General features: G+C 67.6%; 61 protein-coding genes (2 of these 61 cut by a window edge). 31 read left to right on the top strand and 30 right to left on the bottom strand.

Annotated elements, in window-relative coordinates:
- Positions 1-146, top strand: the 3' end of a protein-coding gene (gene mtnA, locus VH569_RS22610; RefSeq protein WP_423318098.1) for an S-methyl-5-thioribose-1-phosphate isomerase. 946 nt of this gene lie to the left of the window's left edge; the window shows 146 of its 1,092 coding nt (coding positions 947-1,092); its start codon lies off the left edge, out of view; its stop codon occupies positions 144-146.
- Positions 147-158: 12 nt separating this feature from the next.
- Here mtnA and VH569_RS22605 read toward each other — a convergent pair whose 3' ends face one another.
- Together VH569_RS22605 and VH569_RS22600 are read right to left on the bottom strand one after the other, a co-directional pair.
- The gene (locus VH569_RS22605) at positions 159-377 is read right to left on the bottom strand and encodes a hypothetical protein (RefSeq protein WP_423318096.1); all 219 of its coding nucleotides are present in this window, start codon (positions 375-377) and stop codon (positions 159-161) included.
- Positions 378-527: 150 nt separating this feature from the next.
- Positions 528-794, bottom strand: a complete 267-nt coding sequence (locus VH569_RS22600) for a hypothetical protein (RefSeq protein ID WP_423318094.1) — start codon at positions 792-794, stop codon at positions 528-530.
- Positions 795-1,269: 475 nt separating this feature from the next.
- Here VH569_RS22600 and VH569_RS22595 point away from each other — a divergent pair, with 475 nt between their 5' ends.
- Positions 1,270-1,521 (top strand): hypothetical protein, encoded by a 252-nt coding sequence (locus tag VH569_RS22595; protein WP_377808410.1) that lies wholly within the window; start codon positions 1,270-1,272, stop codon positions 1,519-1,521.
- Positions 1,522-1,591: 70 nt separating this feature from the next.
- Here VH569_RS22595 and VH569_RS22590 read toward each other — a convergent pair whose 3' ends face one another.
- Together VH569_RS22590 and VH569_RS22585 are read right to left on the bottom strand one after the other, a co-directional pair.
- Positions 1,592-2,377, bottom strand: coding sequence for a hypothetical protein (locus VH569_RS22590; RefSeq protein WP_423318092.1), 786 nt, complete (start codon positions 2,375-2,377; stop codon positions 1,592-1,594).
- 70 nt (positions 2,378-2,447) lie between these two features.
- Entirely contained in the window at positions 2,448-3,590 is a 1,143-nt protein-coding gene (locus VH569_RS22585) for a Do family serine endopeptidase (protein ID WP_423318091.1), read from the bottom strand.
- A gap of 280 nt (positions 3,591-3,870) precedes the next feature.
- Here VH569_RS22585 and VH569_RS22580 point away from each other — a divergent pair, with 280 nt between their 5' ends.
- The 7 genes from VH569_RS22580 to VH569_RS22550 all read left to right on the top strand — a co-directional run bounded on the left by VH569_RS22580 (position 3,871) and on the right by VH569_RS22550 (position 11,360).
- Positions 3,871-4,812, top strand: a complete 942-nt coding sequence (locus VH569_RS22580) for a hypothetical protein (protein WP_423318089.1) — start codon at positions 3,871-3,873, stop codon at positions 4,810-4,812.
- Positions 4,813-4,818: 6 nt separating this feature from the next.
- Entirely contained in the window at positions 4,819-6,093 is a 1,275-nt protein-coding gene (locus VH569_RS22575; protein ID WP_423318088.1) for a pentapeptide repeat-containing protein, read from the top strand.
- Between the two features lie 268 nt (positions 6,094-6,361).
- Positions 6,362-6,643 carry an integration host factor subunit beta gene (gene ihfB, locus VH569_RS22570; RefSeq protein WP_085090428.1) on the top strand — a complete coding sequence of 94 codons (282 nt, stop codon included), beginning with the start codon at positions 6,362-6,364 and terminating at the stop codon, positions 6,641-6,643.
- Between the two features lie 63 nt (positions 6,644-6,706).
- Positions 6,707-7,108, top strand: coding sequence for a lipopolysaccharide assembly protein LapA domain-containing protein (locus VH569_RS22565; RefSeq protein ID WP_098738869.1), 402 nt, complete (start codon positions 6,707-6,709; stop codon positions 7,106-7,108).
- Between the two features lie 101 nt (positions 7,109-7,209).
- Entirely contained in the window at positions 7,210-8,169 is a 960-nt protein-coding gene (locus tag VH569_RS22560; RefSeq protein WP_423318086.1) for an ornithine cyclodeaminase family protein, read from the top strand.
- A 209-nt stretch (positions 8,170-8,378) separates the two neighbouring features.
- Positions 8,379-10,172 (top strand): sensor histidine kinase, encoded by a 1,794-nt coding sequence (locus tag VH569_RS22555; protein WP_423318085.1) that lies wholly within the window; start codon positions 8,379-8,381, stop codon positions 10,170-10,172.
- A gap of 240 nt (positions 10,173-10,412) precedes the next feature.
- The gene (locus VH569_RS22550; protein ID WP_423318084.1) at positions 10,413-11,360 is read left to right on the top strand and encodes a DMT family transporter; all 948 of its coding nucleotides are present in this window, start codon (positions 10,413-10,415) and stop codon (positions 11,358-11,360) included.
- On the opposite strand, the gene VH569_RS22545 is transcribed toward VH569_RS22550, so the two are convergent.
- The gene (locus VH569_RS22545) at positions 11,357-11,785 is read right to left on the bottom strand and encodes a YkvA family protein (RefSeq protein ID WP_423318082.1); all 429 of its coding nucleotides are present in this window, start codon (positions 11,783-11,785) and stop codon (positions 11,357-11,359) included. The genes VH569_RS22550 and VH569_RS22545 overlap by 4 nt on opposite strands.
- Positions 11,786-11,975: 190 nt before the next feature.
- Here VH569_RS22545 and VH569_RS22540 point away from each other — a divergent pair, with 190 nt between their 5' ends.
- Entirely contained in the window at positions 11,976-12,737 is a 762-nt protein-coding gene (locus VH569_RS22540) for an SDR family NAD(P)-dependent oxidoreductase (RefSeq protein WP_149197763.1), read from the top strand.
- A gap of 74 nt (positions 12,738-12,811) precedes the next feature.
- Here VH569_RS22540 and VH569_RS22535 read toward each other — a convergent pair whose 3' ends face one another.
- Positions 12,812-13,009, bottom strand: coding sequence for a hypothetical protein (locus tag VH569_RS22535; RefSeq protein ID WP_098738850.1), 198 nt, complete (start codon positions 13,007-13,009; stop codon positions 12,812-12,814).
- A 324-nt stretch (positions 13,010-13,333) separates the two neighbouring features.
- On the opposite strand from VH569_RS22535, the gene VH569_RS22530 reads away from it, so the two are divergent.
- Positions 13,334-13,882 carry an NADPH-dependent FMN reductase gene (locus VH569_RS22530; protein WP_423318079.1) on the top strand — a complete coding sequence of 183 codons (549 nt, stop codon included), beginning with the start codon at positions 13,334-13,336 and terminating at the stop codon, positions 13,880-13,882.
- An 83-nt stretch (positions 13,883-13,965) separates the two neighbouring features.
- Here the strand turns inward: VH569_RS22530 and VH569_RS22525 are convergent, their stop codons facing one another.
- Entirely contained in the window at positions 13,966-15,171 is a 1,206-nt protein-coding gene (locus tag VH569_RS22525) for an aspartate transaminase (RefSeq protein ID WP_423318078.1), read from the bottom strand.
- A 383-nt stretch (positions 15,172-15,554) separates the two neighbouring features.
- On the opposite strand from VH569_RS22525, the gene VH569_RS22520 reads away from it, so the two are divergent.
- Complete coding sequence (locus VH569_RS22520) at positions 15,555-15,992, top strand: c-type cytochrome (protein ID WP_109445848.1); 438 nt, start codon at positions 15,555-15,557, stop codon at positions 15,990-15,992.
- An 82-nt stretch (positions 15,993-16,074) separates the two neighbouring features.
- Here the strand turns inward: VH569_RS22520 and VH569_RS22515 are convergent, their stop codons facing one another.
- Both VH569_RS22515 and VH569_RS22510 read right to left on the bottom strand, forming a co-directional pair.
- Complete coding sequence (locus VH569_RS22515; protein ID WP_423318076.1) at positions 16,075-17,196, bottom strand: cytochrome-c peroxidase; 1,122 nt, start codon at positions 17,194-17,196, stop codon at positions 16,075-16,077.
- A 230-nt stretch (positions 17,197-17,426) separates the two neighbouring features.
- The gene (locus VH569_RS22510) at positions 17,427-18,125 is read right to left on the bottom strand and encodes a cytochrome b/b6 domain-containing protein (protein ID WP_423318074.1); all 699 of its coding nucleotides are present in this window, start codon (positions 18,123-18,125) and stop codon (positions 17,427-17,429) included.
- Positions 18,126-18,363: 238 nt separating this feature from the next.
- On the opposite strand from VH569_RS22510, the gene VH569_RS22505 reads away from it, so the two are divergent.
- Positions 18,364-18,600, top strand: coding sequence for a DUF4170 domain-containing protein (locus VH569_RS22505; RefSeq protein ID WP_098738845.1), 237 nt, complete (start codon positions 18,364-18,366; stop codon positions 18,598-18,600).
- A gap of 77 nt (positions 18,601-18,677) precedes the next feature.
- Positions 18,678-19,208, top strand: coding sequence for a metallophosphoesterase family protein (locus tag VH569_RS22500; protein WP_423318072.1), 531 nt, complete (start codon positions 18,678-18,680; stop codon positions 19,206-19,208).
- Here the strand turns inward: VH569_RS22500 and VH569_RS22495 are convergent.
- The 6 genes from VH569_RS22495 to VH569_RS22470 form a co-directional block, all read right to left on the bottom strand.
- Positions 19,194-21,578 (bottom strand): EAL domain-containing protein, encoded by a 2,385-nt coding sequence (locus VH569_RS22495; RefSeq protein ID WP_423318070.1) that lies wholly within the window; start codon positions 21,576-21,578, stop codon positions 19,194-19,196. The genes VH569_RS22500 and VH569_RS22495 overlap by 15 nt on opposite strands.
- A 242-nt stretch (positions 21,579-21,820) precedes the next feature.
- Positions 21,821-22,621, bottom strand: coding sequence for a capsid assembly protein (locus tag VH569_RS22490; RefSeq protein WP_423318069.1), 801 nt, complete (start codon positions 22,619-22,621; stop codon positions 21,821-21,823).
- Positions 22,622-22,666: 45 nt separating this feature from the next.
- The gene (locus VH569_RS22485) at positions 22,667-22,951 is read right to left on the bottom strand and encodes a hypothetical protein (protein WP_174473566.1); all 285 of its coding nucleotides are present in this window, start codon (positions 22,949-22,951) and stop codon (positions 22,667-22,669) included.
- Positions 22,944-24,485, bottom strand: coding sequence for a portal protein (locus VH569_RS22480; RefSeq protein WP_423318067.1), 1,542 nt, complete (start codon positions 24,483-24,485; stop codon positions 22,944-22,946). The genes VH569_RS22485 and VH569_RS22480 overlap by 8 nt, the downstream gene beginning before the upstream one ends.
- The gene (locus VH569_RS22475) at positions 24,464-24,862 is read right to left on the bottom strand and encodes a hypothetical protein (RefSeq protein ID WP_423318065.1); all 399 of its coding nucleotides are present in this window, start codon (positions 24,860-24,862) and stop codon (positions 24,464-24,466) included. Before VH569_RS22475 ends, VH569_RS22480 begins: the two co-directional genes overlap by 22 nt.
- Positions 24,859-25,263 (bottom strand): hypothetical protein, encoded by a 405-nt coding sequence (locus tag VH569_RS22470; RefSeq protein ID WP_377808390.1) that lies wholly within the window; start codon positions 25,261-25,263, stop codon positions 24,859-24,861. The genes VH569_RS22475 and VH569_RS22470 overlap by 4 nt, the downstream gene beginning before the upstream one ends.
- A 162-nt stretch (positions 25,264-25,425) precedes the next feature.
- On the opposite strand from VH569_RS22470, the gene VH569_RS22465 reads away from it, so the two are divergent.
- Together VH569_RS22465 and VH569_RS22460 are read left to right on the top strand one after the other, a co-directional pair.
- Complete coding sequence (locus VH569_RS22465) at positions 25,426-26,058, top strand: S24 family peptidase (RefSeq protein ID WP_042701266.1); 633 nt, start codon at positions 25,426-25,428, stop codon at positions 26,056-26,058.
- Positions 26,059-26,165: 107 nt separating this feature from the next.
- Positions 26,166-26,441, top strand: a complete 276-nt coding sequence (locus VH569_RS22460) for a hypothetical protein (RefSeq protein ID WP_423318063.1) — start codon at positions 26,166-26,168, stop codon at positions 26,439-26,441.
- Between the two features lie 89 nt (positions 26,442-26,530).
- On the opposite strand, the gene VH569_RS22455 is transcribed toward VH569_RS22460, so the two are convergent.
- Positions 26,531-27,379, bottom strand: coding sequence for a branched-chain amino acid aminotransferase (locus VH569_RS22455; RefSeq protein WP_423318061.1), 849 nt, complete (start codon positions 27,377-27,379; stop codon positions 26,531-26,533).
- A gap of 226 nt (positions 27,380-27,605) precedes the next feature.
- On the opposite strand from VH569_RS22455, the gene VH569_RS22450 reads away from it, so the two are divergent.
- Positions 27,606-27,815, top strand: coding sequence for a hypothetical protein (locus VH569_RS22450; protein ID WP_109051848.1), 210 nt, complete (start codon positions 27,606-27,608; stop codon positions 27,813-27,815).
- 66 nt (positions 27,816-27,881) lie between these two features.
- Here the strand turns inward: VH569_RS22450 and VH569_RS22445 are convergent, their stop codons facing one another.
- The 7 genes from VH569_RS22445 to VH569_RS22415 all read right to left on the bottom strand — a co-directional run bounded on the left by VH569_RS22445 (position 27,882) and on the right by VH569_RS22415 (position 33,894).
- Positions 27,882-28,658: a succinate dehydrogenase iron-sulfur subunit gene (locus tag VH569_RS22445; RefSeq protein WP_109051847.1), complete on the bottom strand. Its 777-nt coding sequence runs from the start codon at positions 28,656-28,658 to the stop codon at positions 27,882-27,884.
- A 26-nt stretch (positions 28,659-28,684) separates the two neighbouring features.
- Positions 28,685-30,469, bottom strand: a complete 1,785-nt coding sequence (gene sdhA, locus VH569_RS22440; RefSeq protein WP_423318058.1) for a succinate dehydrogenase flavoprotein subunit — start codon at positions 30,467-30,469, stop codon at positions 28,685-28,687.
- 5 nt (positions 30,470-30,474) lie between these two features.
- Entirely contained in the window at positions 30,475-30,870 is a 396-nt protein-coding gene (gene sdhD, locus VH569_RS22435) for a succinate dehydrogenase, hydrophobic membrane anchor protein (protein ID WP_098738834.1), read from the bottom strand.
- 11 nt (positions 30,871-30,881) lie between these two features.
- Entirely contained in the window at positions 30,882-31,271 is a 390-nt protein-coding gene (gene sdhC / locus VH569_RS22430) for a succinate dehydrogenase, cytochrome b556 subunit (RefSeq protein ID WP_098738833.1), read from the bottom strand.
- A gap of 276 nt (positions 31,272-31,547) precedes the next feature.
- Entirely contained in the window at positions 31,548-31,811 is a 264-nt protein-coding gene (locus VH569_RS22425) for a hypothetical protein (protein ID WP_014248979.1), read from the bottom strand.
- 268 nt (positions 31,812-32,079) lie between these two features.
- On the bottom strand, positions 32,080-33,249 hold the full coding sequence (rlmN, locus tag VH569_RS22420) for a 23S rRNA (adenine(2503)-C(2))-methyltransferase RlmN (protein WP_109051844.1): 1,170 nt from the start codon (positions 33,247-33,249) through the stop codon (positions 32,080-32,082).
- 78 nt (positions 33,250-33,327) lie between these two features.
- Positions 33,328-33,894 carry an invasion associated locus B family protein gene (locus VH569_RS22415; RefSeq protein WP_423318055.1) on the bottom strand — a complete coding sequence of 189 codons (567 nt, stop codon included), beginning with the start codon at positions 33,892-33,894 and terminating at the stop codon, positions 33,328-33,330.
- 232 nt (positions 33,895-34,126) lie between these two features.
- Here VH569_RS22415 and VH569_RS22410 point away from each other — a divergent pair, with 232 nt between their 5' ends.
- The 6 genes from VH569_RS22410 (at position 34,127) to VH569_RS22385 (ending at position 39,248) form a co-directional block, all read left to right on the top strand.
- Positions 34,127-34,501: a response regulator gene (locus VH569_RS22410; protein ID WP_174473577.1), complete on the top strand. Its 375-nt coding sequence runs from the start codon at positions 34,127-34,129 to the stop codon at positions 34,499-34,501.
- Between the two features lie 65 nt (positions 34,502-34,566).
- Positions 34,567-36,243 (top strand): HD domain-containing phosphohydrolase, encoded by a 1,677-nt coding sequence (locus tag VH569_RS22405; protein WP_423318053.1) that lies wholly within the window; start codon positions 34,567-34,569, stop codon positions 36,241-36,243.
- A 133-nt stretch (positions 36,244-36,376) separates the two neighbouring features.
- Positions 36,377-36,625 carry a DUF1272 domain-containing protein gene (locus VH569_RS22400; protein ID WP_376957778.1) on the top strand — a complete coding sequence of 83 codons (249 nt, stop codon included), beginning with the start codon at positions 36,377-36,379 and terminating at the stop codon, positions 36,623-36,625.
- 225 nt (positions 36,626-36,850) lie between these two features.
- A complete protein-coding gene (locus VH569_RS22395; protein WP_423318050.1) occupies positions 36,851-37,486 on the top strand; it encodes a glutathione S-transferase family protein in 636 nt (211 codons plus the stop codon).
- An 81-nt stretch (positions 37,487-37,567) separates the two neighbouring features.
- Positions 37,568-38,749, top strand: a complete 1,182-nt coding sequence (locus tag VH569_RS22390) for a M20 aminoacylase family protein (RefSeq protein WP_423318049.1) — start codon at positions 37,568-37,570, stop codon at positions 38,747-38,749.
- Between the two features lie 7 nt (positions 38,750-38,756).
- Positions 38,757-39,248 carry a protease complex subunit PrcB family protein gene (locus tag VH569_RS22385; protein WP_423318047.1) on the top strand — a complete coding sequence of 164 codons (492 nt, stop codon included), beginning with the start codon at positions 38,757-38,759 and terminating at the stop codon, positions 39,246-39,248.
- Between the two features lie 30 nt (positions 39,249-39,278).
- Here the strand turns inward: VH569_RS22385 and VH569_RS22380 are convergent, their stop codons facing one another.
- Positions 39,279-41,024 (bottom strand): putative bifunctional diguanylate cyclase/phosphodiesterase, encoded by a 1,746-nt coding sequence (locus VH569_RS22380; RefSeq protein ID WP_423318045.1) that lies wholly within the window; start codon positions 41,022-41,024, stop codon positions 39,279-39,281.
- Positions 41,025-41,545: 521 nt separating this feature from the next.
- Here VH569_RS22380 and VH569_RS22375 point away from each other — a divergent pair.
- The 3 genes from VH569_RS22375 (at position 41,546) to VH569_RS22365 (ending at position 44,616) form a co-directional block, all read left to right on the top strand.
- Positions 41,546-42,385, top strand: coding sequence for a universal stress protein (locus VH569_RS22375; RefSeq protein ID WP_423318043.1), 840 nt, complete (start codon positions 41,546-41,548; stop codon positions 42,383-42,385).
- Positions 42,386-42,746: 361 nt separating this feature from the next.
- On the top strand, positions 42,747-43,667 hold the full coding sequence (locus tag VH569_RS22370) for a replication protein RepA (RefSeq protein WP_109051836.1): 921 nt from the start codon (positions 42,747-42,749) through the stop codon (positions 43,665-43,667).
- Positions 43,668-43,845: 178 nt separating this feature from the next.
- Positions 43,846-44,616: a sulfite exporter TauE/SafE family protein gene (locus VH569_RS22365; RefSeq protein WP_423318042.1), complete on the top strand. Its 771-nt coding sequence runs from the start codon at positions 43,846-43,848 to the stop codon at positions 44,614-44,616.
- Positions 44,617-44,635: 19 nt separating this feature from the next.
- Here the strand turns inward: VH569_RS22365 and VH569_RS22360 are convergent, their stop codons facing one another.
- Positions 44,636-45,547 carry a methyltransferase domain-containing protein gene (locus VH569_RS22360; RefSeq protein ID WP_423318040.1) on the bottom strand — a complete coding sequence of 304 codons (912 nt, stop codon included), beginning with the start codon at positions 45,545-45,547 and terminating at the stop codon, positions 44,636-44,638.
- 111 nt (positions 45,548-45,658) lie between these two features.
- On the opposite strand from VH569_RS22360, the gene VH569_RS22355 reads away from it, so the two are divergent.
- The 4 genes from VH569_RS22355 (at position 45,659) to VH569_RS22340 (ending at position 47,949) form a co-directional block, all read left to right on the top strand.
- Positions 45,659-45,925: a flagellar biosynthetic protein FliQ gene (locus VH569_RS22355; RefSeq protein WP_377808371.1), complete on the top strand. Its 267-nt coding sequence runs from the start codon at positions 45,659-45,661 to the stop codon at positions 45,923-45,925.
- A 12-nt stretch (positions 45,926-45,937) separates the two neighbouring features.
- On the top strand, positions 45,938-46,717 hold the full coding sequence (locus VH569_RS22350) for a ComF family protein (protein ID WP_423318038.1): 780 nt from the start codon (positions 45,938-45,940) through the stop codon (positions 46,715-46,717).
- A gap of 117 nt (positions 46,718-46,834) precedes the next feature.
- Entirely contained in the window at positions 46,835-47,098 is a 264-nt protein-coding gene (gene grxC, locus VH569_RS22345) for a glutaredoxin 3 (protein ID WP_098738817.1), read from the top strand.
- Positions 47,095-47,949, top strand: a complete 855-nt coding sequence (locus VH569_RS22340; RefSeq protein ID WP_423318036.1) for a carbon-nitrogen hydrolase family protein — start codon at positions 47,095-47,097, stop codon at positions 47,947-47,949. The genes grxC and VH569_RS22340 overlap by 4 nt, the downstream gene beginning before the upstream one ends.
- A gap of 16 nt (positions 47,950-47,965) precedes the next feature.
- Here the strand turns inward: VH569_RS22340 and VH569_RS22335 are convergent, their stop codons facing one another.
- The 5 genes from VH569_RS22335 to VH569_RS22315 form a co-directional block, all read right to left on the bottom strand.
- A complete protein-coding gene (locus VH569_RS22335) occupies positions 47,966-48,445 on the bottom strand; it encodes a DNA polymerase III (protein ID WP_395458947.1) in 480 nt (159 codons plus the stop codon).
- 10 nt (positions 48,446-48,455) lie between these two features.
- On the bottom strand, positions 48,456-50,324 hold the full coding sequence (locus VH569_RS22330; protein WP_423318034.1) for a DUF294 nucleotidyltransferase-like domain-containing protein: 1,869 nt from the start codon (positions 50,322-50,324) through the stop codon (positions 48,456-48,458).
- Positions 50,325-50,593: 269 nt separating this feature from the next.
- The gene (locus tag VH569_RS22325) at positions 50,594-52,315 is read right to left on the bottom strand and encodes a cation acetate symporter (RefSeq protein ID WP_423318032.1); all 1,722 of its coding nucleotides are present in this window, start codon (positions 52,313-52,315) and stop codon (positions 50,594-50,596) included.
- Complete coding sequence (locus tag VH569_RS22320; RefSeq protein WP_098738812.1) at positions 52,315-52,617, bottom strand: DUF485 domain-containing protein; 303 nt, start codon at positions 52,615-52,617, stop codon at positions 52,315-52,317. The genes VH569_RS22325 and VH569_RS22320 overlap by 1 nt, the downstream gene beginning before the upstream one ends.
- A 385-nt stretch (positions 52,618-53,002) precedes the next feature.
- Positions 53,003-53,599 carry a DUF1178 family protein gene (locus tag VH569_RS22315; protein ID WP_423318030.1) on the bottom strand — a complete coding sequence of 199 codons (597 nt, stop codon included), beginning with the start codon at positions 53,597-53,599 and terminating at the stop codon, positions 53,003-53,005.
- A gap of 199 nt (positions 53,600-53,798) precedes the next feature.
- Between VH569_RS22315 and VH569_RS22310 the strand changes: the two genes are divergently transcribed.
- Positions 53,799-54,248 carry the 5' portion of a class I SAM-dependent methyltransferase gene (locus tag VH569_RS22310; RefSeq protein ID WP_423318028.1) on the top strand. Its footprint extends 111 nt past the window's final position, so 450 of the gene's 561 nt are visible here — the first part of the coding sequence; its start codon is at positions 53,799-53,801; its stop codon lies off the right edge, out of view.

Genomic DNA, 54,248 nt, shown 5'->3' with positions numbered 1-54,248 from the left:
TGCGCGTCACCCCCGACGGCAGCCCGGTGGCGAATTACGCCTTCGACGTCACGCCGGCAAGGCTGGTGACCGGCTTGATCACCGAACGCGGCGTCTGCGCCGCCTCACGCGAAGGGCTGCTGGGGCTGTTTCCGGAGCGGGGGTGAGGGGCGATGGGATCAGGGGCGGCGGTTGGACAGCAGCCGCCGCAGCAGCGGCCACCCCAACTGGCGCGGCCCGTCTTCCGCATTCTTGGCATCAAGCCACTGATCGGCCAATTCACGGACCTGCCAGTCACCGAGATAACGGTCGCAGTCGATGGCGGTATAGAGTCGAACCCGCTCTTTTCCCAGCCTTTCGAAATAGGCAAGCGCTCTTTGGCGGTCGATGTCTTCCATAGGCCCCAATGAAACGGAGATTGCGGGACGGCCGGTTCTGACCTTTGCCGATCCTCCGGATATTGGGAGCAGCCTGCCGCCGATGCAACTGTCCGTTCGTCGTTGTTCCATCCCCCGGAAGGTGAATGGACCGTCCCCATCGGTGGCCGGCTAGCGGCGGCCGGGGTCTAAGCAGTCGGTGTCGAGACGGCCGGTGTGCACGACATCGGCGGACAGCGGAATGCCGGCCCGCGCGGCAGCCTGCTCCAGCGAAGCGCGGTCGGACCAAAAGAGCCGTCCACCAATCTCCGCCAAGACGCCCCGCTGCCGGATCACCCACAGGCCGCTGAACGCCATCTCGACGATCCGCCCCATCGGAGAGTCGGATGGCGAGCGGAGCGGCCGGTTCCTGTCTAAGTCGCTATCGTCGATTGTCATCTCTGGTCTTCCCAGTGTCGGCCTTTCGGCATTGGGCGTCTGCACACCCGCAGCCGGAGCCGATCTCTGTCTTCCCCAAGGGGTAATGGATGAGGTCCTAAAGGGTTTCCCAGCCAAATCACAAGAAGTTTTCATCGAAAAATTTCAAACTATTTGTAAACGCCCATACACAATTTATGTGGTCTTACCACACCATTTGGTAACCATAATACGAATAGCGTTATTTCTGGTGCCGCACACCGGAATTGGCGTACACGCTGCGCCGCATTGTCCATGCCGCACATCCGCCCAACCTTCCGTACCGGCTGCAATCCAAAAGGAGTGGGGCACCGCGAGCGGATCAGTCCGATACCCCTAAATGGTCACAGCAAGGACCGGCGCCACTCACCAAACATAAGCTTGACCGCCTGTTCCCGGCCTGACGGCAGGGTGGCGGTCGGTTTATCGACGTGCCTGTGTTCGAAGGAAGAGACCGATGAAGACCACCATGCGGACATTCACCACCGGGGCGATGGCGCTGCTGATCGGCGCGACCCTGCTCGGCGGCTGTTCGAACCTGAACCATCGCGAGAACCGCGCGCTGACCGGCGGCGCCATCGGTGCGGCCGGCGGTGCGGCCATCGGTGCCGTCACCGGCGGCAGCGCCGTCTATGGCGGATTGCTGGGCGGTGCCGCCGGCGCGGCGGTCGGCGCCTTGACGGCGGACGAGGGCAGGCATCGGCGCTGAACGCCCAGGGGTTGCTCCAGGGGATGCCGAGGGGGGCGGGACGGTCGATCCGGCCCCTCCCCTCCCCTTCCTACTCCTCCTCGTCGTCCTCGAACTGGTCGAGGCTGAGGGAGCGGACCTCGGTGCTCGGGTTCGGGGCCGGCGGGGCGGCCGGCGGCATGCCGCTCGGACGGGCGGCGGCCAAGCGATCGGCAGACGGGCGGGCGGCGGCACGGCCGGGCGGCAGATGGGCGTTGGGGCCCTTCAGCGGACTGTTCAGCGTGCCGCGCGGGCCGATGCTGGGTTCGTCGCCGAAATCGGGTAGCGGCGGGATGCGGTCCATCACCCGCCGGATCAGGGCAGCGATGCGGTCGGCCTCGGCGCGCAGGGCCTGCCCGCGCTCCCCTTCATAGAGCGGGTCGTCCAGGAACTTGCGGATTTCCAGGACACCGCGCAGTTCCACCCCGCACATCTCATGGGTGCCGATGGGCAGGGCCTTCACCCGCGCGAAGCTGGCGAAGAAGGCGGCGCTGCCCTCCACGAACTGGACCACCATGCGGGCGTGCAGACGCTCCAGCGCGGTGGTCATGGGGTCGATCAGATCCTCCATCTCCTCCGGCGCCGCGTCCAGCCGCTCCTGGGTCAGGGCGGCCAGCGCGAAGAAGTCACGCACCCGCCGGCTGAAACGGCGATAGCGGGCCAGCCCGCCGACCGACACCCGCTCGCGCGCCGTCTGGGCCAGTTCGGCCGACTGCTTCAGCATGGCGTCGAGCCGCATCAGCAGCGTCGCGATCTCGCGCTGCCGCTGGGCCGCGCTGCGGCCGGGCGTGGGCGCCGGCGGAGCGGCCGGGCGGCGGGGAGGGTTCGAACGCATCATGCCGGTACGGGGTGGCTCCTCGACGGTCCATTCACTTTGGCCAACGTTGGGGGGCAACGCTGGGGTGGAGTCAACGCTGGGTTCGGACGGTGACCGACTTTTGCCCGCCCTCGCGCATCACCGTCAACTGCACCGGCGTGCCGACGCGCAGAAGGCCGATGCGGTTGCGGAAATCGGTGGCGCTGCGCACCGGCCGCCCATCGACCGCGATCACCACGTCGCCGCTGCGCAGACCGCCGCTGTCGGCCGGCGATCCGCGCTCGATCTTGGCGATCAGCGCGCCTTCGTCGCCCTTCAGGCTCATGCTTTCCGCAAGGTCGGGCGTCAGGTCCTGGATGGCGACGCCCAGCCGGCCGCGCCGCACCTCGCCATATTCGCGCAGCTGTTCCACCACCGACCGGACGATGCTGACCGGCACCGCGAAGCCGATGCCGACCGAGCCGCCGGCCGGGCCGATGATGGCGGTGTTGATGCCGATCAGCTCTCCCTGGAAATTGACCAGGGCGCCGCCGGAATTGCCCGGGTTGATCGAGGCGTCGGTCTGGATGAAGTCCTCGTACCCTTCGATCTTCAACCCGCTGCGGCCCATTGCCGAGACGATGCCGGAGGTCACCGTCTGCCCGAGTCCGAACGGGTTGCCGATGGCCACGACGAAATCGCCGACCTTGGTGCGGTCCGAGTCGCCGATGGACAGCGCGGCCAGCCCGTCGGCCTTGATCTGCAAAAGCGCGATGTCGGTGGCGGCGTCGCGGCCGATCAGCTTGGCGCGCAGGCGGCGGCGGTCCTTCAGGGTGACCGCGATCTCCTGCGCGTTCTCCACCACATGGTTGTTGGTGACGACGTAGCCGTTGCGGGCATCGATGATCACGCCCGACCCGGCGCTGACCTGCGGCTTGGACTGCGGCATCTGGTCGGGCAGGTTGAAGAAGCGGCGGAAGAACGGGTCGCGCAGCAGCGGGTTTTCGGCCTGGGGCGCCTGGCTCAGCACCGAGATGTTCACCACGGCCGGTGTCACCTGCTCCAGCATCGGGGCGATGGTGCCGCCGCCGACCGCACCCAGCGGCAGCGCCGCTTCGGCCGGCGAGGCGCCGAGGCCGATGGCGGAACCGATCCGGCCCAGCGCCGAGTCGGCCGGTGCCACCAGCGCGCCGCCGGTCAGCGCCGCGATCCCGACCGCCGCCGCAAACATCACCGGACGCACCGCCATCTTCATGGACTGTTCCTTTCCTGCTGGGAATTTCTAAGGCGAGATGGCCATCGATCGGGCTGATTTGGGATAAAAACGAAGTCTGTTCAAGCCTGTCGGCCGTCCGACGGCGTTCAGAGCCGAGCCGGCCTCCATGGCCGTACCCTGTCCGCCAAATCCGCTGCATCGATGATAACGTGGTGGCGTCGGAAACTCCCGGTAAAGAAATACGGTGGTATAGGACGACGGTCGGCGCGGCCCCGGAGATGCCGGGAAGGCGCGGCTGTCGAGGAACGGGTTGAGCGCTATGAGCGGCGGGTCACTGCTCGAACTGACCGAGCAAGAGTATCTGCAGATGGAAGAGGCCCTGTCGCAGACCGCGCGGGGGCGGGCCTTCCTGCGCATGCGCGACCGGCGCAGCCGCGTCGTCGCCTCCGACGAGTTCCACCGGCTGGTGGACAAGCTGGGCACCCAGGTCGACCGGCTGAGCGGCACATCGTCCAGCGCCTTCACCGCCTTCGCCCCTGGCGAGGATCCGCGGATCCAGCAGGAACTGACTGCCATCACCCAGGTGGTGCGCGAGGCACGCAGCGACATCGCGGCCCTGAAGGCGACCGACACCGGGTCCAACCGCATCGAGGCGGCGACCGGCGAACTGGACGAGATCGTCGCCGCCACCGAACGCGCCACCACCGACATCCTGAACGCGACGGAGAAGATTCAGGAAATCACCATGTCGATCCCGCGCGACGACGCCGATCTGGCCGAACGGATCGATGCGGTCGAGGCGTGGTGCATCGAGATCATGACCGCCTGCTCCTTCCAGGACATCACCGGCCAGCGCACCACCAAGGTCGTCAACACGCTGCGCTACATCGAAGAGCGCGTGAACACGATGATCGAGATCTGGGGCGTCGAGCGGCTGGCCGTCGACCCCCAGCAGCATGCCTCGGGCGAGGTGTCCTCGCACCGCAAGCTGGGCGACACCCGGCCGGACGCGCATCTGCTGAACGGACCGCAGCTGGGCGGGCCGGAGGTCAGCCAGGACGCCATCGACGCGCTGTTCGACAGCGTGCCGGGGATTGCGGAGCGGGCCGAGCCGCTGCCGGCCGATGTGGAGCCCTCCCCGCCACCCCCGCCACCCCCGCCCCCGCCTCCTGTCGCGAAGCCGGCTCCGCCGCCCCCTCCGGCTGCCGATCCGGGCGGTGGCGGGATCTCGCAGGCCGACATCGACGCCCTGTTCGCGTGACCGGCCATGGCGCAAGACGGCAAATCCCGCATCCGCCTGACCCAGGACCAGCTCGACCGTGTGTGCGAGCGTCATGTCCGATTCGCCGAAGGGCGTCCGAACGGCGCCCGCGCCAATCTGCCCTTCTTCGACCTGTCCGGCCTGTCGCTGGCCGGCCGTAACCTGACGGGCGCCCATCTGGCCGGCGCCATCCTGCGCGACGCCGACCTGCGCGGCACCGTGCTGGACCATGCCGACCTGTATGGCGCCGACCTGCGCGGGGCCGACCTGTCGGAGGCGCGGCTGTTCCGCACCGACATGCGCGGCGCCAACGTGCGCGGCGCCAAGCTCGACGGCGCCACCATGGTGGAGGTCGACCTGCGCGACGGCAGCATGGTCAACCGCAACAGCGCCGGCGAACTGAAGGTGGTGGGTTTCGACCCCGGTCCCGCCGACATGGCATCGGCCCGCCTGACCAACGCCGACATGGCGCGGGCCAAGCTGTCGGGCAGCTTCGCCCAGGCGGCCGACTTCACCAACACCCGGCTGTCCGGCGCCCGGCTGGACCGCACCGACCTGCGCGGGGCCAACTTCTCCGGTGCCGATCTGCGCGGGGCCGACCTCAACGGCTCCGACCTGCGCGGCGCCATCCTGGAGGGGGCGAGCCTGGACGCCGGCGGTCTGGAACAGGCGATCCGCACTGACGAGCAGGCCGTTGCTGCCCGGCAGGCGCCGCTCCAGGCCGCGGCGACGGAGCCCGAACCGGAGGAATCCGTCGCAGACGAACTGCCGGCCCTGCCGGTGGACCAGCTGGACAGCATGCTGCGCCAGCACATGATCTGGCTGGGCACCAGCGGCAAGCAGGGCTGCCAGCTCGACCTGACCGGGCTGAACCTGGAAGGGGCGGACCTGACGGGCAAGATCCTGACGCTTGCCAAAGGCAGCGGCGCCCGGCTGCGCCACGCCCGGCTGAACGGCGCCCAGCTGCAGGCCGCCCAGTTCGACGGTGCTGACCTGCGGTCCGCCGATCTCAGCCGCGCCGACCTGCGCGGGGTGAAGCTGGACCGCGCCATCCTGATCGACAGCCGGCTGGACGGCGCCAATCTGGGCATGCTGCTGGTCAGCGCCGGGGCCAAGGTGATGCGCGCATCGCTGGTGCGGGCACGGCTGGCCGGCGCCTCGCTGACCGAGACCAACCTGAAGGGCAGCGACCTGACCCTGGCCGACCTGACCGGCTGCGACCGCTCGTCGGCGGTGCTGGAGGGCGCCATCCTGGAAGGAACGCGGCTGAGCGGAATCTGAGCCGGTGCCCGGGTTTTCTTTCGCGAAGCCGTTGATTGCTTTCAAATTTCCGTCACGATCCATGCCGGAGATTGCCGCCACGCTCCTCGGAGTGAGCAGGTTCTTTGGTGGCAAAACACCTTCCACCGTTCGGAAAAACGATTGTGTCGTAACGGCTTAGCACCGCGGGTGGGGCTTGACGCCTTATTCGCCCGGTGGCACGCTGCTGTCCAAGCGCGGCGCAATCCGACCTAATGTGCCCGCATCTAATGGGGGAACGTCAACGGTCATGACCAAGTCGGAACTGATCCAACGGCTGGCGGAGCGGAACCCGCACCTGTACCAGCGCGACATCGAAAAGATCGTCGGCACCATCTTCGACGAGATCACCGAGGCGCTGGCGCGGGGCGACCGGGTGGAGCTGCGCGGCTTCGGCGCCTTCTCCATCAAGAAGCGGGACGCGCGCACGGGTCGCAACCCCCGGACCGGGGAATCGGTTGACGTCGGCGAGAAATGCATTCCTTTCTTCAAGACCGGCAAGCAGCTTCGCGAGCGTCTGAACACGGAGTGAGCGCCGGTCCGGCCATGTCTCAGCGCCGTATTCCGGCCGTATCACTCTCAAGGAACCTTAGCCTTGCGCCATCTTTCCTGGATCGTCACCATTCCCGTGGCCCTCGTCGCGATCCTGTTCGCGATCTCCAACCGCGGTATCGTGACCCTGTCGCTGTGGCCGCTGCCCTTCACGCTCGAAACGCCGGTGTATCTGGCCACGCTGATCGCGTTGGTGGTGGGCTTCGTGGCCGGCGGCTTCATTGTCTGGAACAGCCAGCGCCGCCATCGCCGCCGCGCCCGCCGCGAGGGCAACCGCGTGCTGTATCTGGAGCGTGAGCTGAAGGAGGCGCAGGCCCGCGCCGCCGCCGCCGAGAAGCGTCTGGCCGAAAGCACCCGTCCGGTTTCCGGCCCGGTTTCGGGCACGCTGCCCGGCTCCACCCTGCCGGTCGCGGCCGCCCAGGGCAGCGCGCCGACCGTTCACTGAGCGTCATCGGGGCCAGAGCCATCGATTAACCTTGTCAGTTGAGGGCTTCCGTCCCTTTCCATCGGGGCGGAACGCCATGCCGGCCGGCGGGAGGGGGTTCCATGCGCACCGTCAGCGGCGCCGAGCTTCGATCCGTTCTGCACCACCGCATGCTGGTCGAACGCCTGCGGCAGACCTTCCGCGCCGGCGTGGAAGCCCCGCCGGCCCACCGCCATCGGGTCAAGACCTATGGCGCCAGCGACGCCGCGCTGCTGCTCGCCCCCGCCTGGCAGATCAATCAGGCAATCGGGCTGCGCATCGACACCGTCTTTCCCGACAATGCCGGCAGCGACCTGCCGCGGACCCAGGGCGTCTATCTGCTGGTCGACGGCAAGACCGGTGTGCCCCAGGTTCTGATGGACTCCTCCGCCACGCTCGGCCGGCGCAGCGGTGCCGCATCCTCCGCACTCGCCGCCTCCTATCTGGCGCGGCCGGATGCCGACCGGATGCTGGTAGTCGGCACCGGTCCGCTGGCCCTTGAGCTGGTGGAGGCACACACCGCGGTGAGGCCGCTCCGCCATGTGCTGGTCTGGGGACGCGATCCCCAGAAGGCCCGCAAGCTTGCCGCCCGTTTCCACCGGCCGAAATTCCGCATCGAGGTGACCGCCGACCTCGAAGGGGCGGTGCGTGGCGCCGACATCGTCGTCTGCGCCACCGCGTCGCACAGCCCGCTGATCCGTGGCGACTGGCTGCAGCCAGGCCAGCATCTGGACCTGCTGGGCGGCGTGACGCCAGAGATGCGGGAGGTCGATGACGAGTGCATCCGCCGCGCGCGCGTCTTCGTCGATTGCCGCGACCGCACGCCGGCTGAGGCCGGCGACATCGCGCAGCCGGTGGCCTCCGGCGTGCTGACCGCCGACGACATCGCCGGCGACCTGTTCGAACTTGGCCGCGGCGAACGTGCCGGCCGGCGTTTCTACGACCAGATCACCCTGTTCAAGTCGGTGGGCACCGCCCTGGCCGACCTGTGCGCCGCCCGGCTGGCGACAGAGATGGTGCTGCACAACGATTCGATCCGTTGAAGCCGTTCGATCTTTGGATCGCTTCGGCCTTTGAATTGCTTTGGTGAATCGCTTTGGCCGCCGGGCCGGTCTTGTCGGAACCAAGCGTAACCTTGAGTCTACGAAAGATAAGGTTACTGGCAGCTGACCCTGCGCTACTATTCCACGATTCTGCCCACCCGCCCGACAACCTGTATGGCGATCCACATCGAAGGGAAAGGAACGGCCGATTGAATGGCCCTGCCCTCCCCCCGCTTTCCGACGAGTCCACCGGTTCCGAACGCATTGCTGCGGACGGCGCGCTGCCTTTCCGCAAGCCGAGGCTGGAGGCCGCCATCGGGTGGTTGGCCGCCTGCGGTTTCCTGTTCCTCGCCGTGGTCACCGTGGTGGTCGGGGTGCAGTCGCGCGAACGGGCTATCGATGGAGCGCAGGAACGCGCACGGGCGGCCGTCCGCGTCCTGGCGGAACATGCCGCCCGCCTGTTCGATGCCGCCGACCTGCTGGTGGAATACGCCGCCCAGGAAAGCGCCGGCCGACCCTGGACCGAGGTCGCGGGGTCGCGCGTCCTGTGGGACAAGCTGAACGCCCAGCGCGCCCGGCTGCCCTTCCTGGACGCCATCTGGCTGAACGATGCGACGGGACTGCTGCGGCTGACGACGGCAGCCTTCCCGGCTCCCTATTCCGATGCGTCCGACCGCGAGATCTTCCTGTTCCATCAGCGCAACGCGCAGCAGGGCCGCCTGGTCGACCAGCCCCATGTCGGCCCCCGCATCATCGGCCGGGTGACCAACAAGGCCACCTTCCTGCTCAGCCGCCGGCTGTCCGAACCGGACGGCGGCTTCCGCGGCATCGCCTCGGTCACCATCGATCCGTCCTACCTGTCCGGCTTCTACAAGGAGTTGGACCTCCCGCACGAGCCGGTGACCATCCTGGTGCGCGCCGGCAGCCTCGACGTGCTGGTGCGCGAGCCCGACAGCTCCGCCGAGCCCGCCCCGCTGTCCGATACCGCCCGCCGGGCAATCGAGGTCGAGCCGGACGGCGGCGTCGCCCGCGACGCCGCCACCATCGTCGCCCACCGCCGGGTCGACAGCTGGCCCGTCCATGTGGTCGTCCGGCTGGATCTGGCACCGATTCTGGCGTCCTGGCAGCGATTGATCGCCCCCTATGCCGGGTTGGCGGCGGCGGCGGCCATGGCGCTGGCCGCCCTGTCGGTCTTCGGCTTCCGGCAGGCCGGTGCCGCCCGGCAGGTTCAGCGCGAGCTGGAGCGGCGGGTGCGCGACCGCACCGCCTCGCTGGAGCGGACCATCGGTGAGCGCGACGCGGTGCTGGCGCAGAAGGATTTACTGATGCGCGAGGCCAACCACCGCATCAAGAACAGCCTGCAGGTGGTTTCCAGCCTGCTGAGCCTTCAGGGGCAGGCGGTCGGCGATGCGCAGTTGAGCGAGCATCTGCTGGAAGCCGGACGCCGCGTCCAGGCCATCGCCGACATCCACCGTCTGCTCTACCGCGTGGACGACGTCCATTTCATCCCCTTCCACGACTATCTGACTGAGCTGTGCCGGGACCTGGAACGCTCCGCCCGCTCCGAAGGCGGCAACTGGCGACTGGAACTGGTGGTGGAACCGGTGGAGGTGCCGACCGACCATGCGGTGCAGCTGGGCCTGCTTGCCAACGAACTGGTGATGAACGCCATCAAGCACGCCTACCGGCCGCTTGCCTCCACCATGGTCGGCGTGGCAGCGGGATCGCAGGCCGGCGCTCCTGACCGAGCCTCGGAAGACACCAACGTCATCGTCGTCGGGCTGCGGCGGGACGGCGAGACCGTGCAGATGATCGTCGGCGACCGCGGTGTCGGCCTGCCGCCCGATTTCGACTGGCGCCGCAGCCGCAGCCTGGGCATGCGGCTGATCCACACCCTGTCCAAACAGCTGGACGCCATCCTGTCGATTGAAAACACCGATCCCGGCGTGCGCTTCACGATCAGCCTGCCGCACAGCCTCATCGTTGGCAGCAGCCCGGAATAGGCTGTCCTACCGAGGAAGAGTCCGAACTTCGCAACCTTCGAACCAATACCCGCCATACGGGAGTATGATGACGTCTCATTCTCGTATTTTGCTTGCGCTGGCGAGGTTTCCTTCGGAGGATCGTTGTCGCGGCAATGGCCGCAGGTGGTCCGACCGCAGACGGTCCTGACGGATCCATGTTTGCGCTAACGGCCTCCTGCGAGCCGGACCGGACCATCCGCCAACGGCTTGCCAGGGACGATGACCGTGACCGTCTCCGCCTCTTCCATGGACGCCGGCCCCCGCCTGCGGGCGCCGTCCAACCGGCTTCTGCTCGGCGCCGGCTTCATGCTGCTGTCGGCACTGCTGTTCGGAATCGGCAACACGGCGGTGCGGTGGGCCTCGACGGTGATGGACCCGCTGGAGGTCGTGTTCTTCCGCAACCTGTTCAGCCTGCTGTGGATGCTGCCCTGGGCGCTGACGGCCGGCGCGCCAGCCTGCCGGGCGGTGCTGGCGGAGCGGCGGCTCGGACCCTATGTGACGCGGGCGCTGACCACGCTCTGCGCCATGAGCGCCTGGTTCTACGCCATCTCCCAAATCCCGCTGCCCACCGCGACGGCGGTCAGCTTCGCCATCCCGCTGTTCGTGGCAGCGGGAGCGGCATTGCTCCTGGGCGAGCGGGTGCGGCCACGGCGCTGGGCCGCGGTCTGCGCCGGCCTGATCGGCGTAATCATCGTGCTGAGGCCGGGGGCGGCGCCGATCGATCTGGCCTTTCTGGCACTGTTCGTCCATTGCGTCGCCGCAGCCGGCACCGTCCTGCAGATGCGGCTGCTCAGCCGAAAGGACAGCTCTTCGGTGATCGTCACCTTCCTCGGCCTGCTGGTCACCCCGATGGCCCTGGTGCCGGCGCTGTTCGTCTGGACCTGGCCGAGCTTGGGCACACTGGGCTGGCTGGCTCTGCTGGGCGGCATCCTGACACTGGGGCAGTTGGCGATGACGAAGGCGCTGTCGCTGGCCGAATCCTCGGCGATGATGCCCTATGATTATGCCCGGCTGCCCTTCACCGCCATCGTCGCCTGGATCGTCTTCGGCCAGACCATGGACCTGTGGGGCTGGGTGGGTGCCCTGGTGATCGCCGGCTCCGCCCTCTACACCATGCATCGCGACGCGGCGGACGGCCGCAAGATGGCGCGGTCGAAGCCCGATTAGGCGGTGCTTTCCATCTCCTCACCGCCCTTTTCGGCGCGCAGGACCTCCTTCGCCCGCAGCCAATGGCCCGGGGTCAGGTTGGTGCGCACGGTCTGCACGGCGGCTGCCAGCACCGCAGCGTCATCGGTGAAGCCAGCGATCAGCAGCCAGTCCGGCACCGCATCCACCGGCAGCACGAAATAGGCCAGCGCCGCCAGCAGGATCGCCTTGGCCCGGTACGGGGTCGCCGGATCGGTCGCGCAGAAATAGGCGGCCAGCAGTTCCTCCAGGAAGGGTACGCGATGCAGGTTGGCCCGCAGCTTCTGCCAGAAGCGGCGGCGGACCAGCCGTTCGTCCCGCTCGACCCGGTCGGGATCGGAAACCGTCAGCGCGGTGCCGGTGCCCAGAGAGCGGCCAAGGGAGGGAGAGACGGACGATGCGGTCATGGACGCGAGAATCCCTGTTGGAATTGGCCCGTTCGCAGATGGCAGAGGGCATCGTCGTCGGCATGATGTCTCTCACCATACGGTGTGGTATGGTTCGGCGGCCATCTGGTAAACAACAAGTGCGATCGCATCCTGTTGGACACAAGGCCGGCGCCATGCGCGGACCGGTCGCAATTAAGGAGGAGATGCCATGAACATCCAGGGACTGTCCGCAATCGTCACCGGTGGCGCCTCGGGCATGGGGGCGGCGACGGCACGCCATCTGGCCGGGCTCGGCGCCAAGGTGACCGTGCTGGACGTCAACGAGGACGCGGTGCTGAAGACCGCGCATGAGATCGGCGGGCTGGGTCTGGTCTGCGACGTCACCGACGGCGCTTCGGCCGAGCGGGCGCTCGATCAGGCGCGCTCGGCCCATGGTCCGGCCCGCATCGCGGTGAACTGCGCCGGCATCGCGCCCGCCCAGCGTATCGTCGGCCGCGATGGACCGATGCCGCTGGAGAATTTCCGGTCGGTAATCGAGGTCAACCTGATCGGCAGCTTCAACATCCTGCGGCTGGCCGCGGCCGACATGGCCAAGCTGGACCCGTTGGACAGCGGCGAGCGCGGCGTGATCGTCAACACCGCCTCGGTCGCCGCCTATGAGGGACAGATCGGGCAGGCCGCCTATGCCGCGTCGAAGGGCGGCATCGTCGCCTTGACCATCTGCGCCGCCCGCGATCTCGCCCGCCACGGCATCCGCGTGATGACGGTGGCCCCCGGCCTGATCGGCACGCCGATGCTGCTGAACATGCCGCAGGAGGTCCAGGACAGCCTCGCCGCCACCGTCCCCTTCCCCAAGCGCTTCGGCAAGCCGGAGGAGTATGCCCGCCTCGTGCAGCATATCCTGGAGAACGAGATGCTGAACGGCGACGTCATCCGCCTGGACGGCGCCATTCGCATGGCGCCCCAGTAAGACCATCGCATCGGTCAGGGGCGGCTTAACCCCATCAGGCTCGGGCCGCTCCTGCAACCATCGATGACGTGCCTTCAGACTTCCGCCATGGCGGCTTCGTCGGCGCGTTCCGCCTCGCCCAGCAGGTCGATCAGCTGGGTGGTGCAATGCTGAAGCCGCTGGTCGGCAGTGGCGGTCGCCATGTCGCGGCCGGTCATCTCCTGCCATTCCTGCAGCATCAGCGCCAGATGTTTCCGGACGTGATCGTCCCGATCCAGTCGCCGCGTCGCCATGTCGCCTCCCCTTCTTTCCGATCCGTCAGAACCGAAGCCCGAATCCCATGGCCGCGCCCGGTGGCGCGTCCTACCCTTTGTGTGGCCTCTAAGTGGGTAGTCATCCAGCCAATCAACAGTCGCAGCCCAAGATGGTCACAGCCGGCATGCGTTGCCCTTCCGGGCTTGCCCCAATGGCAACGCGGGCATGACCTGTTGGAAAGCCGGGCCTGCGCCGACCATTTCAGCGCCATTGTGCCCGTCCCGCAACTCCATCGACTGGACCGGGACCGGCAATTGCCCGTAAGAAAACAGATCGAAGACTACAGGAAAGGCAACCGCTTCATGACCGATGCAACGGTGCGTGCCAAACTGCTGGGCCTCCCCGGCAGCCTGCGCAGCAACTCCAACTCGCTGGCCATCCTGCGCGGACTGCAGAACGCCCTGCCGGCCGGCGCCAGCATGGACATCCGCGATTTGCGCCTGCCGCTCTACGATCAGGACATCGACACGCCCGACGCCCCGGCGGAGGTGCATGCCTTCCGTCAGGCCATTGCCGACGCCGACGGCGTCGTCATCGTCACGCCGGAATACAATTACGGCATGCCGGGCGTGCTGAAGAACGCGTTGGACTGGGCCTCGCGCCCCTACGGCAAGTCGGCGCTGATCGGCAAGCCGGTGCTGGTCATCTCCAACTCCCCCGCCTTCACCGGCGGCGTGCGGGCGCACCAGCAGGTGAACGACACGCTGCTGGCGCTTCCGGCCAAGCTGCTGGGTGGCCCCCAGGTGGTGATCGGCGGCGTCGGCGAGAAGATCAAGGACGGCAAGCTGGCCGACGAAGCGGTGCTGAAATTCACGCTCGGCGCCATTGACAGGATGATCGCGACAGGATGATCCCCGCGAAGTAACGGCCAAAGGAAAAGGGCCGGCCCCTTGCGGAGCCGGCCCTTTTCCTTGTTCAGGTCCTGCTGACGTGATCAGTCGCGCAGGTTGCCGCAGGCGCGCTGGATGCGCTTGCACGCCTCTTCCAGCGCTTCCGTCGAGGTCGCGTAGGAGATGCGGAAGTGCGGGGCGAGGCCGAAGGCCGAACCCTGGACGACGGCAACGCCTTCGGACTCCAGCAGGTAGGTGACGAAATCCTCGTCGGTCTCGATCACCTTGCCGTCCGGGGTCGCCTTGCCGATGGTGCCGGCGCAGGACGGATAGACGTAGAAGGCGCCTTCCGGCTTCGGGCAATGCAGGCCCTTGGCCTGGTTCAGCATCGACACCACCAGATCGCGGCGCTGGCGGAAGGCCTCGCCACGCTCCTTGATGAAGTCCTGCGGACCGTTCAGCGCCTCGACGGCGGCGGCCTGGGCGATGGAGGTCGGGTTGGAGGTCGACTGGCTCTGAATGACGCCGATGGCCTTGATCAGCTCCTTCGGGCCGCCGGCATAGCCGATGCGCCAGCCGGTCATCGCGTAGGACTTCGACACGCCGTTGACGGTCAGGGTGCGGTCGTACAGCGACGGCTCGACCTGGGCCGGGGTGACGAACTCCAGGTCGTCATACAGCAGGTGCTCGTACATGTCGTCGGTCATCACCCAGACATGCGGATGCTTGACCAGCACGTCGGTCAGCGCCTTCATCTCGGCGCGGGTGTAGGCCGCACCCGACGGGTTCGACGGCGAGTTCAGGATCAACCACTTGGTCTTCGGCGTGATCGCCTTTTCCAGATCGGCGGGTTGCAGCTTGAAGCCCTGCTCGGCCGGGCAGGAAACGGCAACCGGCGTGCCTTCCGCCAGTTCGACCATGTCCGGATAGCTGACCCAATAGGGCGCCGGGATGATGACCTCGTCGCCCTGGTTCAGCGTCGCCATCAGGGCGTTGTACAGCACCTGCTTGCCGCCGACACCGACGGTGATCTGCTCGGGCGTATACTTCAGGCCGTTCTCGCGCTCGAACTTGGCGCAGATCGCCTTCTTCAGAGCGGGCGTGCCGTCCACCGCGGTGTATTTGGTGTCACCGGACTCGATCGCCTTGATGGCGGCGGCCTTGATGTTGTCGGGGGTATCGAAGTCCGGCTCGCCGGCACCCAGGCCGATGACGTCGCGACCGGCCGCTTTCAGTTCGCGGGCTTTGTTGGTCACGGCGATGGTCGGCGACGGCTTGATGCGGGACAGGCGGGACGCGATGATCGACATGGCGATGGGCCCCCTCAGGGCTATGGAGACGGTGTGGCGGAGACGTCGGTGAGACGCCTGCCCCTCCGGGTGGAAGGCGCGAGGCCGGACCTTACTTCCGCTCTACCCCGGTTGCAAGGCCGGTTGGCCGGTGAAAGCCGTGCGGTTCGGCGGTTTTTCCGCCCTGTGGCTGTGCTGTACCGGACCGCGCCCGCGGGTATTTCCAACCGCCCGCGGATCGAACCCGCAGCCCTGCCAAATCCCGCGCCCGGCCATTTGCAGCATTATTTCTTACAGCACAAATGAACGCCATGACGGCACAGCGGCGTCATGCCTGCTTCACTTGACAGCTTTGGCGCTGCGGTGTGTAAGGTCTGGCGTTGGGGACAAAATTCAACGAAGGGATGAGAACCGTGTTTTCCCGTATCGTGCTTGCGGCGTCGGCCGCGCTGATGCTGACCGGCGGCGTTGCTCTGGCCCAGGACGTGATCCAGACCCGCAAGGCCGGGTTCGAGGACTACAAGAAGGCGATGGGCGAGATCAAGGACGCGGTGGGCAAGGGCGACCTCGCCGCCATCGGTCCGGTCACCGATCGCATCGACGCCTTCGCCGCCAAAATCCCCAGCCTGTTCCCGCCCGGCTCCGACAAGGGCAAGACGGCGGCCAAGGAAGTGATCTGGGCCAACTTCCCGGATTTCACCGCCAAGGCGCAGGGTCTCCAGGCCTCCGCCCAGGCCCTGAAGGTCGCCGCCGCTTCCGGCGACAAGGCTGCCACGGCCAAGGCGTTCGGCGCGATGGCCGACAGCTGCAAGGCCTGCCACCAGCGCTACCGTTCCGAATAAGCGGCGCTCCCGACGGAAAAGCCCTTCCCCACCGGCGTGGGGAAGGGCTTTTTCTTTGTCCGGGCTTTCTTCGGGATAGGCCTTACTTGAAGACGGGCTGCGGCGTGGCTGGCGTGCTGGCCGGCATCAGCGGGTAGTCAACACGCGGCTGCTGGCCGGTCAACGCGGTCAGGAAGGCGGTGATCTTGTCGATCTCCTGGTCGGACAGGGTGGCGCCGAGCTGGCTCGACCCCATCACCGCAACCGCCTGACGAAGGTCCCACACCTTGCCGGAATGGAAATAGGGGGCGGTCAGCGCGACGTTGCGCAGGGTGGGCGCACGGAAGACATACTCGTCGTCGGCGGTCTTGGTGACGGCGAAGCGGCCCTTGTCGCCCGGCGGCAGGATCTCCGCCCCCGGCTTGGTCACGACGCCGAAGGGGAAGTAATCGTGGCCGCCGACATTGACGCCGTTGTGGCAGCCGGAACAGCCCTTGTCGATGAACAGCTCCAGCCCGGCCTTCTGGGTGTCGGTCAGCGCATCGGCCTTGCCCTCCAGATACTGGTCGAAGGGAGCGGCGGGGGTGGTCAGCGTCGCTTCGAACGCCTCGATCGCCATGGCGACATTGTCGAAGCTGACCGGGTTCTTCTCGTTCGGGAAGGCGTCGGCGAATTTGGCCTGATAGGCGGGAATGCTGTTCAGCACCGCCATCACGCGGTCGGGCGTGCTGTTCATCTCCACACCGGCCTGGATCGGCCCCTTCGCCTGGGCCTTCAGGTCTTCGGCGCGGCCGTCCCAGAACTGGGCGACGTTCAGCACGGCGTTCAGCACCGTCGGCGCGTTGCGCGGCCCCTTCTGCCAGCCATGGCCGACCGAGGTTTCCAGGCCGTCGACGCCGCCGAGCCCCAGATTGTGGCAGCTGTTGCAGGAGAAGATGCCGCTGGCCGACAGGCGCGGATCGAAGAACAGCATCTTGCCCAGTTCGATCTTCTCGCGGGTGACCGCGTTGTTGCGGACCACGGGCAGGGTGGCGGGCAGCGGCTTGAACAGCTCGCGCGCGCGGCCCATCAGGGCGTCGCCGCCCGCAGCCGGCGGATTGGCGACTGACGGATCGGCGGCCGGCGCGGTGCCGGCGGTGGCGGCAAGGATGCCCAAGGCGGCGGTGGCGGCGACCAGAAGGCCTTTCAATCCGGCAGTCGGCCGGTATCCGGTGTGTGCGTGCATGACTGGCGGTCCCCCGGCCGGCCGATATCCCACCGCAACCTGAAGCTTCATCCAGGCAAAGGTCGATCGATCCGGGAAATCGGGCCGGCATCATTGGTTTCGTGGCGTTTTGTGCGGATCAATCTAGAGTCATTCTAGACTGGAAGGCGTCGAGCCCCAGACGGCGCATTGTCGCACACAACCAACGGCATATATCGTAGCTTCCAGCCCGGCAGGACCGGCTGGCGGCTTCAGCCGGCGGCGCGCAGCACCAGGAAGACCAGTCCGGCGGACGCCGCCAGGATCGCCAGCGCCAGCGCCGCCGGGGCACGGCGCGGCTCCGTCGCCGCCAGCCGAGCCGGCAGAGGCTTGCGACCGGTGAGCATGGGGCGGATCAGGTTGTCCTTCCTGACCAGCAGATAGAAGAACACGGCGGCCACATGCAGCCCGATCAGCACGAAAATGCCGTTGGCGAGCAGCCGGTGCAGCGAACTGAGCAGCGCCACCGTGGCGCCGGACACCAGCGGCACCAGCGGACCGTCGACCAGGATGTCGTCGCTGGTAAACAGGCCGCTGCCCGCCTGAACCAGCAGCACCAGCAGAAGCGCCACCACCATCAGCGCACCCAGCGGGTTGTGGCCCAGGGTGAAGGTGGCTTCCCCACCCGTGCGGGAGCGCTTCAGATAGTCCCGGATCGCCCCCGGTCCCTTCACGAACTCGGCGAAGCGGGCGGTTTGGCTGCCCACCACGCCCCAGACCAGCCGAAACAGCACAAGAATCAAAACTGTTTCGCCTGCCAACATATGAACGGCAAGCACACCAAGCTCGGCCGACAGAATCGCGACCGTCACCGCGGCGACAAGCGCCCAATGAAACAGGCGGGTCGGCAGGTCCCAGACCCGCAGCTCCCGCCGATGTTTCTCCCGAGTCGCGGTATGACCACTTGCCATCGCTCGATCCTCGCAGTGTTCGGCCATGTTTCCGGCCCCCGTCATCTGCGGCAAATGGACGGATTCTTTATCCTGATCCTGAAAACGCCGCGGTCCCGTGGTGGCAAAGGTCGGTGGATGTGTCAACAGGCTTGAAGCGCCGCCCGGACGACGGATATGAGAATGCGACGCATCAGCCGGCCTGCCGGCGCAAAGACAGCCAGAACTCCCCAATCACCCCGGTTATAAGGACCCCGCCATGCCCGACAAACAGCTCCTCCACCTCGTGTTCGGCGGCGAACTCGTGCGTCCGGACTCGGACCAGTTCGTCGATCCGTCGAAGCTGCACATCGTCGGCATCTTCCCGAGCTATGAGGACGCCTACAAGGCATGGCGCGGCGCCACCGGCCAGACCATCGACGACGCCCACACCCGCTACTACATCGTCCACCTGCACCGCTTCCTCGACCCGGCGGCAGGCGATCACAAGCACTGAGTTGGGATCCGGCGGCGCGCCCAACGGAGGATCCCAATTGCGGGAACCGCCGGCGGCGCGCCGGCGTTGACCGGTCGATGACCGTATACTTCACCAGCGACACCCATTTCGGCCATGGCGGCGCCCGCGGCCGTTTCCGCCGTCCCTTCGAGTCCACCGCCGAGATGGACGCGGCGATGGAGGCGAACTGGAACGCCACCGTCGGCCCCGGCGACGAGGTCTGGCACCTCGGCGATTTCGCCCTGCACATGAAGCCCGACGCCATGGCTGCCCTGCTCGGCCGGCTGAACGGCACCAAGCATCTGATCGCCGGCAACAACGACGGCCCGGAAACGCTGGCGTTGCCCGGCTGGGCCAGCGTCGGGCATTACGCCGAACTGACGCTGGACGGCATCGATCTGGTGATGTGCCATTACGCCTTCCGCACCTGGAACGGCATGCACCGCAAGGCGCTGAACCTGCACGGCCACAGCCATGGCCAGTTGAAGCCGCAGCCCCGGCAGATCGACGTCGGCGTCGATGTCTGGAATTTCCGCCCGGTCACCCTGGCCGAACTGACGGTTACCCGCCCGCGGCGCAAGGCGGTGCCGGTGTCAGGCAGCCCCTAACGCCGCCATCTGCCGCAGACGCTCCATCAGCAGATGGCAGGCGGCGTCGGCCGGCACCGGGCGGCCGGTCAGCCAGCCCTGGACCTGGGTGCAGTTGTGGTGGCGCAGGAAGTTGGCCTGCTCGGTCTTTTCCACCCCTTCGGCGACCACATGCAGGCCCAGCATGTCGGCCATGGCGATGATGGTCGAGACGATGCCGGCGTCCTCGCGCTCGTTCGGCACGCCGTTGATGAAGGAGCGGTCGATCTTCAGCGTGGTGATCGGCAACCGCTTCAGGTAGCTCAGGCTGGAGTGGCCGGTGCCGAAATCGTCCACCGCGACCCGGATCCCCATCGCCTTCAACGCCGCCAGCACCGCCAGCGCATGATCGAGATCCTGCATCACCGCGCCTTCGGTGATCTCCAGTTCGATCAGGCCGGGAGGCAGGCCGTGGCGGTCGATGATGCGCCGGAAATCCTCGGCGCTGCGGTTGCGCAGATGCTTGGGCGAGATGTTGACGGCGACCGGCACCGGCTCCATCCCGGCATCGAGCCATTCGCGCATCTGGCGGCAGGCCTCGTCCAGCACCCAGTCGCCGAGCGGGACGATGAAGCCGGTCTCCTCGGCCACCGGGATGAACTCGCCGGGCGGGATCATGGTTCCCTGAGTTTGCCCCTGCCCCGGCTTCTCCCAGCGCAGCAGCGCCTCGAACCCTTCCAGCGAGTAATCGATCAGCGACACCTTCGGCTGGTAATGCAGGCGGAACTGCTTCAGCGCCAACGCCGCCCGCAGATCGCCGTCCAGCGCCAGCTGACGCCGCGCCTGTTCGGCGAGTTCCGGACGGAAGAAGGCATGGCGGCGTCCACCCATCCGCTTGGCGGCATAGAGCGCCGTCTCGGCCGCGCGCAAAAGCGCCTGCGGATCGTCGCCGTCCCTGTGTCCCTCGGCGGCGCCGACCCCGGCGAGATCGGTCGGGTAGACGGCGATGCCGACCGCCGGCCGGACGTAATGCTCGCAGCCCGGCAGGGTGACCGGCGCGTCGAAGGCGTCCAGGATGCGCCCGGCAATCGCCGCCGCCTCGTCGGCGTCGCGGATTTCCTCAAGCAGCACGGCGAAATCGTCGGTGCCGATGCGGCCGACCAGATCGGCGGCGCGCACCGAGGCGACGATCCGTTGCGCAACCTCCTGCAACAGCGCGTCGCCGGCCTGATGGCCCAGCGTGTCGGTGATCAGCTTGAAGCGCGACAGGTCCAGGCACAGCACAGCAAAGGGGCGCCGGTAACGGCAGCTGCGCTCCACCGCCGCTTCCAGCAGCGATTCGATCATCGCGCGGTTGGGCAGGCCGGTCAGCCGGTCGCGGGTGGCCAGCCGCATCAGTTCGCGTTCGTGACGCACCCGCTCGGTCACGTCGGCCAGCGCGCAGACGAAGCCGCGCCGCCCCTGCACCACCAGCGGCGACACGCTGAGCGACGCCTCGATCCGCTCGCCGCTTCCGGCACGTTCGATCCCCAGCGCCTCCTCCCGCACCGGCTCGGGCACGCCGGTGTCGGCAGCCATTCCGGCCAGAAGCGCATCGATCCGCGCCCGGTCGGCGGCGGCGAACAGCCTGGACAGCGGCCGGCCGCGCAGTTCCCCGGCAGGCACGCCGAACAGGGCGACGGCGGCGGGGTTGTGTTCCTCGATGCGGCCGCGGCCGTCGACCAGCAGGATCGCCTCGCCGACATTGTTCATGATGCCGGCCAGCCGCTCGTCCCGTTCGATCAGGGCGATGGCGGCGCGGCGGAAGAACTCCATGGCGCGGGCCATCGCACCGAATTCGTCGCAGCGCTCGCGGCCGGGAATGTCGATATCGGTCCGCCCCTCCGTCAGCAGGCGCATGCGGTCCGACAGCGCTTCCAGCGGCCCGACCACATGCTGCGACAGGAACAGCGATCCCGGCCAGCTCAGCACCAGCAACGCCGCCAGGAACAGCAGGAAGCCCGACGCCTCGATCAGGAAATCGCGGTCGAGGTCGCCGATGTCGCCGGCGGCGGCGATGGCCCAGCCCCAGGCTTCGAAGCGCCCCTCCGCCGTCACCGCGCGGTCGATGGCCGGCCAGTTCGGCGGGACGACGCCGTCCGTGAAAAGTTTGACATGAAAGGGCTTGGCCGACAGGGCCAGCAGGGCCGTCCGCGCCCGGTCGCGCGCCTCGTCGCCGGAGATCGCACCCGATGCCGCCGATCGTTCCAGATCCTGCAGAAGCAGCCCGGCGGACTCCACCAGGGCGGCGGCAAGCTGGCCCCGCTCGGCGATCATGCCCTGCCGCAGCAGGTAGAGCGCGGGGATCGCCGCCATCAGGCAGCCGATCAGGCCGATCCAGGTCAGCCAGCGGATCTTGCGGCGCAGCGTCATCGGCCCTGGCGTCGCTCTCTGGTCCGTTCGATAAACGGACGGTTAGTCATGTGAAAGGGAAGGTGACGACTTCGTTTCAGTCGTGCAACGCAATTTTTCTTCGCACGCGCAAGATACGTCTGTCCAACCCATACGAAGGTTGCATGCTGCGACGCTTTGTCTCTGCTCCGCCTTCCGGTCCCCCCTGCCACTCCCCCGCCGGACAGCGAGCGGCGGGGGAGAACGGCCAGCACCGCTTCACCTCACCCCTGGCCGGGATAAAGGCGCTGGAAGCCTTCGGTAACGCGGGCAATCACCGCAGGATCGCGATCCCGCCAATAGCGCGGGTCGCGCATCAGGGTGCGCAATTCCACCTCGCCCTCACTGCCGCCCGCGCGGTTGCCGGCCATCGAGAGCGCCGCCGGCTCGCTGCCGGTCATCATCGCATAGAGCGCCATGACACCTTCGTAGGTGGTCGCCAGCCCTTCCACCGCAGCCGGCGGCAGGGTCTTGCCGGCCCAGGCCAGGAGCTGCCGCGACACCTCGCGCCAGCGCTCCTCTCCGCCGAACCGGGAGACCAGCCGCTCGACCTCGCGCTCCGCCTGAAATTCGGCGGCCATGGTCTGGATCAGCGGCACCATCCGCTCGGCGGCGAGATCATAGAGAAGCTGCGCCTGATCCGCGGTGTAGCCGGCTTCGTGCAGGCGGCCGTTGATTTCCGGGTCGGGCTGGAACAGGCCATGGTCGCAGGCGATGCTGTAACCGTCCGGCGTCTCCGGCGCGCCCAGCAGCCGGCGACGCTGTGCCGGGTCGAGCGCGGTCAAATCGAAGCTGGCCAAATCGAAGGAAGCGGCCTGCGGAGGCAACCCGGACGCGGTGTCCGGCGGTGCCTGCCTGGACTGGCCCTGCGACGACAGGCGGCGCTCCAGTTCCAGATAGGATTTCAGCAGGGCTTCGACCCGCAGTGCGCCGGTCTTGGGATCGCGGAATTTCTCCGGAACCGGCAGCGGCGGGACCGTGTCGGCGGCAGCGGCGGATTCGGTCAGCAGAGTGTCGGCCATCATCAACTCCTGCAAGGAAGGGGAAAAAAGGGGCGGCAGAACCGCCGGTCAGCCGGCACGCCCCCGCGCGACCAGCGCGAGGATGGTGGCGACCAGCTGGCGCTGTCCTTCGAGGTGACGCAGCGCCGCTTCCGGCGCGTCGGGACCCAGCGCGCGGTCGAGCGTCATTGCCCGCAGCACCGCCAGCACCCGCCCTCCGTCGCTTCCGGCGAAGCAGCGGGCGAAGCTGGGCGCCGGGTCGGCGTCCGCTGCCGCGGCAGTTTGCGGATCGGCGGGAAGCGTCGCTTCCAGCCAGTCCCAGCCGGCCTGCTCGATCGTCGGGCGGTCAGCCATTGGAGCCACCGGCACCCGTTCCGGCGTCCAGCCCGGCGCCGGCAACCTGCGCCCGCATCAGCTTGGCCGGCACGCCGAAGGCCTCGCCCAGCCAATGGGCGGTCGCCGCTGCATCCACCGTGGCCTCCGCCTCCGGCCCCAGCGCCTTGACGCTGTCCAGCCAGCGCAGGGTCGCCTGCACGTCGCGCTGGGCCTGGGCCTGGGCGAGCGGGGAGCGGTGTTGCAACTCCACCAGCCGGCCGTCCACCGTGATGTCGGGGATCTCGCCGCGCCGGCGCAGGATCGACACCGCCCGCAGCACCAGCGGCGTCATCAGCTCCGCCTGCAAGCGGCCATAGGTGGCGCCCAGCAGCCGCGCCATCTCGACCGAGCGTTCCAGCACCTCGGTCGCGGTCATCCGCGCCGACTCCACCGGCCCCAGCCGGTCGACCAGCAGCGCATGGCGGATGCGGCCGCGCAGATCGTCCAGCACCAGCTGCGACACGTCGAACCGGCCGGGATTGGCCAGCGGCGTCAGGCCGGCGGACCCGACCGCCTTGGGGATGATGGTGCCGGGCACCAGCCGGATGGTGGTGGGGTTCAGCACCCCGTCGTCGTCGGCCTGCCAGATGCCGGTGACGGCGATGGAGGCATTCTTCAGCACCAGCTCCACCACCTTGTTGGCGGTCTTGATGTCGGGCAGCGCCTTCATCACCGGTGACCGGCCATAGGTTTCGCCGGGCGCCTTGAGCCAGCGGAAATTGACGAAGGGCGATTGGGCGAAGCGCCCCTGCGCCAGCCAGGACGGCTCGGCCAGCCCGCTGTCCAGCACCACGCCCCAGCGATAGGCCGTACCGTCGGGCAGCACCGCCTCGACCAGGGGGAAACGGCTGTCGGGATCCCCGGCCGCCTGCTTCCGCACCTCGTCCGCCAGGTCGGCACCGGGAAAGCGCTGGAGGATCTGGGCCAGCGTCGCCTCGCTGCGGCGGAACGTGGCGTCGAGCCGTCCGTCCGGCCCCTCCTCCAGAACCGCCTCGGCCAGCGGCACGGCGGTGAAGCGCAGGCTGGACGGGGCGCCGGGGGCGGCCTCCTCCATCAAGAGGCTGGCGGTGCCGACGGCGACGAGGTCGAGGAAGGACTGATGAATCTCCACCGCGAAGTTGGAGCGGTCGAAATGCGCCTGGACGATGCCGGCGGCACGGTCGAGCAGCGGAGCGACACGGTCGCGCTCCGCTCCGGTCAGGGTGGGACCGGGCTGGAAGCCGAACCAGCGCGACCAGGGCGGCGTCAGTTCCGACAGCAGGCTGGCGGCCAGCTGTTCCACCGCATCGGGGGCGGTGCCGTCGAACAGCCGGTCGACCCGGCGTTCGCCCGGCGTGCCGCCGCCGCGGAAGGGCCGCCCGTTGGGCAGCGCATGGTCGTAGCATTCCTGCCAATGGCTTTCCCACACGCCGCGCCGGTCGCGGGCGACGCGGTAGCGGTCCAGCAGGGCTTCCGGTTCCGACAGGTCACCCTTCCGCCGGGCGGGCGGTTTCACGGCTGCGGATGCGGGCATGCGCGGTCTCCTCCAGTCAGATGGCGGTGCAGTTGCCAGGGGGTCAGCACCCGGCGGGCGCGCAGGCCGATCAGGCGCTTGACCGCCTCGACGCAGGTGAAGGGCCCCCAGGGAGCGGTGCCGGCCGGGCGGCGCAGCGGGGCGGCGTCAACCGTCAGCCCCTGGGCGCGGTACCAGCCCGGCAGGTCGAAGTCGGCGGGCAGGTCCAGCACCGCGATGTCGGTGAAGCCGGCCAGCGGATCGACCGCCACCCAGCGCCGACCGTCGGTCAGCAGGGCCAGACAGTGGCGGAAGCCCGGCTTCAGCAACCGCAGCCACCACAGAGGTGAATCGCCCCGATAGATGATCCAGGCCGCGGTCCAGGGGGTGGCGCTCATCGCGCAATGCCTTTTTTGCGCAGCGCCGGGGCGATCACGGTAAACGCCTCCTGCCACAGCGAATGGGCCCGCTGTTCGCGGAAGCGGTCCGGTTCCGGCGCGCTCTGGCGGCGGCCGTAATGGACCAGCACATGCAGGTGGTCGCGCACCAGCTTGCGCGCCCGGTACAGGCGGTCGATCACCTGAAGAAGGTCCTGCGGCTCGCAGGGTCGCGCGACCTGCCCGCAGCCGGCGATGACCCGCGCCCCGGCCGCCTTGGCGTCATGCGCCTGTACTGCCCAGAACCACGCCTCCTCCGCGTCGGCAAAGGGTTCGCCCTCGACGCTGTAGGGTTCCGGCTTCAGCGGAACGGTCCGGGAAACGCTGGTTGCTGGCAAAGCGGGGGCGGCCGGACGCAGCATGCTGGTCTCCTTGCGGCTTCGGATTTTTTGAAAAGGAAGGCGCCGGACCTGCTTCGCGGCCGCGCCTTCTGTTTGCGTTATGTTCCGCCCACTGCCCGCGGTCAATGGTTTTATGAAAAAGTTCCTAGGGACGCTGTCGCCGCTTTATGAGATTATCGTCCCATGCTGAAACATACGGACATCTGGCGGGCCATCGACCGCCTCGCGGCACAGCACGGGCTCTCCGCCTCCGGGCTGGCGCGGCGCGCCGGACTGGACCCGACCACCTTCAACAAGAGCAAGCGCACCACCAACGACGGCAAGCTGCGCTGGCCGTCGACGGAAAGCATCTCCAAGGTGCTGGACGCCACCGGCGCTTCCTTGTCGGAATTCGTGTCGCTGGTCGGCGACGGCGCCGGCACCACCCCGCTGCAACGGGTTCCGGTGATCGGCTATGCCCAGGCCGGGTCGGCCGGCTATTTCGACGATGCCGGCTTCCCCGCCGGCAGCGGCTGGGACGAGCTGCTGTTTCCCAGCCTGGGCGACCCGCATGCCTATGCGCTGGAGATCTCCGGCGACAGCATGGAGCCGGTCTATCGCGACGGCGACACCATCATCGTCTCGCCTGCCGCGCAGATCCGCCGCAACGACCGCGTCGTCGTCCGCACCAAGGGCGGCGAGGTGATGGCCAAGCAGCTGATCCGCGAGACGGCGACCAAGATCGAACTGCTGTCGATCAACCGGGCCCACCCCGACCGCAGCATCCCGCTGTCGGACGTCGCCTGGATGGCGCGGATCATCTGGGCAAGCCAGTGACCGTGGGGGCAAACGCCTCCACGGTCACCGTCCAGTCCTAGGAAATTTTCCCTTTACTGTGCATCCCGACAGGCGGTACCGTCCATTCCATGGACCGTGCCGCCCACTTGGACAGCCTTCACCGCACCCATGACGCCAAGCCGCCGAAGCAGGAGCTTCGCTCCGCTCTGCTTGGCGGCCCAAGCCGCGCCAACGCGATCAAACGCGCTGCAACGCTCCGCCTGCACAGCACGCTCGCGGCGGAAGTACGGCTTGCCACCGCCCGGCGTCGCGGCGCACTGACCGCCGCAAGCTGCCGGACCGACGCATGGCTGGCCCGGCTGGCCGCCACGCTGACCCATCACCGCCGGGCGGCGGTGGCGCTGCTCGATCGGATCGCGTAAAAATCGGACTCGATTTGAAGCGTGAATCCGATCGCCAAACATAAAGTTATAGCGTCGTGCGTTTCACATTAAACGCACGACGCTATAGATCAGCGGAACGCATATTCCCAATAGAGCGCCCGTGCCCGCTGGAACAGCGGTCCCGCCGCAAGGCTGCGGTCCTCCACCTTGATCACCGGTACGCATTTGGCGTGGTTGCCGGTGGAGAAGACCTCTTCTGCCTCCAGAACGTCCTGCGGGGTCAGGGTGCATTCCTCCACCGTCACGCCGTCGTTGCGCAGCAAGCCGATGACGCGCTGGCGGGTGATGCCGTTCAGGAAACAGCCGTTCGGCACCGGCGTCCTCACGACGCCATTCTTAGCGATGAAGATGTTGGAGGTGGCGAACTCCGCCACATTGCCGATGACGTCCAGCATGATGGCGTTCTGGAAGCCGCGCTTGCGCGCTTCTGTCAGCGCCAGCCCGGCATTGGGGTAGAGACAGGCGGCCTTGGCCTCGGTCGGGGCCATGGTCGGGATCGGCCGGCGGCGGGTGGATATGCAGGCGGCGAAACCGGTCGGCTGCGGCAGCGGGTCCTCGTAGATCGACAGGACAAAGCGCGTGCTCTCCGGCGCCGGGGCGACGAAGCCGTCGTCGGCGTAGAACATCGGACGGATGTACAGTTCGGCGTCCTTGGAGAAACGGCGGATGCCGTCCCAGCACAGCTCTTCGATCTCGCCGGCGGTGACCATCGGCTCCAGCCCCATCACCTGGGCGGACCGGATGGCGCGGGCGCAGTGCAGGTCCAGGTCGGGGGCCACACCCTGGAAGGCGCGCGCGCCGTCGAAGACCGTCGAAGAGAGCCACAGCGTGTGGGACAGCGGTCCGACGATCGGCGGGTTGCCTTCCACCCACTCGCCCTGGATCCAGCTCCACGCCTGGCCTGCCATGCCGCCCATGATTTTGGTCCTTCCCTAGAATGTGTCCGTACGCTGGGCGCCGCCGGCCGGCACCGCCCATTCGTGGTTCGTCGTCGTTGGTGATCTCCCGGAGAGCATACCCCCTCGCCGCCATCGGTCAACCGGTGCGCACGCAATCGTCCCGTGCGATGGAGCGGATTGCGGCTTCGGCCGTTGATAGGGGAGAGCGAGCAACCGCAATCCACCGACGGAGGGAAGTTACCTCATGCCGATCACCGATCCCGGCCTCAGCGCCGCCCCGCCCAACGTCTCCTCCGGCCCATTCCCCGGCCCGCACGAGGACATTCCCGGCGTCGATCTGCCGGGCACCGACAACCCCGACCTGCCCAATCCCGGCGGCCCCGGCACCACCGACAGCCCGGCTCCCGGCAACGACCTTCCGCCGTCGCGCCCGACCGACCCGGATTTCGTCTAAGCACCAAAAACGAAAAAGGCGCCCCCGAAGGGGCGCCTTTTCCATGTCGCAAACGCTTATCAGCGATCAGCGGCGCGCAACCATCAGCTTCTTGATCTCGGCGATGGCCTTGGCGGGGTTCAGACCCTTCGGGCACGCCTTGGTGCAGTTCATGATGGTGTGGCAGCGGTAGAGACGGAACGGATCCTCGAGGTTGTCGAGGCGCTCGCCCGTCATCTCGTCACGGCTGTCGGCGATCCAGCGATAGGCCTGGAGCAGGATCGACGGGCCGAGATACCGGTCGCCGTTCCACCAGTAGCTGGGGCAGGAGGTCGAGCAGCAGAAGCACAGGATGCACTCGTAGAGGCCGTCCAGCTTGGCGCGGTCCTCCGGCGACTGCAGCCGCTCGCGGCTCGGGGCCGGCGACTGCGACTGCAGCCACGGCTTGATCGAGGCGAGCTGGGCGTAGATGTGCTTCAGGTCGGGGACCAGATCCTTCACCACCGGCATGTGCGGCAGCGGGTAGATCTTGACGTCGCCCGGGACCTCGTCAATCGCCTTCAGGCAGGCCAGCGTGTTCGTGCCGTCGATGTTCATCGCGCACGACCCGCAGATGCCCTCGCGGCAGGAGCGCCGGAAGGTCAGCGTGCTGTCGACCTGATTCTTGATGTAGATGATCGCGTCGAGGATCATCGGCCCGAACTTGTCGAGGTCGACCACATAGGAGTCGACGCGCGGGTTCTGGCCGTCGTCCGGGTTCCAGCGGTAGATCTTGAAGGTCTTGGCCCGCTTGGCGCCGCTCGCGACGTTGACGGTCTTGCCGACGCCGACCTTGGAGTTGGCTGGCAGGTTGAATTCAACCATGGCTGATTTCCTTTATCCGGCGGGCCTTAGTACACACGGGCCTTGGGCGGGAAGACCTCGACCTCATCGGTCAGCGTGTACATGTGGACCGGGCGGTAATCGATCTTCGTCTCGCCATTGTCCGCGACCCAGATGACGGTGTGCTTCATCCAGCCTTCGTCGTCGCGGTTCGGATAGTCCTCACGGGCATGGGCGCCGCGGCTTTCCGGACGGTTCTGGGCGGAGTGCAGGGTGGCGACCGCCTGGCCCAGCAAGTTGTCCAGTTCCAGCGCCTCGACCAGATCGGAGTTCCAGACCAGCGAACGGTCGGAGATGGCGATCTCGCCCTTCTTGGCATAGACCGCGTCGATCTTCTTGACGCCCTCGTCCAGGACCTCGCCGGTGCGGAAGACAGCGCAGTTGTTCTGCATCGTCCGCTGCATGTCCAGCCGCAGGTCGGCCGACTTGATCGAGCCCTTGGCGTTGCGGATGCGGTCGAACCGCTCCAGCGCCTTGTCGCAGCTGTCGGGCTTGACCGACGGAGCCTTGCCCGGCTGGACGATCTCGGCGGCGCGGATGGCGGCCGCACGGCCGAACACCACCAGATCGAGCAGCGAGTTGGAGCCCAGGCGGTTGGCGCCGTGCACCGACACGCAGGCGGCCTCGCCGATGGCCATCAGGCCGGGCACCACCTGATCCGGGTTCGAAGCGGTCGGCGACAGCACCTCGCAGTGAACGTTGGTCGGGATGCCGCCCATGTTGTAGTGGACGGTCGGCAGAACCGGGATCGGCTCCTTCGTGACGTCCACGCCGGCGAAGATCTTGGCCGTCTCGGCGATGCCGGGCAGGCGCTGGTGGATGATCTCCGGCGGGAGATGCTCCAGGTGCAGGTGGATGTGGTCCTTGTGCTCACCCACGCCGCGGCCTTCGCGGATCTCGATGGTCATCGACCGGGACACGACGTCGCGCGACGCCAGATCCTTGGCCGACGGGGCATAGCGCTCCATGAAGCGCTCGCCGTTGGAGTTGGTCAGGTATCCGCCCTCGCCGCGCACGCCCTCGGTGATGAGGCAGCCGGAGCCGTAGATGCCGGTCGGGTGGAACTGCACGAACTCCATGTCCTGCAGCGGCAGGCCGGCGCGGAGCACCATGCCGCCACCGTCGCCGGTGCAGGTGTGGGCCGAGGTCGCCGAGAAGTAGGCGCGGCCGTAGCCGCCGGTCGCCAGCACCACCAGCTGGCCGCGGAAGCGGTGCAGCGTGCCGTCGTCCAGGTTCCAGGCCAGCACGCCCTTGCAGACGCCGTCCTCCATGATGAGGTCGAGCGCGAAGTATTCGACGAAGAACTCCGCCTCATGCTTCAGCGACTGCTGGTAGAGGGTGTGCAGGATGGCGTGGCCGGTGCGGTCGGCGGCGGCGCAGGTGCGATAGGCCTGGGTCTTGCCGTACTGCGCGGTCATGCCGCCGAAGGCGCGCTGATAGATCTTGCCCTCCGGCGTACGTGAGAAGGGCACGCCATAGTGCTCCAGCTCGATGATCGCCGGGATGGCCTCGCGGCACATGTACTCGATGGCGTCCTGGTCGCCCAGCCAGTCCGACCCCTTCACGGTGTCGTACATGTGGTAGCGCCAGTCGTCCTCGCCCATGTTGCCGAGAGCGGCCGAGATGCCGCCCTGCGCCGCCACGGTGTGCGAGCGGGTCGGGAACACCTTGGTGATGCAGGCGGTCTTCAGGCCCTTTTCGGCCATGCCGAAGGTCGCGCGCAGACCGGCGCCGCCGGCGCCGACGACGACGACGTCATAGGTGTGGTCGATGATGTTGTAGGCGGTCGCCATGGTCGTCAGGCTCCGATGAAGATCTTCACGACGGCCAGCACGCAGGCCGCCGCCAGGGCGAAGGACAGGAACTTGACGCCGATGATCAGCGCCATCTTCTGCCATTCGGCATGCACGTAGTCCTCGATGACCACCTGGAGCCCGGACTGGGCGTGGTGGAAGGTGACCACGGCGGTGAGGATCATCATCACGGCCGAGAAGGGCGACTTCATCCAGGCAATGAAGGCGGCGTGATCGGCACCCAGATGACGGATGACGCCGAAGACGAACCAGACGGTCAGCGGGACCAGGGCAATCGCGGTCAGACGCTGCGACCACCAATGTTCGGTGCCATGCTTGGCGGAACCCAGACCGCGTGCGACCTGCAACGGCGAGCGGAGGGTCTTGCTATTGGACGCCATGTCTTATCTCCTCACCACACGGCCAGGCCGACGATCCAGGTCAGCACGGTCAGCACTGCCGTCGCGCCGAGGACGACCTTGTTGTTGCGGTCGGCATCGGTCAGCTCGAACGACTTGCCGGCGTCCCAGACCAGATGGCGGATGCCGTTGCACAGGTGGTAGTACAGCGCCGCCGACCAGCCGAACATCAGCAGCAGGCCGAAGAAGGAGCCAATGAAGCCCTGCGCGCGCGCAAACGCTTCCGGACCGGCAGCGGCGGCGACCAGCCACCAGACCAGCAGAAGTGTGCCCACAGCCAGCCCCACGCCCGTGATGCGGTGCGTGATGGACATGACTGCGGTCAACGGGAGTTTGTAGACTTGAAGGTGCGGGGAGAGCGGCCGACCGCTGCCGTTTGCCATTGCGTCGTCCTCTGTTCGCGGCCGGACGCGGCGCAACATGACGATTGCCGCGGCGGCTGGGTGGTGCGTGCCCTTTTGAGACGGCTGTCCCGTCCTATTGGTTGGCGCAATGAATTACGCTCACGCAGCATCCGAGTCAACGGCGGGGGGTGGCCGAAAGTGCTGGTGTGACGATTTTGGCGCAGCGCGGGAAGTGGCTGAAAAGAAACGGCCTTCGGGTCCTGTGGTAATACCAGCCAATGAGGACAGTCCGGGACCGCCGCGCTTGCGCTTGCGCTACTTGTCGAAGCGGCGCACGTTCTCGACCATCATCGAGTACATCTGTGTAATCAATTCCGCGGGACGAAGACGACCGAACGGAATGTTGTCCTTCGCCCACTCGACCAGCCCCGGCGGCGGCTTCACCGGCGCCACCTCGTACCCCGCCTTCTTCAGGGCGGCGGTCACCGCCTTCGCCTGCTTGGCATAATCCTCATTGAAGAAGGACTTGTCGGCATCCTTGATCGCCTTGGCGATGATGTCCTCGATGGGGGCGGGCATGCCGATGCTGGAACCAGATCTGGTTGGCGAAAGTGGCGACACCCTGTCACAGCAGGGCGCCCTCCGCAATTCCCGGGGAGAGGACTTCGGCGAAGGTCTTCGATATGCAGGAAAGATGGATACCCGGGCCGCATTTCAATGTGGACGGACAAACGCCCCCGGTCATTGAAACGTATTCCCGGCCTGATTCCCCGCCGAGGCGGGGAGGCAGGTTTCCGTTGCAGGCGGCCTGCAAAATCCGGATTTGGATTTTCCTGGCAAGCCGCCCTTACGACACCAGCGCCGCGTCCTTCTCCGCGATGACGTTGGCGATGGCGGCGCGTTCGGCGGCGGTCAGGCGCAGGCTGGCGCTCTTCAGCTGCCCGCAGGCGGCCATGATGTCCTCGCCGCGCGGGGTGCGAACCGGGCTGGCATAGCCGGCATTGTTGACGATGTCGCCGAACACCTGGATCGCCTTTGCGGTCGACCGCTCATAGGGAGCGCCCGGCCATTCGTTGAAGGGGATCAGGTTGATCTTGGCCGGAACGCCTTCCAGCAGCTTGACCAGCGCCCGCGCATCGGCCGGCGTGTCGTTGATTCCCTTCAGCATCACATATTCGAAGGTGATGCGGCGGGCGTTCGACAGACCCGGATAGTTCCGGCAGGCGTCCATCAGCTCGCGCAACGGGTATTTGCGGTTGATGGGCATGATGATGTCGCGCAGCTCGTCGGTGACCGCATGCAGGCTGACCGCGAGGTTCACGTTCAGCTCCTGGCCGCAGCGCTCCATCATCGGCACGACGCCGGAGGTCGAGAGCGTGATGCGCCGCTTGGAGATCGAGATGCCGTCGCCGTCCATCACGATCTTCAACGCCTTGGCGACGTTGTCGTAATTGAACAGTGGTTCGCCCATGCCCATCATGACGATGTTGGACAGCATGCGCCCGTCGGGCGGCGCCGGCCATTCGCCCAGCATGTCGCGCGCCAGCATCACCTGGGCCACGATCTCCGCCGCGTCCAGGTTGCGCACCAGACGCTGCGTGCCGGTGTGGCAGAAGCGGCAGGTCAGCGTGCAGCCGACCTGGGAGGAGACGCAGAGCGTGCCGCGGTCCTCTTCGGGGATGTGGACGCTCTCCACCTCCTGCCCGTCGGGCATGCGCAGCAGCCACTTGCGGGTGCCGTCCGCCGACTTCAGATCCTTCACCACCGTCGGCCGCGCCACGATGTAGGCATCGGCCAGCTTTTCCCGCACCGGCTTGGCCAGCGTGGTCATCTCGGCGAAATCGGTGGAGCCGCGGTGGTAGAGCCAGTGCCAGAGCTGGCGTGCCCGGAACTTTTCCAGGCCGATCGACAGCATCTCGGCTTCCAGCTCTTCGCGGGACAGGCCGACAAGGTTCTTGCGTCCGTCGGCATCGGTCGCCGGCAGAACGAAGGCGGAAGCATGATTGGAGGCGCTCATGGCCCCATTACATAGGGCCATGAGCGCGCGGAGTCAAAAGACTCGAAGGCAAAAAGACCAAGTAATCCGCTGCGGCGATCAGCGCTTCACGCCGCAGGCCTCGTTGATGGCGTCATAGGCCTGCCCGACGCCGGACAGGCTGTAAGTGTCGGTCGTCTTGGTGCCACGGCCGGACACGCCCTTCACCACCATCTGCTTGCCGTTGCGCAGCGCCGCGGTCACGGCGCGGTCGGCGTCGGCATCGCGGGCCCAGGCGGTCTCGCCGTCGGTGAACAGCTTGAAGTCCTTGCCGTCGATGCTGACCTCGGCCTCGCTGCCCTTCTTGAACGGATAGCCGACGATGACGCTGACGACGTCCAGGGCCTTTTCCGCCGGGCGGTGGGTGACCAGCGTGTAGATGTCGCCGCGCTTCGCCTTCGGCTCCGACTTCTTGGGCTGGCTGGAGATGTAGCACACCTTCTGGCCCTTCTCCTCGAACAGGAAGGCGTTCCAGTCCTTGAAGGTGCCGAGATGGCGCGGGTCGGCCGCGGCGGCCGGCGCAGCGGTCACGCCAGCGGCCAGAAAGCCGGCGGCGAGGATGGAAGAGACGACAGAACCGGCAAAGACGGCCCCGGCAAATCGGCGGACGGCGTTGGGAAGCAACATCGGTCTTGCGTCTGCTCGTTGTTGGTCCGTGGGGTGCGGGCGGACACTACCCCAAACGGACTGACCATTCCAAGACCGCCGGGCCGGTGCAGGCTCGTTTCTCACAGGCCACCCTGCTCGTCGCGTGACATTTTGACACGCATAAGCACAATGGGGGGTCATAAACTTGCCGCTGGCGTAACCGGGGGTTCACGCTATACCTGCGCCCGGCATGAACGCGACGGGGACTGGCATGGCCAAGCTACTGGTGGTGGACGACGATCCGGTCACGCGCAACCTGATCCGCGCGATCCTGACCCGCGAAGGCCATGACCTGACCCTGTGCGCCAGCGCCCCGGAAGCCATCGGCATCCTTTACGTCCAACAGTTCGACCTCGTCCTCACCGACATCATCATGCCCGACCATGACGGGTTCGAGGTCATCAAGGCCGCACGGACGCTGCGCCCGGAGATGCCGGTCGTCATCCTGTCGGCCATCGACGACAAGGTGCCGGCCGAACTGACCTCCGCCGCCTTCGCCAAGCTGGGCGTGTCGCGGGTGATCTCCAAGCCGGTCAACCCCAGCCTGCTGGCGTCGGAGGTGTTGGCGGCACTTGTCGCCGGTTGAATGAATTAGGCAATGGGATTACTTTGCCGGACGCGCACCGCAGACGCGCAACCGCTGGGAATGCCATGCTCCACGACGATGCACGGCCGGAGATGGCCGGTCCGGTCGCCAAACCACCGTTCAAGGTTCTGGTCGTCGATTCCGATCCGTCGCTGCTGGCCAAGGCACGGTCGGCGGTGGAGGGACTGTCGATCGACGGTGCCGGGGTCGACCTGACCGGCGCCACCTCCGCCGCCGAGGCGCGCGACGCCCTGCAGCGGCATCCCGACACCGCCCTGATCCTGCTGGAGACCGCGCTGGAAGGCCCGAAGGCGGGGCTGGACTTGGTGGCCTATCTGCGGCGCGAACTGGGCAACCAGCGCACCCGCATCCTGGTCTGCACCGACGAGCGGGATGCGGAAACCGGGAGCGCGGACACCGGAAGCGCGGACACCGGAAGCGAGGATGAGGCCATCGCCGCCAACGACGTCGGCGACTGGCGGGTCAAGGCGGAACTGACGCCGCGCGCACTGCGCACCGCCGTCGCCGGCCAGTTGCGCACCTTCGCCAGCCTCCAGGCGCTGGCGGCGGGGCGCAAGGGGCTGGCCCGCATGCTGGTGGCAACCACCGGCCTGCTGGAGATGCGCACGCCCGACGTGCTGTTCCCCAACATCCTGCCGCGCGTCGTCGGACTGCTCGGCATCGGCCACCATGCGCTTCTGTGCATCCAGGGCGACACGCTGCCGCGCGACCGCAAGATCCGCGTGCGCGCCTCCACCGGCCGCTTCGCCAAGTGGAAGGACGTGGAGGTCGCGGAGCTTGGCGAACCGCGGGTGGAGGCGGCGCTGGAGCGGCTGTCGCCCAGCAGCGAGACGATCATCGAGCCGGATTTCTGCGCGCTGCGCCTGCGCGCCAACGGCGGCATCACCGGCATGATCTATGTCGAGGGCCGCAACGACGGCACCGCCCGCGAATGGCAGCTGATGGAGCTGTTCCGCAACAAATGCTCCATCGCCTTCGAGAACGCCCTGCTGATCGAGGAGCTGAACACCTCGCAGAAGGCGACCGTCCTGGCGATGGGTGCGCTGGCCGAATACAAGGACAACGCCGCCACCGGCCATCTTCAGCGCATCGAGAAGCTGGTGGGCTCCATTGCCCGCGAGCTGCACCAGCGCGAGAAGTTCCGGGACGAGCTTGACGCCGACTTCGTCGAGAAGGTCGGGCTGGCGGCCCTGCTTCACGATGTCGGCATGCTGAGCGTGTCGGACGAGACGCTGGGGATGCCGGGCGAGCTGACCGGCATCGACATGCAAATGATCCAGCGCCACACCGAGATCGGCCACCGCATCCTGGCCGAGGCGGCGGTGCCGCTGCGCGGCCGGTCGCTGCTGTCCATCGCGGCGGAGATCGCGCGCTACCACCACGAACGCTACGACGGATCGGGCTATCAGGAGGGTCTGCGCGGCAGCGCCATCCCCATCGGCGCCCGCATCATGGCGGTGGCTGACGTGTTCGACGCGCTGATCACCAGCCGCCAGTACCGCAGCGCCTGGGCGGTGGAGGACGCGATGGCCTGGATCGTCGAACGGTCGGGCCGCGATTTCGACCCCGACGTCGTCGATGCCTTCGTGCATGTCGTCCGCCGCTTCCAGACCGACGACCCCGGCTGGTTCCCGAAGGCGGGGAGCGGCCACGGCATGCTGGGCGGCGCCATCGGCCGCAAGCTGCGCGCCCTGTTCGGCCGCCGGGCGGAGGCGATGTAGCCTCCACTCCCGGAGGGCACGGAAGCGCGTGTCGTTTTGGCAGGATTTGGACGCCCATCGGCAACAGCGCCACTCACCCCGGCGCATGAAGCCCGTTATTCTCCCTGGCACCCCCCGAGCCGGAGACCGTGCCATGCTGGACCTGCGCCCCAACTGCGAATGCTGCGACCGCGACCTGCCGCCCGAGGCGACGGACGCCTATATCTGTTCCTTCGAATGCACCTTCTGCGCCGATTGCCGCGCCCGGCTGCCGGGGGAGCGCTGCCCGAACTGCGGGGGCGAGCTGGTGCGGCGGCCGATCCGCCCGGCGGCGAAGCTGGCGGCCAACCCGCCGTCGGCCACGCGCATCGTGAAGCCGGACGGCTGCGCCCCGCTGTTCTAGAGTCTGTCTGATGCTTATTGAAGCACCAGACAGACTCCAGGCTTTTGGTTTTCCGTGTGATTCACGCTTCAAGCGATTCCGCTTGAAGCGATCACACTCTAGCCCTGACGGATGGAAGGCCCGGATCGGAAGTGCTGTCGCTGGCGTTCGCCGCGCAAATCGGCCAGACTGGCGCCATCGCTCCCGGGGATCCGCCCCCGGACGGAGCGCAGGGACCGTCGCAGCATGCTCACGCTCTACAGCTTTCCCACGCCCAACGGACGCAAGGCCTCCATCCTGCTGGAGGAGTTGGGACTGCCCTACACCGTCCACCGTGTCGATCTGGCCGCCGGCGAGAACAAGCGGCCGGACTTCCTGGCGGTCAGCCCGATCACCAAGATCCCGGCGCTGGCGGAGGAGCTTCCGGGCGGCCGGGTGCGGCGCCTGTTCGGCTCCGGCGCCATCCTGCTGCATTTCGCCGAGCGCACCGGCCGGCTGCTGCCCGAGGATGAGGACGAGCGGGCGGAGGCGATGAGCTGGTTCATGCTGGGCATCAGCGACCTCGGCCCCACCGCCATCGACATGCAGCGCTTCGCCGCCCGCTCCCCCGACCGCATCCCCCATGCCATCGACCTGTACAAGGGCGAGTTGATGCGTTGCTATGCGGCGCTGGAGGAGCGCCTGGGCACGGCGGAGCATCTGGCCGGCGCCTCCTACTCCATCGCCGACATCGCCTGCTTCCCCTTCATCGCCGCTGCGGCGGTGGCGGGCGGCGGACTGCTGGAGCGGTTCCCCAACCTGAAGCGCTGGCACGACACCGTCGCCGCAAGGCCGGCGGTCCAGCGCGGAATGGCGGTTCCCGATTTGGCCGCTTCCGGCTGAGCGTACGATCCTCGACCCTCCGCCTTCCTCGCCCGGTTTTCCCCGAACGCCATCCGGCCGTTCCAACCAGACGTCAGAGACATGCCGATCAACAACCGCATCGCCGCCTTCCAGGACGACATGACCGCGTGGCGGCGCGACATCCACGCCCACCCGGAACTGGGGTTCGAGGAAAAGCGCACCTCCGACATCGTCGCCACGAAGCTGGCGGAGTTCGGCATCGCGGTGCATCGCGGCCTGGGCGGGACCGGCGTGGTCGGCACGCTGACGGGGCTGGGCACCGGCAGCGGCCGGACCATCGGGCTGCGCGCCGACATGGATGCGCTGCCGATGCCGGAGGCCAACGACTTCGACCATGCCTCGCGCCATGCCGGCAAGATGCACGCCTGCGGCCATGACGGGCACACCGCCATGCTGCTGGGTGCCGCCCGCTATCTGGCGGAGACCCGCAACTTCGACGGCACCGTCCACTTCATCTTCCAGCCGGCCGAGGAAGGGCTGGGTGGGGCGAAGCGGATGATCGACGACGGGCTGTTCCAGCAGTTCGACTGCGAGCAGGTCTATGGCCTGCACAATTGGCCGGAACTGCCGGCCGGCCGGATCGCCGTGCACCCCGGCCCGGTGATGGCCGCGGCAAACCAGTTCGAAATCCATGTGACCGGCCACGGCGCCCACGCCGCCATGCCCCATCGCGGCATCGATCCGGTCCTGGTGTCGGCCCACATCGTCACCGCGGCGCAGAGCCTGGTCAGCCGCGGCACCAACCCGGCCGAGAGTGCCGTCGTGTCGATCACGGTGGTGGAGGCCGGGACCGCGGCCAACGTCATCCCCGACAGCGCGCGGATGCGTGGCACCATGCGCACCTTCTCCGAAGAGAACCACAGCCGCATCCAGGAGCAGTTCGGCCGCCTCGTCACCAGCATCGCCGAAGGTCTGGGTGCCACGGCGGAGCTGCGCTTCCGCCCCGGCTATCCCGCCACGGTCAACAGCGAGCCGGAGGCGCGCATCGCCGCCGCTGCCGCCGCCAAAGTGGTGGGCGAGGAGAATGTGGTCTGGGCGCCGGACCCGACCATGGCGGCGGAGGATTTCGGCTATATGCTGAAGGAGCGGCCGGGCGCCTATGTCTGGCTCGGCCATGGCGGGCATCTTGGGTCCTCCTGCCGTCTGCACAACCCGCATTACGACTTCAACGACGCGATCCTGACCACCGGCGCCAGCTATTGGGCGTCGCTGGTCGAGACGATCCTGCCGCGGAGCGCCTGACCGTCCCATGAAGCCGCCGTCCCGTCCCCGCCAGATCCCACATCCAATCCCGCATCTGATCCCGCTGCTCTTCGCCCCTGCCCTTCTGCTGGCCTCCTGCCAGGGCGGCAACGACCGTGCCGACGGCAACCTGCTGCCGGCGCAGGCGGAGGCCGGCACCGTCTGGCAGGGCGACCACAGCAGCGCCGCCGAGCGCGCCTATGTCGTCGCCCGCGACAGCGGCGAATGGTCGGCACTGTGGGCCAGGGTCGGCGAGCCTGCCCCGTCCTCCCTGCCCGGCGGGCGGATGGCGGTGGCGGTGTTCCTGGGGCCGCGCGACAGCGCCGGCTACGGCGTCGCCATCGACAGCGTGCAGCAGAAGGGCGCCGACCTGATCGTCGGCTATCACGAGATGGTGCCCGGCCCCGCCCAGGCGGTGGCGCAGATGCGCACCAGCCCCTACGCCATCCGCCTGCTGCCCGGTACGGCGGGGACGCCGAAATTCGTTCGGGGGAAGTAAAAGACGGAAGGTGGCGTCAGACCGCCACCCTTACCGCGGCATCTGCCACGGCAAGTCCCCGCCGACCAGCTTGCCGGCATCCGCCGACGGCAGCGGGCGGGCGAAGTGGTAGCCCTGGCCATAGTCGCAGGCCAGCGCCCGCAGCAGGTTGGCGTCGGCGCTGGTCTCGATGCCTTCGGCGATGACGTCGAAGCCCAGCAGACGCGCCAGATCCATGATGATGCGGACGATGGCGCGGTTTTCCTCCGACTGGTGCATGGCGGAGACGAAGGAGCGGTCGACCTTCAGGCTGTCGATGGGCAGCTTGTGCAGATAGGACAGCGACGAATAGCCGGTGCCGAAATCGTCGATCGACAGCTTGATGCCCAGCGCCCGCAGATCGCGCAGCAGGCGGATCGACTGTTCCGCCTTGTCCATGACAGCACTTTCCGTCAGCTCCAGCTTGATCCAGGACGGCTCCACCCCGGTTTCGCGCAGAACCTCGCGCACGACCTGGACGAAATTGGGGTCGGAAAGCTGGTGGGTGGACAGGTTGACGCTCATGAACAGCGGGGCGGAGCCCGGTTCGCGGCGGTCCTGCCACTCCGCGATCTGCAGACAGGCCTGCCGCAGCACCCAGGTGCCGAGCGACACGACCAGACCGGTGCTCTCGGCGATGGGGATGAAGATGCCGGGCGGGATGTTGCCGCGTTCCGGGTGGTTCCAGCGCATCAGCGCCTCGAACCCCGCCAGCCCGCCGGTCACCATCTCCACGATCGGCTGATAGGCGACCCACAGGTCGCTGCCGCTGTCCAACGCGCTGCGCAGGTCGTGCTCCAGCCGCACCTGTTCGACCACGTGGGAGTGCATCGCCGGGTCGAACCAGGCCTGCCGCCCGCCGCCCTGTTCACGGGCACGGGCGGTGGCGATCTCGGCATCGCGCAGCACGTCGTCGGGACGTTCGTGGGTCGGCGCCGCGATGGCGACGCCGATGCTGGCGGACAGGAACACCGTGCCGCCCGAACTGGAGCGGGCGGAGCGCACCACCGACGCCAGCTCCTCGATGGCGCCTTCCAGCACCGGCCGGTCGCAGGCGCCGCCGGCCAGCATGGCGAAGGCATGGTCGCTGACGCGGGCGATCAGGTCGAAGGCAGCGGCCTGCGCCGCCATTCGCTGGGCCAGACCGTCCAGCACCTCGTTGGCGAAGCCCTGGCCCATGCTGCTGCGGATTTCCGCGAAGCGGTCGATGTCCAGGATGACGAGGGTGAAGGGCTCGCCCATGTTGCGGTAGTCCGCCATGTGCTTCAGCAGCATCAGGCGGTTGGCCAGCCCGGTCACCGGGTCGTAATAGGCGAGGCGGAACAGGTCGTCCTGCACCTGCCGGCGTTCGGTCATGTCCTGCAGGATGACGAAATAGCCGGCGATGGCGCCGTCTTCCGCCCGGTGCGGCGCATGAAGCCGCGTGACGTAACGCTGCTGGCCGTCGGCCTGGGTGATCCAGCCCTCCGTCTGCACCGTTTCGCCCGCCAGCGCGCGCTTGGCCGCCCCGACGGTGTTGCGCAGAAGATCCGGTCCCAGCAGGTCGCCGATGGTGGTGCCGACCGCCTTCTCCAGAGTTGTCCCCATCATCTCCAGATAGGCGCGGTTGGCGTAGATGTGCCGCCGCTGCGGGTCCATCAACGCCACCTTCACCGTCATGGCGTCGAGAATCTGACGCAGGGCGTCGAGCCCCGGCGCGCCGGATGTGGCACCCGATAAAGCGTCGGCCAGCGCGGTGATTCGGGGATCAGGACTCATGGCGAGGATAGAGTGGGGTACTCATCAGGAAATCGATACCCAACACTTACGCGAAGTGTCACCCGCCCGTCAAAACCAAAGCTGCCTTAGTGCAACAGAGCTTGAACGTTTCTATAGCCCATCCATCGGAGACACGGCTGCATATCCATGGGCATATCATAGTATTCATTCAAGCGCGGGTTGCACCATCGCCGAACGTACAATCCTGATTTTCTGTTCCTCACTGTGCGAATAGAGGAATGGATTTCGTTTGTTATCAGGGGGTCTGCGGCCTGCGATTGCATCCCAAGTCGAATGTTCGGCGGACGACCGGTCTTGTGCGGTGCAGGAACGCGGCAAAGGCATGGCTGTGCCCTGTAATGGAAGGACATCGGCGAACAGGCACGGATTTATACTGCCAAGGCAAGTGGGGACAACGAGGTCGAGGATGTCGCCCGACTCGGCGCCGCCTTACCGCAAATCCCATGATGAAAAGCCCCCAATGACGGGCAACCATCACCATTCTGGGCAGGAACCACGCCATGGCTCTCAAAGACTTCCTGGTCGTCGTCGACGATACGCCCGCGTCCGCAGCGCGTCTCGACCTCGCAGCACGGCTCGCAGCGCGGTGCGATGCGCACCTGACCGCGCTCTATGCCTTCACCGACACGGTGCTCCCCGGCTACATCGAAGCCGAAATCCCGCAGGAATTGCGTGAAAGCCGCCGCCAGAGCCGCAAGGACCAGACGGACCGGATGCAGGCGGCCTTCGACGACGTCATGCGCCTGCACGGCATGACCGACCGATCCGAATGGCTGGCGCAGGAAACCGATCCGACCATTGCCGCCGCGGTGCGTGGCCGCTATGCCGATCTGGTCGTGGTCGGCCAGCCCGATCCGGACCGCGACCGCGACCAGCTCGTCGCCCAGCCGGCGGATCTTCTGTTCGAATGCGGCCGGCCGCTCCTGGTCGTTCCCTATGCCGGTCGTTTCTCCAGCATCGGCGAGCGGGTTCTGGTCGGCTGGAACGGCAGCCGCGAGGCGGCGCGCGCAATCGGCGACGCCATGTCCCTGCTGACCGCCGCCAAGCGCGTCGTGGTGATGGCCGCCAATCCGAAGCCCGGCCCGAACGGCCTGGGCGACGAGCCCTGCGCCGACATCGCCCGCCATCTGTCCCGCCACGGCTGCCGCGTGGAGGCCACCCATGTCGCCACCGACGTGGTGGAACCCGGCGACACCCTGCTGAACATGGCCGCCGACGAAAGCTGCGACCTGCTGGTGATGGGCGCCTACGGCCGTTCGCGCTTCCGCGAACTGGTGCTGGGCGGCATGACCCGCTTCATGTTGCAGCACATGACTGTTCCGGTGCTGATGAGCCATTGAGGGGGCGCGCCCAGGAGGCGGGTGGGGGCCATCGCCGACGGACAGGTTCCCGCCCGGTTCCCCGTCCGTGGGGTTAAGCGACCGCCTGCCGCTCCCCGAGTCCCTCCGCAACCGTCGCGAGTCGTCGCTGGCAGCCCGTGGGGAAAAGCGACCGTCCCCCTTTGTCCACCCTGCTCCCCTTGGGGAAAAGCGGCGGATTCGTGGGGAAAAGCGGCGCGACTCGGGGTTTCCCCATGGGGACAAGCGGCGACTCAACTAATAAGTCTAACAACTAACCGTCGACTAGCACGGTCGCCTAACCCCACATTGACTCCATCGGCCGCCGCTCACCAGGATGCCACAACATCTGGGTGAGGGCGCGATGGGCGACATACACAGGCTCGTGATCGAGCATGGCCGGGACAAGGCGCGCGCCCTGGTCCGGCCCGAAGAGCGGACGCTGGTGGACATCGCCGCCGACATCCTGGCGGACGAGAACCAGCATCTCGGCATCACCTACAGCGGTTTTTGCCTGACCAGCCTGCCGCACAAGAAGCTGGCCGACGACATGCCCTGGGAAAAGCGCGGCCATCAGGTGACGCTGCTGGTCGAACCGGGCCGGCTGAAGGTGAACGGCAAGATGAAGCTGTTCGGCGTGCCCTATGGCGCGCGGGCGCGGATGATCCTGATCTATCTGCAAACCCAGGCGGTGCGCACCGGCCGCCGCGAAGTCGAACTCGGCCGCTCCATGCGCGACTGGCTGACCCGGATGGGCATCAGCGTCGGCGGCGAGACCTTCCGCGGCTTCCGCGAACAGTCGCTGCGCATCTCCGCCTGCTCCTTGAAGTTCTTCTGGGACGGCGAGGACGCCGACGTCTTCGAGAAGGGCGGCATCGTCAAGCGCGGTTTGATCTTCCACGACGCTCTCGGCGACGACCGCCAGGGCACGCTGTGGAACGACGTGGTCCAGCTGGACGAGACCTTCTTCCAGGCCCTGCGCGACCATCCGGTTCCCCTGCTGGAGGAAGCGGTGCGGCAGTTGAAGGACCGCTCTCTGAGCCTCGACCTCTATGTCTGGCTCGCCTACCGGCTGCATTCGCTGAGCCGGCCGCAGCCGATCTCCTGGCCGTCGCTCTATGCGCAGTTCGGTGCCGGCTATGACCAGATGAAGCATTTCAAGCCGCGCTTCGTCCAGGCCCTGCAATATGCGCTGGCCGCCTATCCCGACGCGAAGGTCGAACCGGCCGACGACGGCGTCGTCCTCCATCCCAGCCGTCCGCCCATCGCCCGCCTGCTGGCGTAGAAGCGTGGGGTTAAGCGACCGGCACTGGAATTCCCCGCCGAACTCTCCCTGGCCGAACTCCCCGCGGTCGCTTTCCCCCACACCCCGGCAAGCCCGCCCGCCATTGACCCACGTCATTGGGGGGGCCATCCCCTCCCCCTAAGATCGCCGCCAGTTCCCGAACCGGAGAGGCTTTGCCTTGGACGCCCTGTCGCTGCTGGATGCCGGACTGAACCAGTGCGCCGTGGTCATCGACCGCGACGGCGGGCTGTTGCTGGCCCTGCTGACCGCCGGATTGGTCGGCGGCACCACCCATTGCGCCGGCATGTGTGGCCCCTTCGTGCTGGCCCAGGTGTCGGCGCGGCTGGAGCGGGTGCCGCTGTCGGCAATGTCGGAGTTCCGGCGACTGACCGGGGCGGCGGTGCTGCCCTATCACGCCGGCCGGGCGACGACCTATGCGCTGATCGGCGCGCTGTCGGCCTCGGTCGCCGGCCATGTCGGGGCGCTGCCGGGACTGCGCTGGCTGTCGGTGGCGCTGCTGGCGCTGGCGGCGCTGTTCTTCCTCGGCTATGCCGCGCGCGGCGTCCTGTCCTGGCTGCCCAAGGCGCCGTCGCTGGGAAGCACCGGAGTGCAACGCTGGTGGAGCGAGCGGGTGTCCGGCCTCGCCCGGCCGCTGTTTAGCAACCCGACGGGCTGGCGCGGCTATGGGCTGGGGGTGGCGCTGGGCTTCATTCCCTGCGGGATGCTCTATGGCGCCATCGCAGTGGCGGCGGCGAGCGGCAGTGCGCTGACCGGCGCACTCGGCATGGCGGCCTTCGCGCTCGGCACGGTGCCGAGCCTGCTGGCGGTCGGGCTGGCCGGCCATATCGCCGGCCGCACCTGGCGCACCGCGGTCGCCCGCGTCGCCCCGGCGATCATGCTGGTGAACGCCGGGGTGCTGGGTTGGATGGCCTGGAAGCTGGTTGCGTAAACCAGCCCCTCAGCCTGTTTCAGTGGATACCGCCGCCCTTCAGCGCGTCGCCCAGCGGAACCTGCCCGCTGCCGGGTTTCAGCGGCTGCTGCTGGCTCTCGTGCGGCGACCAGCCGGCCAGATAGAGCACTTCGAAGGTCACCGGGATGCGCCCGTCCGGCTCGGCATAAAGCTCGGCATAGCGCCGGGCCGCGTCGAACAGCATCGAGCGGGTTGCCGGAACCTTGCGGCGCGCCAGAACGGCATTGGTCTCGCCCATGCCGCGCAGTTCGCGCATCAGGGCGAAGGCGTCGGAATAGGTGACGGTGATCACGTCGCTGTCGACCACCGGCAGGGCGAAGCCGGCACGTTGCAGCAACCCGCCGGCATCCTTGATCTCGGCGAAGGGCGACACGCGGGGGGAGACGCCGCCCGACACCTCCATCTCCGCCTCGTACAGGCAGCGGCGCAGCTCGGCCAGGGTCTGGCCGCCCAGCATGGAGGCGCAGAAGAAGCCGTCGGGCTTCAGCGCCTGCCGGATCTGAACCAGGGCGCCCGGCAGGTCGTTGACCCAGTGCAGGCTGAGATTGCTGACGGCCAGATCGAAGCTGCCGGGGGCGAAGGGCAGGAACTCCTCGTCGGCGGCGACGGTGGCAGCGACGGCGGGGTTGCTGGGATCAAGGGCGGCACGGGCGAAATCCGGCGACAGGTCGCAGGCGACCAGCCGTTCGATCCCCTTGCGGCCTTTCAGGATCCGGCCCATCGCCCCGTCGTGGCAGCCGATGTCCAGCGCCAGCGGGAAGGGACGGATCACGTCCTCCAGCCGGTCGGCAAGGCGGTCGGCGATCTCCTCGAACAGGAAGGCGTGGTCGGTGAATTCGGCGACGGCGCGGTCGCGGCGGCGGCGGACGAGCGCACGGTCGAAGACGGTCATGCTGTCGGGGCTTGTCATGGCCGCACTATACCCCAGCCCGGCGGCGCGACAACCGTGCTACACTCGCAGCCCAGCCACCTTCTCCACAGCACCGCTCCCGAATGGGAGGAAAACCGGACAGGCATCGGAATGGGCATCGACGAGGCTATTTCCGTCAGTCATGAAGCGCTGATGGTCATCCTGAAAATCTCGCTGCCGACGCTGGGCATCACGGCATTGCTGTCGGCCGGGCTGATGCTGTTCCAGAGCGCCACCAACATCAACGAGTCGTCGTTGCAGCAGGACATGAAGTTCTTCGCCACCCTGCTGATCCTGTTCGTCACCGGCCCGGCGATCTATCTGGCGCTGCGCGACTATACGGCGGTGATCTTCGAGCGCATCGCCATGCTGCAGTGACGGGTCCGGCCGATGCAGGCGCCTGCCCCTCTCCCCGGCCCTCTCGCCGGACTTGGCCGCATCGCGACCGGTGCGGCGGCCCTGCTGCTGGATGCGCTGCTACCGCCGCGCTGCCTCGGCTGCGGCGAGGCGGTGGACCGGCAGGGCGGCCTGTGTGCGGCCTGCTGGGTCAAGCTGACCTTCATCGCCCCGCCGCTGTGCGCCTGCTGCGGCCTTCCCTTCGAATATGAGGCGCAGGAGGGTGTGCTGTGCGGCGCCTGCCTGGCGGCCCCGCCGCCTTTCGCCCGCGCCCGCGCCGTTCTGGCCTATGACGACGGCAGCCGGCCGCTGGTTCTCGGCTTCAAGCATGGCGACCGCATCCATGCCGCCAAATCCTATGGCGTCTGGCTGGCGCGGGCCGGCAAGGAGCTGCTGGCGGATGCCGACCGGCTGCTGCCGGTGCCGCTGCACCGCGGTCGCCTGTTCCGCCGCCGCTACAACCAGGCGGCCCTGCTGGCGCAGGCGCTGTCACGGCACAGCGGCGTTCCCGCCACGCCCGACCTGCTGCAACGCCATCGCTCCACCCCGACCCAGGGCGGGCTGGACCGCCAGGGGCGCCACCGCAACGTCAAGGGCGCCTTCCGCCTGCGGCCGGGACAGTCGGCAAAGGAGCAGGTGACGGGACAGCGGCTGGTGCTGATCGACGACGTGATGACCACCGGGGCGACGCTGGCGGAATGCACGCGGGTCCTGCTGCGGGCTGGAGCGGCGCGGGTCGATGTGCTGACACTGGCACGCGTGGTGCAGCGCTGACGCTTGAAAAGGGCCACGGCCGGCGACGCTGACCGGCGTCGCATGCGGGCTGCAACGTCTGGCGCCCCTCGTGGGTTGACCTTATAGTTTCTCCACGTTCAAAAGGAGCCCAGTGGCATGGCCGACGTCGTCATCTACACCACGCCCTTCTGTCCCTACTGCATGCGGGCCAAGAGCCTGCTCGACGGCAAGGGCGTGACATACGAGGAAATCGACCTCTACGCCCAGCCGGGCCGCCGCAGCGAGATGATCGAGCGGTCGGAAGGCCGGACCACCGTCCCGCAGGTCTTCATCGATGGGAAGCCGTATGGCGGCAGCGACGACATCCACGCGCTGGACCGCGCCGGCAAGCTCGACCCGCTGCTCGGCATCGCCGCGTGAGCGGGGGCGCCGCCGGCACCGGCGTGCTGAGGGCCGCCTGCGTCCAGGTGAATGCCGGCACGGAGCTTGAGCCGAACCTGCGGGCGGCGGGCGATCTCGTCCGCCGTGCCCGCGATGCCGGGGCGGACTTCATCGCTCTGCCGGAGAACGTCGGCTGGATCGTCCAGGGCCGCGACAAGACCATGCAGCGCGTCCGCAGCGAGGCGGAGCATCCCGGCATTCCCTTCTTCGCCGATCTGGCGCGGGAGACCGGGGCCTGGATCCTGGGCGGCACCCTGCATGTCCTGCTGGAGGACGGACGCGCCGCCAACCGCAGCTATCTGTTCGACGGCAGGGGGCAGGTCGTCGCCTCCTACGACAAGATCCACATGTTCGACGTCACGTTGAAGGACGGCGAATCCTACCGCGAGTCGGCCACCTTCCGGCCGGGCGAACGGGCGATTGTCGCTTCCAGCCCGTGGGGCGGCATCGGCATGAGCGTCTGCTACGACGTGCGCTTCGCCTATCTCTATCGGGCGCTGGCCAAGGCGGGGGCGTCGATCCTGACGGTGCCGGCCGCCTTCACCGTGCCGACCGGCCGCGCCCACTGGCACACGCTGCTGCGCACCCGCGCCATCGAGACCGGCTGCTTCGTCGTTGCCCCGGCCCAGACCGGCAGCCACGACAAGGGCCGCCAGACCTACGGCCATTCCCTGCTGATCGCGCCGTGGGGCGAGGTGCTGGCCGATGCCGGCACCGATGTCGGCTTCATCATCGCCGACCTCGACCTCGACCGCATCGCGGAAGCCCGCGGCATGGTGCCGTCGCTGACCCACGACCGTGCCTTCGAGGTGGAGCGGATCGGGTTCTGACCCGTCCCGCGTCTCCTCAGCGCCCATCCTGCGTCAACCGCAGCCACGCCATCGCTGCAGTCAGCGCGATGCCGAAGGCGCCGTCGGGCCGCACCGGCAGGTCGAGGTCATGGACCAGACTGTCCAGCCGCAGGTCGACCGCCTGCTTCGACAGGCTGCGGATCTTGCGGTCGTAATAAAGGCTCGACACCTCCGTCCGCTCCTCCGGCAGCGGGCGGCCGGTCAGGCGTTCCGCCATGGCGACGGAGAAATCCAGGTAATAGCCGACCAGCGGCCGGCCGCCGATGAAGGCATGCAGCAGGTCGCCGGCCTCGGCCATTCCGGTGTCGCTGCCGGGATGGAGCAGCAGGGCGCTGCCGGTCAGGATGCGGGGACCGCGGATGCGGATGGCGGCGAAGGTCAGCGGCCTCGCCGACTCGGGATCGAAGCTGGTCGCCTCGCAATGGACCGCCACATGCTCCCGGCGGTCGGCGTCGGTGTGATCGGAGTGCGCCATGGTCGCCGCCTCAATGGTTCAGGCGGAAATGGTGGGCGATCAGCTCCTTGAAGCTCTTCACCAGGGCCAGACAGTCCTTGAACTGGTCACGGTCGAGCTTGCCCAGCCGGTCCGGGTGGACGAGGTTGTCGATCGCCAGTTCCGCTCCCTCCCCCTCAGGCCCGTCATCGGGAAGATCGACGCGCGCCTTCAGGCGGATGGTCGACAGGATGGTGAAGGCTTCCACCAGATCGGCGGCCATCTTGCGGTCCAGCGCCCCCAGTTCGGCCAGCACCTGGATGCGCTCCACCGTGTTGGTTTCCACCCGGTGCTTTTCCAGCGCCAGCGCGCGCACACCATGGACGATGGGGAAGATGCCGGCCTTCTTGATGTCCACCGCTTCCGCCCGGCGCCGCTCGAACAGGGCGGCGAACAGGCCGCTCGGCGTGTCGAAGGACAGGGCCGGGCGGGCGAACTGGGTGAAGAACATCTGGTTGTCCTGCAACCGGCTCAGCAGATAGTCCTTCGCCTCGGCCAGCAGCGTGGCGTCGCCGGCCACCGGAGCGGCGTCGTAGAAGATGGCGAGGTTCATCTGCGCCGCTTCGTCCGGGCGATGGACCCAGTTGAACAGCGCGTCCTTGTAGCCGGCGAGCGGCCGGGTCCATTCGGGGTTCGACACCATGATGTTGCCGGGACAGGGCGGATAACCGAACTCCACCAGATGGCGGGTGAAGTCGGCGGCGATGTCGGCCAAGTCGGGACAGTCGAAGCCGTCGCGCAGGATCAGGCCGTTGTCCTGGTCGGTCTTCAGCAGCTGTTCGCCGCGCCCCTCGCTGCCCATCACGATCAGGCAGCTGTTGGCCAGCAGGTCCGGCGGGGCCAGCAGTTCGAACAGCTTGCGGAAGATTCGGCGGTTCAGCTCGGTCACCAGATCGGCGATGAAGGAGACCTTGACCCCGGTGGCATGCAGGGTGCGAATCAGTTCGACGATGGCGCGGCTGGCCCGGCGCAGGTCGGCGGGGTCGGTGGCATGCTCCACCTGCAACCCGATGACCTGGGAATGGTTGGACAGCACCGCCAGCAGGTCGCTTTGCCCCAACAGCCCGACGATGGCACCGTTCTCCGTCACCACCACCCGGCGCACCGCATGCTTGGTCATCAGCACCAGCGCATTGAACAGCAGGTCGTCGCGGTCCAGCGTCAGCAGTCCGTAGCGGGCGAGCGGCCCGACCGGCTCGCTCACCGGCCGGCCGGCCAGCACCACGAGGTCGCGCAGATCGGTGCCGGTCAGGATGCCGACCGTTCCATCGGCCCCGCGCACCAGCACGCTGCTGGCACAGTTTTGCTTCATCGCCTCGGCCGCATCGCGCAGGCTGGCGGCGGCGTCGACGAACAGCGGCGGGTGGAGATAGGCCTGCCGGATGCGCGCCATGGTCAGCGCCGCCATCTCGCGGTTGGACCGCAACGCCGCCAGATCGCGCATGCGCTGGGCGAAATCGCCGATGATGGCGGCACCGAACTCGGGATTCTCCGCCGACAGCGCTTCCAGTGCGGGGCGTGGGATCAGGTGGCAGGCGCACTCCTCAGCCGCGACGAAACGGCGGGCGGAACTGCCGCCAGCACCGGCCCCCGCGGCGCCATAGAGGGCCTGCAAGCCGAACCGGTCGCCGGGTCCGTGGACCGCCGCCACCTCGCCGCCGCGGCGTTCCTGCACGGTGCCGCGCAGCACGACGAACATCGCATCGGTCGGCTCCTCCCGCGACAGCAGGACCGCGTCGCGCGGGTAGAGCGCGATGTCCAGCGCCCCCGCCAGCGCCGTCCGCTGATCGCCGGTCAGCAGGTCGAAGGGGGGCTGGCCGAAATCGAAGTCCGGGGAGGCGGTCGGCATCGCGTGCTGCACGGGCAGGCTCCGTCACAGGAGGGCGGGGCATCGGGAAAAGCGGGCATAAAAAAGCGCCTCCGGACCGGATCCGGAGGCGCTTTCCAGGATACACCCGCCGGGCCCAAGGCCGGAAGCGGGTGCGACATTTGGCGGCGTGGTTCGGTCACCGCACGGGCTTGGGCCGTCCCCGAAGGGGGGAAGGGACGCGGTGCGAGACGCGGTCCCTTCCCTGTTCTTGTCGCTCCGCCCGGTTCGTTCGAACGCTTGATCGCTCGATGGGCAACCGCTTAGTGGGCGGAGGCACCCTCGGCACCCAGGCCGGTCTGCGACCGGATGTACTGGGCTTCGAAGTCCTTGCGCTCCTTCTGGGCCTGCGCGCTGTTGTCGGTGATCGAGAAGAACCAGATACCGGCGAAGGCAAGCGGGATGGTGAAGAAGCCGGGGTTGTCGTAGGGGAAGATCGCGGCCGGGTTGCCCAGCACGGCCTTCCACACGGTCGGACCCAGAACCAGCAGGACGATCGCCGAGATCAGGCCGAGCGAGCCGCCCATCACGGCACCACGGGTGGTCATCTTGCCCCAGAACATCGACATCAGCAGGATCGGGAAGTTGGCCGAAGCGGCGATGACGAAGGCCAGACCGACCATGAAGGCGACGTTCTGGTTCTCGAAGGCGACGCCCAGGATGATCGAGACGATGCCGATGACGACCGTGGTGATCTTCGACACGCGGATTTCGTCCGCCTCGTTGGCACGGCCCTTGGCGAAGACCGAGGCGTAGAGGTCATGGGAGACCGCCGAGGCGCCGGCCAGCGTCAGACCCGCGACCACCGCCAGGATGGTGGCGAAGGCGACCGCCGAGATGAAGCCGTAGAACAGGTCGCCGCCGACCGCATGGGCGGTGTGGATGGCCGCCATGTTGGTGCCGCCGATGATCGCCGTGATCGCCGCCTTGGCACCGGCCGCCGGGCCGGCCGTCAGGAACGGGTAGGCACCGTTGGCATCGGGAGCCAGGATCATCAGGATCGCGCCGAAGCCGATGATGAAGGTCAGGATGTAGAAGTAGCCGATGAAGCCGGTGGCATAGAAGACCGACTTGCGGGCTTCCTTGGCATCCGACACCGTGAAGAAGCGCATCAGGATATGCGGCAGACCGGCGGTGCCGAACATCAACGCCATGCCCAGCGAGATCGCCGAGATCGGATCGGACACCAGTGTGCCGGGCGACATGATCGCCAGACCCTTCGGGTGGATCTCGACGGCGGCCTTGAACATCGCCTCGGGGCTGAAGCCGAACTTGGCGAGGATCATGAAGGCCATGAAAGACGCGCCGGACAGCAGCATCACCGCCTTGATGATCTGCACCCAAGTGGTTGCCAGCATGCCGCCGAAGGTGACGTAGCCGATCATCAGGACGCCGACGAGGATGACGGCGACCAGATAGTCGAGACCGAACAGCAACTGGATCAGCTTGCCGGCACCAACCATCTGGGCAATCAGGTAGAAGGTCACGGTGGCCAGCGAGCCGCAAGCCGACAGGGTGCGGATCGGCGTCTGCTGGAAGCGGTAGGACGCGACGTCGGCGAAGGTGTACTTGCCGAGGTTGCGCAGCCGCTCCGCGATCAGGAACAGCACGATCGGCCAGCCGACCAGCCAGCCCACCGAATAGATCAGGCCGTCGAAGCCCGAGGCGTACACCAGACCGGCGATGCCCAGGAAGGACGCGGCCGACATGTAGTCGCCGGCGATGGCGAGGCCGTTCTGGAAGCCGGTGATGCCGCCGCCGGCAGCGTAGAAGTCCTTGGCCGACTTGGTGCGGCGGGCCGCCCAGTAAGTGATGCCCAGCGTGAACAACACGAAGGCCAGGAACATCAGGATGGCCGACCAGTTGGTCGCCTGCTTCTGCACCGAACCGCCGATGGCGTCGGCCATGGCGCCGGTGGGCAGCAGAAGCGCCGCCCCGGTTGCAGCAGCCATACCGGCCGCAATGCGGGAGTGGATGGCGCGCATCACTTCGACTCCTCCAGGATCTGGCGGTTCAGCTCGTCGAATTCGCCGTTCGCCCGATGCACGTAGATGCCGGTCAGGATGAAGGCGGACACGATGGTGAAGACGCCGATGGGAATGCCCCAGGTCGTGACGCCGGAGCCGATCGGCGTACCCAGGAACGACTTCCCGAACGCCACCAGCAGGATGAAACCGAAATAAATGACCAGCATGGCAATCGACAAAGTCCAGGCGAAGGCGGACCGTTTCGCCACCAGTTCCTGGAACTTTGGATTGTTCACAATCCTTTGTGCGCTTTGACTCATGTGCGTCCCCTCATCGAGTGCCGGCAAGCTTCTGCGATCCATCAAGACAGGATCTTCTGGCAAGACAGGGTCTTCTGGACCTGCGGGCATTTGCCGTCCGGGCGGTCGCGTCCGGGTTTCTTCCCGTAATTCGTACGCCCTTGACCTGCCCAATTGTTTGATACAGATCATTGTTGGGCGCACCCCCTACCTTGGTCGATGGGGTGGGCGCCAAGGGGGCGGACGGCCCCGAAAAAAGCAAGCCTGGGCAAGGCTGTAGCGCCATACGGGAAAGGCGCCCCCGTTGCCGGGCGCGCCTTTCAAACAGTCAGCTTTTCAAACGGTTTCGTTGGGACTCAATGGCAGGGCCGCGCGGTGGCGCCACCCTGCCGGGACCGGCTGGCCTTCAGGAATCGGTGCGCGGAATCCAGGGGATGCGGTGAAATGTCACACCTTCCTCGTGGAGTTCGGAAACCTCCTCGTCCGACGCCTCGCCATAGATGCCGCGCGGGTCGGTCTCGCCATAATGGATGCGCCGCGCCTCCTCGGCGAAACGGTCGCCGACATAGTCGCAGTTCTTCTCCACGCTGCGCCGCACCTCGGTCAGCTGCCGCATCACCTCCGCCACTGCCTCGCGCTGGGCGTCGTTCAGGCTCGGCGGCAGGGCGGCGACCACATCGGCGGCGTTCGGCAGCGGGACTGGCGCGGGGATCGGCGCCGGAAGGGGGAGCTGTGCCGCAGTGGCGGGAGCGGCGGGAGCGGCCGGCGGCGTCATCGACGGAGCGTTCGCCGCGACGGCCTCGGCCTGTTCGCGGGCACGGTCGGCGGCCTTGGCGACGCCCTTGGCGATGCGCGGGGCCATCGGCGCCTTGCCGACCACGGTGTCGCCGCAGATCGGACAGGCGATCTGATGGCCCGCCGCCTGTTCGTCATAGGCGGCACCGTTGCGGAACCACGCTTCGAACTGGTGGTCGGCCGAGCATCTCAACGCGAAGAGGATCATATCCCCACAAGCCCCAACTGACCCGCAGCAGGAAAGACAAATCCGGGCACGCCGGTCCGGGTTGCGGCGCGACTCGGGAATCGCCCTAATTCAGCACGGCCGGGCCGCGCCGTCAAACGCCGGACGGGCCATACGCGCGTACCTCCTGTGATATCGTTCCCGACACCATCGAAAAAAGTCCGGATAAGGGAATTTCTCCATGCCCACACCCCATCCGCTGTCGCCGCCCTCCCCCTGGGTGGAGCGATTCGCCCCGCTGGTGCGGGCGGGCGGGCCGGTGCTCGACCTCGCCTGCGGCGGCGGACGGCATCTGCGCCTGTTCCATCGCCTCGGCCATCCGGTGGTGGGGCTGGACCGCGACCTCGGCGGCGTCGCCGACCTGGATGGCGGCACGAACGTCACCCTCGTTCAGGCAGACCTGGAAAGCCGCGACTCGGGCATTTCTCCCACCTCCCTCCCGCTTGACGGCACCTTCGCCGGGATCGTCGTCACCAACTACCTGCACCGCCCGCTCTTCCCCGCCATCCTGGCGGCGCTGGAACCGGGCGGCGTGCTGATCTACGAGACCTTCGCCGACGGCAATGCCCGCTTCGGCCGCCCGTCCTCTCCCGACTTCCTGCTGCGGCGGGGCGAGTTGCTGGAAACGGTG

This window comes from Azospirillum sp. 11R-A, from assembly GCF_049472615.1.
GTDB lineage: Bacteria > Pseudomonadota > Alphaproteobacteria > Azospirillales > Azospirillaceae > Azospirillum > Azospirillum palustre.
Note: the sequence above shows the minus strand (reverse complement) of the source record. Positions and strands in the feature narration are given on the sequence as shown.

Bases quoted from the DNA above. Each gene is read 5' to 3' on its own strand.
- VH569_RS22335 (WP_395458947.1), bottom strand. From the start codon at position 48,445: ATGGCGCACTCCGATCACACCGACGCCGACCGCCGGGAGCATGTGGCG.
- VH569_RS22455 (WP_423318061.1), bottom strand. From the start codon at position 27,379: ATGGGCGGCATGGCAGGCCAGGCGTGGAGCTGGATCCAGGGCGAGTGG.
- VH569_RS22495 (WP_423318070.1), bottom strand. From the start codon at position 21,578: ATGACGCTGCGCCGCAAGATCCGCTGGCTGACCTGGATCGGCCTGATC.
- VH569_RS22540 (WP_149197763.1), top strand. From the start codon at position 11,976: ATGAACATCCAGGGACTGTCCGCAATCGTCACCGGTGGCGCCTCGGGC.
- VH569_RS22375 (WP_423318043.1), top strand. From the start codon at position 41,546: ATGGCTCTCAAAGACTTCCTGGTCGTCGTCGACGATACGCCCGCGTCC.
- VH569_RS22545 (WP_423318082.1), bottom strand. From the start codon at position 11,785: ATGACCGCATCGTCCGTCTCTCCCTCCCTTGGCCGCTCTCTGGGCACC.
- VH569_RS22550 (WP_423318084.1), top strand. From the start codon at position 10,413: ATGACCGTGACCGTCTCCGCCTCTTCCATGGACGCCGGCCCCCGCCTG.
- VH569_RS22475 (WP_423318065.1), bottom strand. From the start codon at position 24,862: ATGAGCGCCACCCCCTGGACCGCGGCCTGGATCATCTATCGGGGCGAT.
- VH569_RS22575 (WP_423318088.1), top strand. From the start codon at position 4,819: ATGGCGCAAGACGGCAAATCCCGCATCCGCCTGACCCAGGACCAGCTC.
- VH569_RS22590 (WP_423318092.1), bottom strand. From the start codon at position 2,377: ATGATGCGTTCGAACCCTCCCCGCCGCCCGGCCGCTCCGCCGGCGCCC.
- VH569_RS22355 (WP_377808371.1), top strand. From the start codon at position 45,659: ATGGGCATCGACGAGGCTATTTCCGTCAGTCATGAAGCGCTGATGGTC.
- VH569_RS22515 (WP_423318076.1), bottom strand. From the start codon at position 17,196: ATGCACGCACACACCGGATACCGGCCGACTGCCGGATTGAAAGGCCTT.
- VH569_RS22480 (WP_423318067.1), bottom strand. From the start codon at position 24,485: ATGCCCGCATCCGCAGCCGTGAAACCGCCCGCCCGGCGGAAGGGTGAC.
- VH569_RS22380 (WP_423318045.1), bottom strand. From the start codon at position 41,024: ATGAGTCCTGATCCCCGAATCACCGCGCTGGCCGACGCTTTATCGGGT.
- VH569_RS22445 (WP_109051847.1), bottom strand. From the start codon at position 28,658: ATGGTTGAATTCAACCTGCCAGCCAACTCCAAGGTCGGCGTCGGCAAG.
- ihfB (WP_085090428.1), top strand. From the start codon at position 6,362: ATGACCAAGTCGGAACTGATCCAACGGCTGGCGGAGCGGAACCCGCAC.
- VH569_RS22400 (WP_376957778.1), top strand. From the start codon at position 36,377: ATGCTGGACCTGCGCCCCAACTGCGAATGCTGCGACCGCGACCTGCCG.
- VH569_RS22505 (WP_098738845.1), top strand. From the start codon at position 18,364: ATGCCCGACAAACAGCTCCTCCACCTCGTGTTCGGCGGCGAACTCGTG.
- VH569_RS22500 (WP_423318072.1), top strand. From the start codon at position 18,678: ATGACCGTATACTTCACCAGCGACACCCATTTCGGCCATGGCGGCGCC.
- rlmN (WP_109051844.1), bottom strand. From the start codon at position 33,249: ATGAGCGCCTCCAATCATGCTTCCGCCTTCGTTCTGCCGGCGACCGAT.
- sdhD (WP_098738834.1), bottom strand. From the start codon at position 30,870: ATGGCGTCCAATAGCAAGACCCTCCGCTCGCCGTTGCAGGTCGCACGC.
- sdhC (WP_098738833.1), bottom strand. From the start codon at position 31,271: ATGGCAAACGGCAGCGGTCGGCCGCTCTCCCCGCACCTTCAAGTCTAC.
- VH569_RS22490 (WP_423318069.1), bottom strand. From the start codon at position 22,621: ATGATGGCCGACACTCTGCTGACCGAATCCGCCGCTGCCGCCGACACG.
- VH569_RS22390 (WP_423318049.1), top strand. From the start codon at position 37,568: ATGCCGATCAACAACCGCATCGCCGCCTTCCAGGACGACATGACCGCG.
- VH569_RS22370 (WP_109051836.1), top strand. From the start codon at position 42,747: ATGGGCGACATACACAGGCTCGTGATCGAGCATGGCCGGGACAAGGCG.
- VH569_RS22520 (WP_109445848.1), top strand. From the start codon at position 15,555: ATGAGAACCGTGTTTTCCCGTATCGTGCTTGCGGCGTCGGCCGCGCTG.
- VH569_RS22605 (WP_423318096.1), bottom strand. From the start codon at position 377: ATGGAAGACATCGACCGCCAAAGAGCGCTTGCCTATTTCGAAAGGCTG.
- VH569_RS22350 (WP_423318038.1), top strand. From the start codon at position 45,938: ATGCAGGCGCCTGCCCCTCTCCCCGGCCCTCTCGCCGGACTTGGCCGC.
- VH569_RS22535 (WP_098738850.1), bottom strand. From the start codon at position 13,009: ATGGCGACGCGGCGACTGGATCGGGACGATCACGTCCGGAAACATCTG.
- VH569_RS22395 (WP_423318050.1), top strand. From the start codon at position 36,851: ATGCTCACGCTCTACAGCTTTCCCACGCCCAACGGACGCAAGGCCTCC.
- VH569_RS22315 (WP_423318030.1), bottom strand. From the start codon at position 53,599: ATGATCCTCTTCGCGTTGAGATGCTCGGCCGACCACCAGTTCGAAGCG.
- VH569_RS22320 (WP_098738812.1), bottom strand. From the start codon at position 52,617: ATGAGTCAAAGCGCACAAAGGATTGTGAACAATCCAAAGTTCCAGGAA.
- VH569_RS22415 (WP_423318055.1), bottom strand. From the start codon at position 33,894: ATGTTGCTTCCCAACGCCGTCCGCCGATTTGCCGGGGCCGTCTTTGCC.
- VH569_RS22405 (WP_423318053.1), top strand. From the start codon at position 34,567: ATGCTCCACGACGATGCACGGCCGGAGATGGCCGGTCCGGTCGCCAAA.
- VH569_RS22465 (WP_042701266.1), top strand. From the start codon at position 25,426: ATGCTGAAACATACGGACATCTGGCGGGCCATCGACCGCCTCGCGGCA.
- VH569_RS22600 (WP_423318094.1), bottom strand. From the start codon at position 794: ATGACAATCGACGATAGCGACTTAGACAGGAACCGGCCGCTCCGCTCG.
- VH569_RS22325 (WP_423318032.1), bottom strand. From the start codon at position 52,315: ATGCGCGCCATCCACTCCCGCATTGCGGCCGGTATGGCTGCTGCAACC.
- VH569_RS22485 (WP_174473566.1), bottom strand. From the start codon at position 22,951: ATGGCTGACCGCCCGACGATCGAGCAGGCCGGCTGGGACTGGCTGGAA.
- grxC (WP_098738817.1), top strand. From the start codon at position 46,835: ATGGCCGACGTCGTCATCTACACCACGCCCTTCTGTCCCTACTGCATG.
- VH569_RS22530 (WP_423318079.1), top strand. From the start codon at position 13,334: ATGACCGATGCAACGGTGCGTGCCAAACTGCTGGGCCTCCCCGGCAGC.
- VH569_RS22410 (WP_174473577.1), top strand. From the start codon at position 34,127: ATGGCCAAGCTACTGGTGGTGGACGACGATCCGGTCACGCGCAACCTG.
- VH569_RS22580 (WP_423318089.1), top strand. From the start codon at position 3,871: ATGAGCGGCGGGTCACTGCTCGAACTGACCGAGCAAGAGTATCTGCAG.
- VH569_RS22595 (WP_377808410.1), top strand. From the start codon at position 1,270: ATGAAGACCACCATGCGGACATTCACCACCGGGGCGATGGCGCTGCTG.
- VH569_RS22450 (WP_109051848.1), top strand. From the start codon at position 27,606: ATGCCGATCACCGATCCCGGCCTCAGCGCCGCCCCGCCCAACGTCTCC.
- VH569_RS22360 (WP_423318040.1), bottom strand. From the start codon at position 45,547: ATGACAAGCCCCGACAGCATGACCGTCTTCGACCGTGCGCTCGTCCGC.
- sdhA (WP_423318058.1), bottom strand. From the start codon at position 30,469: ATGGCGACCGCCTACAACATCATCGACCACACCTATGACGTCGTCGTC.
- VH569_RS22585 (WP_423318091.1), bottom strand. From the start codon at position 3,590: ATGAAGATGGCGGTGCGTCCGGTGATGTTTGCGGCGGCGGTCGGGATC.
- VH569_RS22560 (WP_423318086.1), top strand. From the start codon at position 7,210: ATGCGCACCGTCAGCGGCGCCGAGCTTCGATCCGTTCTGCACCACCGC.
- VH569_RS22385 (WP_423318047.1), top strand. From the start codon at position 38,757: ATGAAGCCGCCGTCCCGTCCCCGCCAGATCCCACATCCAATCCCGCAT.
- VH569_RS22425 (WP_014248979.1), bottom strand. From the start codon at position 31,811: ATGCCCGCCCCCATCGAGGACATCATCGCCAAGGCGATCAAGGATGCC.
- VH569_RS22525 (WP_423318078.1), bottom strand. From the start codon at position 15,171: ATGTCGATCATCGCGTCCCGCCTGTCCCGCATCAAGCCGTCGCCGACC.
- VH569_RS22470 (WP_377808390.1), bottom strand. From the start codon at position 25,263: ATGCTGCGTCCGGCCGCCCCCGCTTTGCCAGCAACCAGCGTTTCCCGG.
- VH569_RS22510 (WP_423318074.1), bottom strand. From the start codon at position 18,125: ATGGCAAGTGGTCATACCGCGACTCGGGAGAAACATCGGCGGGAGCTG.